General features: G+C 31.9%; 49 protein-coding genes (2 of these 49 only partly in view). 24 read left to right on the top strand and 25 right to left on the bottom strand.

Annotated features, from left to right (window positions below; translation table 11 throughout):
- A protein-coding gene (locus tag BMY33_RS09400; RefSeq protein WP_091407795.1) for a CHAT domain-containing protein crosses the window boundary here: on the bottom strand, positions 1-2,185 show its 5' portion. It extends 563 nt beyond the left edge of the window; 2,185 of the gene's 2,748 nt are visible here — the first part of the coding sequence; the start codon lies at positions 2,183-2,185; its stop codon lies off the left edge, out of view.
- 70 nt (positions 2,186-2,255) lie between these two features.
- The gene (locus BMY33_RS09395) at positions 2,256-3,593 is read right to left on the bottom strand and encodes a S8 family peptidase (protein WP_170837050.1); all 1,338 of its coding nucleotides are present in this window, start codon (positions 3,591-3,593) and stop codon (positions 2,256-2,258) included.
- A gap of 379 nt (positions 3,594-3,972) precedes the next feature.
- Between BMY33_RS09395 and BMY33_RS09390 the strand changes: the two genes are divergently transcribed.
- The 4 genes from BMY33_RS09390 to BMY33_RS09375 all read left to right on the top strand — a co-directional run bounded on the left by BMY33_RS09390 (position 3,973) and on the right by BMY33_RS09375 (position 7,043).
- Positions 3,973-4,545 (top strand): RNA polymerase sigma factor, encoded by a 573-nt coding sequence (locus BMY33_RS09390; protein WP_091407791.1) that lies wholly within the window; start codon positions 3,973-3,975, stop codon positions 4,543-4,545.
- A gap of 5 nt (positions 4,546-4,550) precedes the next feature.
- The gene (locus BMY33_RS09385; RefSeq protein ID WP_091407790.1) at positions 4,551-5,348 is read left to right on the top strand and encodes a tetratricopeptide repeat protein; all 798 of its coding nucleotides are present in this window, start codon (positions 4,551-4,553) and stop codon (positions 5,346-5,348) included.
- A gap of 209 nt (positions 5,349-5,557) precedes the next feature.
- Positions 5,558-5,779 carry a hypothetical protein gene (locus BMY33_RS09380; RefSeq protein ID WP_091407788.1) on the top strand — a complete coding sequence of 74 codons (222 nt, stop codon included), beginning with the start codon at positions 5,558-5,560 and terminating at the stop codon, positions 5,777-5,779.
- Positions 5,780-5,921: 142 nt separating this feature from the next.
- Positions 5,922-7,043 carry a pentapeptide repeat-containing protein gene (locus BMY33_RS09375; RefSeq protein ID WP_091407787.1) on the top strand — a complete coding sequence of 374 codons (1,122 nt, stop codon included), beginning with the start codon at positions 5,922-5,924 and terminating at the stop codon, positions 7,041-7,043.
- Between the two features lie 8 nt (positions 7,044-7,051).
- Here the strand turns inward: BMY33_RS09375 and BMY33_RS09370 are convergent, their stop codons facing one another.
- Positions 7,052-7,486 (bottom strand): hypothetical protein, encoded by a 435-nt coding sequence (locus tag BMY33_RS09370; RefSeq protein WP_091407785.1) that lies wholly within the window; start codon positions 7,484-7,486, stop codon positions 7,052-7,054.
- A 2-nt stretch (positions 7,487-7,488) separates the two neighbouring features.
- A complete protein-coding gene (locus BMY33_RS09365; protein ID WP_170837049.1) occupies positions 7,489-8,184 on the bottom strand; it encodes a methyltransferase domain-containing protein in 696 nt (231 codons plus the stop codon).
- A 71-nt stretch (positions 8,185-8,255) separates the two neighbouring features.
- Between BMY33_RS09365 and BMY33_RS09360 the strand changes: the two genes are divergently transcribed.
- Positions 8,256-8,831, top strand: a complete 576-nt coding sequence (locus BMY33_RS09360) for a nitroreductase family protein (protein ID WP_091407782.1) — start codon at positions 8,256-8,258, stop codon at positions 8,829-8,831.
- A 56-nt stretch (positions 8,832-8,887) separates the two neighbouring features.
- Here BMY33_RS09360 and BMY33_RS09355 read toward each other — a convergent pair whose 3' ends face one another.
- From BMY33_RS09355 to BMY33_RS09340, 4 genes are read right to left on the bottom strand one after another with little or no spacing between them, the layout of a single operon-like run.
- Positions 8,888-9,253, bottom strand: coding sequence for a hypothetical protein (locus tag BMY33_RS09355; RefSeq protein ID WP_091407780.1), 366 nt, complete (start codon positions 9,251-9,253; stop codon positions 8,888-8,890).
- A gap of 53 nt (positions 9,254-9,306) precedes the next feature.
- A complete protein-coding gene (locus BMY33_RS09350; RefSeq protein ID WP_091407779.1) occupies positions 9,307-10,080 on the bottom strand; it encodes a TIGR03915 family putative DNA repair protein in 774 nt (257 codons plus the stop codon).
- Between the two features lie 9 nt (positions 10,081-10,089).
- Entirely contained in the window at positions 10,090-11,352 is a 1,263-nt protein-coding gene (locus BMY33_RS09345) for a putative DNA modification/repair radical SAM protein (RefSeq protein WP_091407777.1), read from the bottom strand.
- A complete protein-coding gene (locus tag BMY33_RS09340) occupies positions 11,342-11,722 on the bottom strand; it encodes an endonuclease domain-containing protein (RefSeq protein ID WP_091407775.1) in 381 nt (126 codons plus the stop codon). The genes BMY33_RS09345 and BMY33_RS09340 overlap by 11 nt, the downstream gene beginning before the upstream one ends.
- Positions 11,723-11,889: 167 nt before the next feature.
- Here BMY33_RS09340 and BMY33_RS09335 point away from each other — a divergent pair, with 167 nt between their 5' ends.
- On the top strand, positions 11,890-12,657 hold the full coding sequence (locus tag BMY33_RS09335; protein ID WP_091407774.1) for an XRE family transcriptional regulator: 768 nt from the start codon (positions 11,890-11,892) through the stop codon (positions 12,655-12,657).
- On the opposite strand, the gene BMY33_RS09330 is transcribed toward BMY33_RS09335, so the two are convergent.
- The 5 genes from BMY33_RS09330 to BMY33_RS09310 form a co-directional block, all read right to left on the bottom strand.
- Positions 12,654-13,652, bottom strand: a complete 999-nt coding sequence (locus BMY33_RS09330; RefSeq protein ID WP_091407772.1) for an App1 family protein phosphatidate phosphatase — start codon at positions 13,650-13,652, stop codon at positions 12,654-12,656. The genes BMY33_RS09335 and BMY33_RS09330 overlap by 4 nt on opposite strands.
- Positions 13,653-13,732: 80 nt before the next feature.
- Entirely contained in the window at positions 13,733-16,138 is a 2,406-nt protein-coding gene (locus BMY33_RS09325) for a sodium-translocating pyrophosphatase (RefSeq protein ID WP_091407771.1), read from the bottom strand.
- A 111-nt stretch (positions 16,139-16,249) separates the two neighbouring features.
- Complete coding sequence (locus BMY33_RS09320; protein ID WP_091407769.1) at positions 16,250-16,780, bottom strand: inorganic diphosphatase; 531 nt, start codon at positions 16,778-16,780, stop codon at positions 16,250-16,252.
- 201 nt (positions 16,781-16,981) lie between these two features.
- The gene (locus BMY33_RS09315) at positions 16,982-19,480 is read right to left on the bottom strand and encodes a DUF5686 and carboxypeptidase-like regulatory domain-containing protein (protein ID WP_091407768.1); all 2,499 of its coding nucleotides are present in this window, start codon (positions 19,478-19,480) and stop codon (positions 16,982-16,984) included.
- Between the two features lie 377 nt (positions 19,481-19,857).
- The gene (locus tag BMY33_RS09310) at positions 19,858-20,835 is read right to left on the bottom strand and encodes a pyruvate dehydrogenase complex E1 component subunit beta (RefSeq protein ID WP_091407766.1); all 978 of its coding nucleotides are present in this window, start codon (positions 20,833-20,835) and stop codon (positions 19,858-19,860) included.
- A gap of 164 nt (positions 20,836-20,999) precedes the next feature.
- On the opposite strand from BMY33_RS09310, the gene BMY33_RS09305 reads away from it, so the two are divergent.
- The 9 genes from BMY33_RS09305 (at position 21,000) to BMY33_RS09265 (ending at position 29,251) form a co-directional block, all read left to right on the top strand.
- Positions 21,000-21,746 carry an electron transfer flavoprotein subunit beta/FixA family protein gene (locus BMY33_RS09305; protein WP_091407764.1) on the top strand — a complete coding sequence of 249 codons (747 nt, stop codon included), beginning with the start codon at positions 21,000-21,002 and terminating at the stop codon, positions 21,744-21,746.
- 63 nt (positions 21,747-21,809) lie between these two features.
- Positions 21,810-22,778: an electron transfer flavoprotein subunit alpha/FixB family protein gene (locus BMY33_RS09300; RefSeq protein WP_091407762.1), complete on the top strand. Its 969-nt coding sequence runs from the start codon at positions 21,810-21,812 to the stop codon at positions 22,776-22,778.
- A gap of 87 nt (positions 22,779-22,865) precedes the next feature.
- The gene (locus BMY33_RS09295; RefSeq protein WP_091407760.1) at positions 22,866-23,483 is read left to right on the top strand and encodes a bifunctional nuclease family protein; all 618 of its coding nucleotides are present in this window, start codon (positions 22,866-22,868) and stop codon (positions 23,481-23,483) included.
- A gap of 54 nt (positions 23,484-23,537) precedes the next feature.
- The gene (locus tag BMY33_RS09290; protein WP_091407759.1) at positions 23,538-25,250 is read left to right on the top strand and encodes a NupC/NupG family nucleoside CNT transporter; all 1,713 of its coding nucleotides are present in this window, start codon (positions 23,538-23,540) and stop codon (positions 25,248-25,250) included.
- A 158-nt stretch (positions 25,251-25,408) separates the two neighbouring features.
- Positions 25,409-26,233, top strand: a complete 825-nt coding sequence (locus BMY33_RS09285; protein WP_091407757.1) for a thymidylate synthase — start codon at positions 25,409-25,411, stop codon at positions 26,231-26,233.
- Positions 26,234-26,259: 26 nt separating this feature from the next.
- Positions 26,260-26,685 (top strand): energy transducer TonB, encoded by a 426-nt coding sequence (locus BMY33_RS09280; RefSeq protein WP_091407755.1) that lies wholly within the window; start codon positions 26,260-26,262, stop codon positions 26,683-26,685.
- A 101-nt stretch (positions 26,686-26,786) separates the two neighbouring features.
- Positions 26,787-27,953 carry an ergothioneine biosynthesis protein EgtB gene (egtB, locus tag BMY33_RS09275; protein WP_091407753.1) on the top strand — a complete coding sequence of 389 codons (1,167 nt, stop codon included), beginning with the start codon at positions 26,787-26,789 and terminating at the stop codon, positions 27,951-27,953.
- A gap of 12 nt (positions 27,954-27,965) precedes the next feature.
- Positions 27,966-28,940, top strand: a complete 975-nt coding sequence (locus tag BMY33_RS09270; RefSeq protein WP_091407751.1) for an L-histidine N(alpha)-methyltransferase — start codon at positions 27,966-27,968, stop codon at positions 28,938-28,940.
- A gap of 29 nt (positions 28,941-28,969) precedes the next feature.
- Positions 28,970-29,251 (top strand): DUF427 domain-containing protein, encoded by a 282-nt coding sequence (locus BMY33_RS09265; RefSeq protein ID WP_091407750.1) that lies wholly within the window; start codon positions 28,970-28,972, stop codon positions 29,249-29,251.
- Between the two features lie 36 nt (positions 29,252-29,287).
- Here BMY33_RS09265 and BMY33_RS09260 read toward each other — a convergent pair whose 3' ends face one another.
- The 3 genes from BMY33_RS09260 to BMY33_RS09250 form a co-directional block, all read right to left on the bottom strand.
- Entirely contained in the window at positions 29,288-29,584 is a 297-nt protein-coding gene (locus tag BMY33_RS09260) for an isoamylase early set domain-containing protein (RefSeq protein ID WP_091407749.1), read from the bottom strand.
- A gap of 221 nt (positions 29,585-29,805) precedes the next feature.
- Positions 29,806-32,697 (bottom strand): T9SS type A sorting domain-containing protein, encoded by a 2,892-nt coding sequence (locus tag BMY33_RS09255; protein ID WP_091407747.1) that lies wholly within the window; start codon positions 32,695-32,697, stop codon positions 29,806-29,808.
- 310 nt (positions 32,698-33,007) lie between these two features.
- On the bottom strand, positions 33,008-34,078 hold the full coding sequence (locus tag BMY33_RS09250) for an aminotransferase class V-fold PLP-dependent enzyme (RefSeq protein WP_091407746.1): 1,071 nt from the start codon (positions 34,076-34,078) through the stop codon (positions 33,008-33,010).
- A gap of 78 nt (positions 34,079-34,156) precedes the next feature.
- Here BMY33_RS09250 and BMY33_RS09245 point away from each other — a divergent pair, with 78 nt between their 5' ends.
- The 7 genes from BMY33_RS09245 (at position 34,157) to fabD (ending at position 44,673) form a co-directional block, all read left to right on the top strand.
- Positions 34,157-35,101, top strand: a complete 945-nt coding sequence (locus BMY33_RS09245) for a dihydrofolate reductase (RefSeq protein ID WP_091407744.1) — start codon at positions 34,157-34,159, stop codon at positions 35,099-35,101.
- 9 nt (positions 35,102-35,110) lie between these two features.
- Positions 35,111-35,968 (top strand): fructosamine kinase family protein, encoded by an 858-nt coding sequence (locus BMY33_RS09240; RefSeq protein ID WP_091407742.1) that lies wholly within the window; start codon positions 35,111-35,113, stop codon positions 35,966-35,968.
- Positions 35,969-36,114: 146 nt separating this feature from the next.
- Entirely contained in the window at positions 36,115-38,421 is a 2,307-nt protein-coding gene (locus BMY33_RS09235) for a cellulase family glycosylhydrolase (protein ID WP_091407741.1), read from the top strand.
- Positions 38,422-38,509: 88 nt separating this feature from the next.
- Complete coding sequence (locus BMY33_RS09230; RefSeq protein ID WP_091407739.1) at positions 38,510-40,864, top strand: T9SS type A sorting domain-containing protein; 2,355 nt, start codon at positions 38,510-38,512, stop codon at positions 40,862-40,864.
- Positions 40,865-40,992: 128 nt separating this feature from the next.
- Positions 40,993-42,972: a tetratricopeptide repeat-containing sensor histidine kinase gene (locus BMY33_RS09225; RefSeq protein WP_170837048.1), complete on the top strand. Its 1,980-nt coding sequence runs from the start codon at positions 40,993-40,995 to the stop codon at positions 42,970-42,972.
- Positions 42,956-43,711: a LytR/AlgR family response regulator transcription factor gene (locus BMY33_RS09220; protein WP_091407736.1), complete on the top strand. Its 756-nt coding sequence runs from the start codon at positions 42,956-42,958 to the stop codon at positions 43,709-43,711. Before BMY33_RS09225 ends, BMY33_RS09220 begins: the two co-directional genes overlap by 17 nt.
- 80 nt (positions 43,712-43,791) lie before the next feature.
- The gene (fabD, locus tag BMY33_RS09215) at positions 43,792-44,673 is read left to right on the top strand and encodes an ACP S-malonyltransferase (protein WP_091407734.1); all 882 of its coding nucleotides are present in this window, start codon (positions 43,792-43,794) and stop codon (positions 44,671-44,673) included.
- Between the two features lie 87 nt (positions 44,674-44,760).
- Here the strand turns inward: fabD and BMY33_RS09210 are convergent, their stop codons facing one another.
- A complete protein-coding gene (locus BMY33_RS09210) occupies positions 44,761-45,276 on the bottom strand; it encodes a hypothetical protein (RefSeq protein ID WP_091407733.1) in 516 nt (171 codons plus the stop codon).
- Positions 45,277-45,550: 274 nt separating this feature from the next.
- On the opposite strand from BMY33_RS09210, the gene BMY33_RS09205 reads away from it, so the two are divergent.
- Entirely contained in the window at positions 45,551-46,699 is a 1,149-nt protein-coding gene (locus BMY33_RS09205; RefSeq protein ID WP_091407731.1) for a T9SS type B sorting domain-containing protein, read from the top strand.
- 14 nt (positions 46,700-46,713) lie between these two features.
- Here BMY33_RS09205 and BMY33_RS09200 read toward each other — a convergent pair whose 3' ends face one another.
- The 7 genes from BMY33_RS09200 to BMY33_RS09170 all read right to left on the bottom strand — a co-directional run bounded on the left by BMY33_RS09200 (position 46,714) and on the right by BMY33_RS09170 (position 55,822).
- A complete protein-coding gene (locus BMY33_RS09200; RefSeq protein WP_091407729.1) occupies positions 46,714-47,220 on the bottom strand; it encodes a TlpA family protein disulfide reductase in 507 nt (168 codons plus the stop codon).
- 47 nt (positions 47,221-47,267) lie between these two features.
- Positions 47,268-48,542: a metal-dependent hydrolase family protein gene (locus tag BMY33_RS09195; protein ID WP_091407728.1), complete on the bottom strand. Its 1,275-nt coding sequence runs from the start codon at positions 48,540-48,542 to the stop codon at positions 47,268-47,270.
- 119 nt (positions 48,543-48,661) lie between these two features.
- Positions 48,662-49,615: an alpha/beta hydrolase family protein gene (locus BMY33_RS09190; RefSeq protein WP_091407726.1), complete on the bottom strand. Its 954-nt coding sequence runs from the start codon at positions 49,613-49,615 to the stop codon at positions 48,662-48,664.
- A gap of 69 nt (positions 49,616-49,684) precedes the next feature.
- Positions 49,685-51,328, bottom strand: coding sequence for a DEAD/DEAH box helicase (locus BMY33_RS09185; protein WP_091407725.1), 1,644 nt, complete (start codon positions 51,326-51,328; stop codon positions 49,685-49,687).
- A 74-nt stretch (positions 51,329-51,402) separates the two neighbouring features.
- Positions 51,403-52,587, bottom strand: a complete 1,185-nt coding sequence (locus tag BMY33_RS09180) for an SNF2 helicase associated domain-containing protein (RefSeq protein ID WP_091407723.1) — start codon at positions 52,585-52,587, stop codon at positions 51,403-51,405.
- 109 nt (positions 52,588-52,696) lie between these two features.
- On the bottom strand, positions 52,697-53,866 hold the full coding sequence (locus BMY33_RS09175; protein ID WP_091407722.1) for a DegT/DnrJ/EryC1/StrS family aminotransferase: 1,170 nt from the start codon (positions 53,864-53,866) through the stop codon (positions 52,697-52,699).
- Positions 53,867-54,010: 144 nt separating this feature from the next.
- Positions 54,011-55,822: a T9SS type A sorting domain-containing protein gene (locus BMY33_RS09170; protein ID WP_091407720.1), complete on the bottom strand. Its 1,812-nt coding sequence runs from the start codon at positions 55,820-55,822 to the stop codon at positions 54,011-54,013.
- A 249-nt stretch (positions 55,823-56,071) separates the two neighbouring features.
- Here BMY33_RS09170 and BMY33_RS09165 point away from each other — a divergent pair, with 249 nt between their 5' ends.
- Positions 56,072-57,277, top strand: coding sequence for a 3-deoxy-D-manno-octulosonic acid transferase (locus BMY33_RS09165; RefSeq protein WP_091407719.1), 1,206 nt, complete (start codon positions 56,072-56,074; stop codon positions 57,275-57,277).
- On the opposite strand, the gene BMY33_RS09160 is transcribed toward BMY33_RS09165, so the two are convergent.
- On the bottom strand, positions 57,274-57,671 hold the 3' portion of the coding sequence (locus BMY33_RS09160; RefSeq protein WP_091407717.1) for a DUF2461 domain-containing protein. It continues 259 nt past the right edge of the window; 398 of the gene's 657 nt are visible here — the last part of the coding sequence; its start codon lies off the right edge, out of view; the stop codon is at positions 57,274-57,276. The two genes, BMY33_RS09165 and BMY33_RS09160, sit on opposite strands and share 4 nt — an antisense overlap.

Here is a 57,671-nt window from a genome sequence, read left to right as displayed (position 1 = left end):
TAATGCTTTTTTCTTTTAATAAGATATCTCCAGAAACGATATCGGATATGTTGGTCACTTCCTTTTTACTATGAATTAAAGAGCCTAAATTATCCATCTTAAAATCTATTGGCGCAACACCTAAAAAATTGAGTTCAGGATTTCTGTTTTTGTTTTTATTTTGATCTAAATAACTCATAGAATAAGCATACCTAATTTCGGTGTCTTTAATTAAATAACTATGATCATGTTCTGACGTAATTAAGGTCTCAAAAGAGAGTTGTTGCAATGCATAATCAGGAATGATTGTTACATTTTTTTCTTTAATTGCTGAATAAACATCCTCTGGAATAAGTTGATTAAAAATTCGATATGCTGTTTTCTGATACGCCGCTAATTCTTGTTGATTTGTAAACCAGGTAGTAACTTGATGGTTTGCGATACTGATATCCCGAATTAATTCTTTTGGATTAGAAATCTCGAAAAATATGGATTTGCCTTTCGTATGAAGAATTCCATATCCTTGATCATCATTTAGAATATATTGTAATACAACTTCTTTGTCTGAAATAAACTTCGTTGTAAAATTCGAGTAGGGTAGAACCTTAACTTTTTGCTTATTAATTGCGTACTCGGGATACTTGATATTAAGAGAGTCTACAAAGACCTCATAGCTGCGCTTATGTTGATAGATTTCTTTTTTCACTGCAAGAATACTATCTTTTGATGTATTATCTAGTATATTTAATTTGTTTTCTGATAGATAGATACTTTGTTTTAGAAAATATTCTCTACTAGCTAGTTCCGAAGGCAGTTTGGCATTATCTTTTGCTTGTTCATTGGTGATATCTTCTAATAAGAGTATCGCCTTGTTTTTTTCCATAAAATAATAAGCGTCTTCAGATTTTTTTAATAGAAAAGATACTTCTACAGCTTTCATGTACAAAGATGAAGCTTGTTCTCTCCAATATAACTTAGATTTATATTCAGAGCTTTCGAAACGAATAATATCAACTAATTTATCTGCAATTTTAAAAGTTTTTAAAGCCTGTATGAGATGATCGTGGTTTTTGTCGTGGTGATAGTACTGCATCCAACCATTGGCTTTTTGGATTAAGTGATTTAGAGTATAGTATTTATTAGGTATTAGTTCTAAGTTTTCTTCTTTAATAATGTCGTTGTAATCATAGGTCTTAGTTGGATCAAAAGTATATTGTATAGCTTTTTGGTAGAACAGTAATCCTTTTTTGAATTCTTTTTTGGTGATATAAAAATCACCAAGATTTTCGTAGGCAGGCGTATAACTGGGATTATATTTAATTGCTTCTTCCAAATGCAGTTTGCTACTATCTAATTGTTTTATTTTTAAAAATGCAAGCCCTAAGCTATTGTGCGTTATGGCTCTATAGTTTGAATCCAGAGGGTGTAATCTACTAATGGCGTTAGAGAAATTGGTAATGGCTTCACGATAGTTTTCTGTTTTAAGAAGTAGGTTTCCTTCTATTTGGAATATGCTGTTTTTTTGTTTTACAGGGTTGTAAGAAACGGATTGTAGTATAGAATCCGCTTTTTGAAGACTTGACTTAATTTTATTTGAATGTCTTTTATACCCCATAGAAGAGTATATGTCGGCCTTGAGCAAATAGAAATTAACTCTTTTTTTATCATATTTAGAATTATTTGGACACAACCCAATAGCTTTTTCTATAGTGCTTAATGCTTTGTGGTAGTCCCCTATATTTTTATATGCTATAGAAAGTTCTGAGTTAGCAACTATTTTTTTATCAAGTTGCCCTGTTTCAGATAACCGTATGAGGTAAGTAATAGCTTTAAAATATTCTTGAATTCTAGAATTGAAAAACCCTAAATTATATAATGTTTTATCTAGTGATTTGGATGATTTAATTTGTAGGCTATCTTTAATTGACAAGGATTTTTTTGTAAACAAAATTGCTTTACGAAGGTTTTCTATTTCATTAGTTTTTTTCCGTTTTTTAAATAGAAAGACTCCATAATCATGATAATTGTCGGCAAGGACTATATCATATTGCTCGTTTGTGTGTTCAAAGAAAGAATCTATTTTGCGCTTCTTCAGTTCCAGATCTATAGATAAATTCAATAGTTTATTAAACTCATCTTTGTCTTGTTGCGAATATATGGTGAAAGGAATAATATTTAGTAGCAAGAAAAAAAGTGTAATTTTCATACTTTAAAAATATGAAAATTACACTTTAGATAAACAATGAAATGATACTTACGATTTTTTTGCTTTTAAACTATCTTCTAATGATCACTCTACCTTGTTGAATAAAATTTTGTAATCCTTGTACCCTATATGCGTTATTTAATATCGCGTTATTGAGCTGTAATGAAGTGAGCTCTTTGTCATATAGTTTTCCGGCAACAGCTGTTATATAGGCTGCGGAAAAAGAGGTTCCTACAGGATTAATTGTGAGGTTTGATTCGGTATCCATAGTATAGAAATACCCATTTATTGGAGCAGCTATGTCTATAGTCGATGGGCCATAATTTGATTCTACTATAGATATGAAATCTAATAAATCTGGCATCTCCACTTGCTCACTGACCTCAATTTCATAACCGCCAACTCCCAAAAGATTCTCTATTGCATATCCAGATGGAAAATGAGCGATTTCTTCATCAACATTCAACCTTCGATTACCAGCAGAAGCAATAAATAATACAGTGTTTTCCATAGATTCAATGCTGTTTTTTAGAATTTTTTGTTTTTTTAAACCATACCATCCAAAACTCATATTTACAATATCGATATTATTTAATTTCGAAATATAGTTTAAACTACAAACGATATCATAGTAACTGCCACGCCCATTCTCATCAAAGGCTTTTATAGATAATAATTGATGTGGAATTTGATTAGCTGTTAATTCGGAATTAATGATTTTTGCTACTTTAGAACCATGTCCATTATCATCTCTCATATCTTTATCGTGATTTACATAATCCCATCCAGAATCTCCAAAGCTTCCATTCGATTCACCCCTTGTACTGTATAATATAGGATCATTAAAATAATCATAGTCAATTCCTGTATCTACTATTGCAATATTTACATAATCAGGATTGGTTGATGATATTATTTTGTCCCCTAAACGACTACTGTAATGACCAGATAAAGTCTTATTGGCAATAGTTATGTAGAATTGATAATCAAATATAGCTCTGCCTTCTTCAACTTCTTCTTCACCAGAGTTATCTTCGTAATTAGTTACTAGATTTTCTACTAAGTGTTGTACTCCCATAAAATCTGCATATATGGTATCTATTGTCCATAATTCTGGCCCTTGGGGATCGCAGTCACAAACTTCCTTCTGTAATATTTTAAAATCATAAGTTTGCTCAAGATCAGATCGCAGGTTCTTTTTTTGGGTCTCGTTTAAAGTGGAATCCGTAAATTTTACCACAACTTGATTTCTAATGATTTCCGGTACTATAGGATTGTTAGTAGTGTTTTTTTCTAAAACTTCTCCGAAACCAGTGTTTTGAGTTATAATATCTTCATCAACGGAGCATCCCCATACTCCGATTAATGAAACGCATACGCATGCTACAATTACAATACTTTTTTTCATGATAATTAGTTTGTTTTTTAAAATGTGTAAAGTCATATGATATATTACTAAACCACATTTTTAGTTGATATTCATAGACCGGATTCGAAAATAGTAGAAATGTTACCCAAATATTTAAGATAATTTGTTTAAATAGTATAATTTGATTTGGCTTTGAAATTATTTTTTGATGTTAATTATTTGATTTTAAGTGTGTTTAAGTAGTGTTTTTATGCGTTTTATAGATGATTATATTTCCCTTTTTCTTTCTTAAAAAGTCAATTAATAAGAGCAGTTAACCCATAAAAAAACAGTCTTATTCCCCTAACAAAGTTTCACGAATTATAGTTATGTTTGTGTTCTTCGTATAGAAATTATTCTATAATTACTTAGAGATTCCATGGCAAATAAAAAGCTTGATGATTACCTGTTACAGAGCCTTAAATCCGGTAATGATAAGGGTATTAAGGAAATATATAATAGGTTGTATCCTAAAGTAAAGTCTTACATAGTTAGTCACGATGGATCAGAAGATGATGCAAAGGATGTAATGCAAAAAGCATTGTTACAATTATCTGCCAGAGCACAGGATGAAAATTTCAAGATTACTTCTAGTTTTGAAGGGTATTTTATAACTATCTGCAAGAATTTATGGAGGCGAGCTTCAAAATTATCTAAAATGAGGGTAACAAATGAAGGAGTTATGGATCTTGTTCATGAAGAAAGAGAGATAGCTTTGGCGACCTATGAACAGGAGAAGTGGGAGTTGTTTCAAGAAAAATTATTAGAAATATCGCAGAATTGTAGAGAAGTACTAGCATTTTTTTTTAATAAAGTACCTTATGTACAAATAGCAGAAAAGCTAGGGTATGGATCAGAAAATACGGTAAGACAACGGATTTTTAAGTGTAAATCGAAATTAAAAGAAGCGATACATGCCGATATGCGTTATAACGAATTAAAAGAGTTTTGAATACTATGGAGCAGGAAATAGAGAAATACCTCAATGGTGAAATGACCAAGGAGGAAACGATCATTTTTCTAGAAAAAATAGATGGAAATCCAGATGCAAAAGAAGCTCTAACTCTCTATCAAGAAATGAATACCATTTATGATAGTGAAAATTGGAACATAACGGATAAAAAGCCTTCTTATAAAAAAATAAGAGAGTATGAAGAGTTTTTTAAGGGAGATAAAGGAGCGTCTGTTAAAAACGCAATTGGTAAAGCAGAACAATCATATTTCGAAGAGCCGCAAACATCTAAAATGAAACGCATTTTTCTTTATGTTGGAGGGATAGCAGCTATTTTTATCGCAGGACTGTTTCTTTTAGGGCAGTTTAATAAAGATATTGATAATAGTCAATTATATGCGGAGTATAAAGATTGGAATGTACTACCTTCATTAGTTTTAAGAGATGGAGCTACTGAATTAGCAGATATAGAAAAATTGTTCAGGAATAAAAAAAATGAAGAATCATTGATCCTGATAGAAAAATATATGACAGAAAATAATCAAGAAGCGAATTCACAAATTCTTTTATACTTAGGTGCCAATCAACTGGAGTTAAATAAGAACGAAGATGCGATTGAATCTTTTACAAAACTACTTACTAATAATACACTTGATTCATCTAAAGCACATTGGTATCTAGGATTGTGCTATTTAAAACTTGGTGAATTAGGGAAAGCAAAAATAGAGTTTAAATCACTGAAAAATAGTGGTTTGAATTTCAAAAAAACAGAAATAGAAGAATTACTTACCTTATTAGATTAAAACTCTAACTGTTACTGTTATTTTGATGATATCTTATGTTAAAGGATATCATCAATAGTCTTTTTTGTATTAAACTTCTACGTTATTCTCTAAATCGATGAAAGTTGCCTTTTATCGAAAATCATCATTTTTCTAAAGTTTTATATTCATTTTTAGAAAGTTAGAACATTACTTTCATTATAAAATTTAGAAACAAATCTGGTTGAAAAATGAAAGAGGAGCTAAGTATTTCGGATTTAAGAGAGGTTATTCGTAACCTAATTACTTTCATAGCTGTTGAAGGTAAAGAGTATGTTAATGAAAACAAGAAGAGTGATTATGTGGCAAGCTATCTAGTACTTTTAGCTAAAATCATTAACCAGGTAGAGGAAGGTGAACAAACTTCGTTAGTTGAGAGTATTACAGAAGATATTTCTAATTATATAAAGTAAGGGTATGGTTTTTTTGGACTATATTTTATTATGTTAGATTTGGAAAGCCTTTTTTTTATAAAAAGGCTTTCTTTTTTTTATTTGGTATTAATCATTTAACTTTAATATATTGGAGATTGAAAATCCCAAATTCTAGAGTAAAGTGACTGAACAAGAACGAATAGAACAACTAGAGCAAGAAAAGCAGCTACTTCAGGATCAATTAGATCAGATAAAGAAAAGAAAAGAAAAGAAAAGAAGTGTTGGATTTTGGTTGTTAAAAAAATCCAGTGTTCCTCTCTTAGGGATAAAACTTAAAAAAAGTATTAATAACGCCATAAGTGAATATAAACAGACAAAAACTGTTTCTGTAGATACTGTTTCTGATGTTTCTTCTAATATAATTTGGCGTATAACTAGAATAGGTCTTTTTGGGTTGTTTGTAACACTTATTCCTTCTGTTATCTTATTGTATCAGACAAAATTGGTAATCAACCAGAATAAATTAGTAGATAATCAAAATGAATTAATAGAAGCTGAGAGAAGATCTTCTTTAGTTTTTATTATGGATAACTTGCTTTCTGACCTTAGTGAAGAACTAAAATATAAAGGATCTAGCGAGCGTAATATTAGTCCAGTTTTAGAAGCAAGAATAGCTAGCTTATCAAGAGCAATGAAGCCATACAGATATGAAGAAGATGGTGAATTAATAGATAAAAAAATAAGTCCAGAAAAAGGACAGTTACTATTTAGTTTGATAAGAAGTGATCTAGCAGACCAGTCTTATAGAGAGATCCTGGATGCATCTGATTTTAGCTATACGTATTTTAAAGATATATTTTTGGGAAGAGGAGTTAATTTAAAATATGTCAATTTAAACCACTCTAATTTATCAGAGGTAAATCTTCCGGCGGCCAATTTAGAACGAGGTGAATTAATGTTTGCTAATTTAGAAAGGATAAATCTTTCTGATGCAATATTAAAAAGAGCCAATTTAACCAATGCTAATCTAGTCAATTCTGAATTATTAAGTTGTGATTTTACCAATGCAAAACTGTATGGAGCGGATCTAACAGAAGCAGATTTAACAGAAGCTACTTTATGGGGAACTAAGTTAGATGACGCAGATTTATCAGATGTTGTTTTAGATAATGTGATCGTACATCGACAAGATTGGATAACTTATGTTAAAGATTCTTTGGATCTAAAAGGAGCTGAAGATATTCAGGATAAATATCGAGTTAAAAAACAAGGGAAACAACAATTCATTCTAGTTAAAAAGTAAACTATAAATTATAGGTCATTTTTGAAAATTAAATTATGAATTTTAGTGACCAACCAGTTTCCTGCCGGAAAATATAAAGCAAAAAATAAAGCCATTCCTAAGCTAAAATTCTGAGGATTAAATAATTCATCAAGTATGTTGTTGGGGTATACATATGAAGTTTGTAACCAATATCCCAAAAATTCCAGAATACCCATAGCTACTAATCCATATGCATATTGATTAAAAAAGTTATATTTTTTTAATACAATTGAAATCGGAACCATATATAAAATATAACAAGTGATCACTTGCCACCAGTAACTGAATCGAGCAATTTCCATTTCTGCACCAAACTCATTCATTCCTAATCCCCATAAAAAATATACGGTGATATATGTAAAGATCATTGTTTTAGGAGTTTCCTTTATCTCTTGGAGGTTTTGAATAAGGATTTCTTTCATGATTAGAGGTTTATTTTTGTTATGGTTCTAAACCAAAATTTTTCATTTATAGTATAATTTTTCACATCACTCAGATCTAAGATGCTTTTTAATTCATTAACGGTAAAAGCTCGCTGTATAGCTATTAATCCATCCTGTTTCGCTAATTTGGAAATAGGTAAAAAATAACTTGAATATTTAAACAAAAAATATGCTGTTTTACTTCTTTTTAATTCACTAAATATAATATGCTTAATTCCTTTTTCTCTAATTCTTTGTATAAATTCAGTTAATTCTTGGTCTTCAAAGTGATACATAAAATGACTACTTATTATAATGTCACAATCAGGAATTGAGAATGAATGATCTAGAATATTGTCTGTTTTAAATTGTATATGATTGTATTTAGAGCTGGCATATCTAATACTTTGCGGATTTCCGTCAATTCCCAAAAAAGTTGCTTCAATTCCTTTTGCGTTTAGTGTATTAGAGATATTGTAAAGACTATCACCACCTCCACAACCTATATCAACTATACGGAACTGTTTTTTATTTGGATTTTTGATGCAATAATCAAGAGTACTTTTAGCGAGTTGTTTATGATTTCCAAATAGCTTATTGATTAATTTTAAACTGGATAATGTTTTCGATAATGTTTTTCCCGAGAGGGATAGGTTATCAAGTTGTTCAGCTGTATGAAGACGAATTCGTAAATTCAAAATCTAATTGGGATTTTATTTTTTATTGGTCTCAATATTAATAATAACTTTACAGTAAAAACATAAAATTCATGAATAATGAATATTTAAACCAAATTATTAGGGAACGTAGATCAATTTTCCCTTCTCAATATAACGATAAGCCTGTCACTAAAGAGTTTATTAAGATTTTGTTAGAAAATGCTAATTGGGCGCCTACGCACCGATTAACAGAACCGTGGCGTTTTAAAGTTGTTCAGGGAGAAGCAAAAGATCGCTTAGGGACTTTTTTGTCAGATACGTATACGGATATCACTCCTGATGATAAATTTTCGCCGTTTAAAGCTAAAAAAATCAAAGATAAATGTAATGCTTCTAGTACTATTGTGGCTATATGCATGCAACGAGATCTTAAAGAAAGAGTTCCTGAATGGGAGGAAGTAGCGGCAACGGCTATGGCAGTTCAAAATATGTGGCTTACTTGCACAGTCAATAAAGTAGGATGTTATTGGAGTAGTCCAGCTTTAATAAAGTTTGCTGGGGAATTTTTCGAATTCGAAGAAGGTGAAAGATGTTTAGGGTTTCTATATTTAGGGAATTATGATTCGGAAGGTGATTTGACTTCTAAACGAAATTCTATAGATGAAAAAGTACAATGGCTTGGGTAAGAAATAAAAAACCCTTCCAAATTAATGGAAGGGTTTTTTCATATATATAATATATATTATTGCTTTTTAAGCGCGTCGGTAGCTTTATTAGCTCCGTCTTTTACTGCATCTTTTGCAGCGTCAACTGCATCACCAGCAGCGTCTTTCGCAGCATCAACTGCATCACCAGCAGCATCTTTTGCAGCGTCAACCGCTCCGTCTACTGCTTCTCCAGCAGCAGCTTTTACTGAATCTACTACTTCTCCAGCAGCTTCTTTTGCTTCTTCTACTGCTTCTCCAGCAGCTTCTTTTGCTTCTTCAGCAGCTTCTTTTACTTCTTCTACAGCTTCATTAGCAGCATCTTCTGCTTTGTTTGTATCTCTACAAGAGGTTACTGAAACTGCTAACGTTAGAGCAATCGCTCCTAAAAATAATCTTTTCATAATTGATAGATATAGTTAATTGGGTTATTGAACGCCAAATTTAACATTTTATTTTATATATTGTTTTTTTCTATCAAGTATTTCCAATACCGCCTTGGAAGATGTTGTATATGTAGCTTTGCGTTTTTTCTAGATTTTATATTAACATTGTCGAAATATGTCTTCCATAAATATTGAAACTCTAACTCATCACTAGTATAATGTTCTTTAGCAACAGTAGTGTTTTGTTTTGAGAAAAAATCTAAAGTAATTATCTCTACTTTATGAAGATTATAAAATATTCCATAGGCTCTTTTTACATCGTAAATTAACCATTTCTGATCTGCATATCTGTCCTGGAAGTGATTGATTAATAATGGTAATACATTAAAATCGGGTTCTATGGTTGCAACAAAAATATCATCTTTTGTTTTTTTAAACCTTACAAAAGCTTCCATTCGATGTTTTTCTCTACCCACCATTTTGGCGACTTGACTTATTTTAAGAATATCCTTATTACTGTAATCAATTAGTTTAGAATGTTCTTCTTTAAACATATTCTTTAGATAAGAAAAAAGAGTATTCTCGACTCCCTTAATTTCACTTAAAAATGCGCTGAAAATAATTTTCTGTTGCGATTTACTTGTTTTATTCTTTATACCTCGCCAAACTCTTTTAGCTTTAATCTTATCAGTGTACACAGTTTCTGAAATAGTGAATAGTTGATTGTTCATTTCTTGTTGTCTTCGTATAACAGGATAGACAATTTTTTGTTCATAGATTATAAAGACACTAGATAAGAACCCATCAAAACTTCCGTCATAAATTAAAATAGTTTGTGGATTCATATCTTATTTTTAAGGGAAAAGGCTTAATTGATTTGTAAAATACTTGTCATGTTTGCTTTTAGAAGTTTTCATAATTAGATTCTTCAAATTTAAAGGAGACATATCTTTATGAAAAAAATTATTCGAATTACAGGTTATAAAATATTTTGACCGGTTTAAAGAGATACCAATTGCTTTGAGATGAGACCAATCTAATTTTCTGAATCTTCTAGCTTGTAATATTTTTGTTACTGATTGCATTCCTATTCCGGGCACTCTAGCTATCATGTTTTTATCCGCTCTATTAATATCAATGGGAAACATTTCCATATTTCGTAGCGCCCAACTTAGTTTAGGATCAATATCTAATTCAAGATTTTTATGTTGATCATTTAATAGTTCATGCACAGAAAATCCATAAAAACGTAATAGCCAATCGGTTTGATATAGTCGGTTTTCTCTTAAAATAGGTACTTCAGTTTGAATAGAAGGAAGACGATTATCTGTTGTTATCGGGATATAGCCAGAGTAATATACTCTGCGCATATTAAATTCTTTATAATAGTAGGTGGCAGAACGCATTATATCTCTATCGCTTTCGCCTGTAGCTCCAATAATCATTTGTGTACTTTGACCTGCAGGAGCGTATTTAGGTGTACTTTTTATTAATTTTCGTTCCGTTTTGTATTGGATGATTTCATTTTTTACTTTTTTCATAGGCTTTATGAAATCTTCATGCTTTTTGTCTGGAGCTAGAAGTTTTAGCCCGGATATTGTGGGGATCTCTATATTAACACTTAGACGATCAGCATAAAGTCCAGCTTCTCGCATCAGTTCATTACTTGCACCTGGAATAGATTTTAAATGAATGTAACCATTGAAATTTTCTTCTAATCTAAGTTTTTTTGCAACGGCAATTAGACGTTCCATTGTGTAATCAGAATTTTTGAAAATACCGGAACTTAAAAATAACCCCTCTATATAGTTTCTTCTATAAAAATTTATAGTAAGGTCTACTACTTCTTGAATTTTAAAAGCAGCTCGTTTTATGTCATTACTTTTTCTTGTAACACAGTAAGCACAGTCAAAAATACAATGATTGGTAAGTAAAATTTTTAATAAAGATACACAACGTCCATCTTCTGTGTAGCTATGGCATATGCCCATTCCAGTATTATTACCTAACCCTTTTTTGGTATTTGCTCTTTTTCCTCCACTACTGGCGCAGGATACATCGTATTTGGCAGCATCCGCTAGAATTGTTAGTTTTTCGCGAATTCGATCAAACGACATACGAATTTTGATTAGAGATCTTTATTTCATGTTTTAATGCTCTAAATATTTCTTCAATATCTACTAGGATTTGGTAATCTGTAAAGCGCAGTACAGTTATACCTAAAGAATTAATATGTAATTTTTTTGGAGCATCTTGACTATATACTTCCGAAAATTCATGTGCATATCCATCTATCTCGATAGCAATTTTTAACGCAGGACAATAGAAATCAAAAGTATAATTATTGACCTTATGATTTCGAAGGAAATAAAATCCCTTGTTAGTCAATCTTTCATAAAGTTCTTCTGTAGCAGGAATAGAATTATTTAACGAATACTTGATGATTTTTTCGGATTCTGGTTGGTGCAATAGAATTTGTGATCTCATAAGATTATAGTTAACTAGTAATTTTTCCAAATTTATGGAATAATTCCAATAAAATAAAAATGAAATAGTGTTAAAATTGGAAATATTCCAAAAAATAGTATATTTGTTGTATAATTATACCAAACCGGAGTAACAGAAATGTATGCTAATAAATAAATAATAGTTGTATGGATAATTTAACTAACCAAACCATTCAACGCTTTAAATCAATCCGTGAGGAAAATCATCTTACACAATCTGATTTTGCTAAGGTTCTGAATATTAAGAATTCAACTGCGGATATAGAGAGGGGAAAAACAAAAATTTCAGGAACAGTTGTTTCTAAATTACTTCAGGAATTTGGAGTTAACCCTCTATGGTTGTTTGGCGAGAGTGATCAGAAGAAAATTCAATTACAAAATGGAGACGTCGCACCTAAGGTTGTTACGGTAGATTCCGAAAATAATGAGAATATTGTTCTCGTTAATGTAAAAGCGGCAGCTGGTTATCCTCATAATGTTCAGGATGTAGATTGGTATCAACAGTTACCGGCCTTTGATATACCATTGCCAGAATATAGAAATGCTACTTACAGAGGATTTCAAGTTGAAGGTGATAGCATGTTGCCAGTCTTGGAACCCAAAGAATGGGTAATTGGTAAAGCTGTAAATAACCTTTCTGAATTAAGGAGTAATGCTTTGTACGTAATAGTACTGCAGGATAGCGTAGTGGTAAAGAAGGTAAGGAAAAATGAAGATTCATCATCATTGACGTTAATTTCTTTAAATGTGGATTACTTGCCTTTTACAATTCAAGCACATCAAATAGTAGAGATTTGGGAGGTAAATAGTAAACTTAGTTTTAATATTGATGCTAATTCTGATACAGCTAGTATTAAGCAATTACAAGATGCTATGATGGTATTAACCTCAGAAGTTCGAAATTTGAAAAACTAATTGATGAAATTCAGGCTTCTGGCGTGTTCCTCTGCTTCTTGGGATGAATGAACCAAAAGAATAGGAGTAGTTGTAAAGGAATTAATAATCCTAGTAATTCGTTTTTCTTTTCTTTTATGATTGACACTTCTTAGATAAATGGCTAATATTTGGTTAGGAAACTCTCTGGCTATTTCCGTATAGATGTCTGCATCTTTTTCTCCACTATCGCCAATTAGTATGAATTTTAAGTTGGGATATGTTTTTAAAATATTTAAAATTTCTGATTGTTTATGTGGAGCTGTAGGTTTTGGGGTTTTGTCAAATGGCGTTCTGAAATCTCTTAATAAGATGGGACCTTCTGGAAAATAGTGTTTTTTTAAAAAAGCTGTTAGATAATCATATAAATTCCAAGGGCTATTACTAACGTAAAATATGGGGTTTATAGGTTTGTTGTTTTTGCCTAGTTTTAGTTTTTGATAAAATTGTACTGTTCCTTCTAGAGGTAATCTCCTATCAAAATTTTTGAAAAAAGTATTTGCAATAACTCTCCATTTAAAAAGAGAAGCAACGCCAGTGTGTAAAATTGTATCATCAATATCACTTATTATGCCATAGGATGCATTATTGGAGGGGACTAGCATTTTGCCCTTAAAGATATTGGATTGAATTACTTTTCTGTTACCAGTAGTGTTATAAGAGACTACATAATTTATATACCCTTCTTTATTTAGCAATTCATTAGGGTTTGATATAATTTCATCAAAGTTATAGTATCCTTCGGTATCAGTGATTGCGGTAAGTTTTTGACCATTAGATAGCTTCAAATCAATATTCGCTTTCCTAATTTCATCACTTTCGAACTGCCTGTAAATGTTTCGTAATGTTTTGAAAGTTCCTGTATTTCCATCGAAATTGACATTTTCATCTTCTAGCGCTCTACCAGTTGCTCTTAATCTGTTTGCGGTACCATACCCTAGATAAGAATTGATTCGTAGTGGTTTTTTTTTGAACATTATAAGCTATTATTGCTAAAATATAAAGATAAAAAACCCCGCTAAATAGCGAGGTTCTTTAATAGATTGTTTTAAATAAATTATTTTATTGCAGCTTTTATTTCTTCAATTTTTGTTTTAACCTCGTTTTCGGATCCTTTTAATTCTTTAATCTCAGTAGAGGATTGACCATTTTTAGTTTTTGTAATAGTGACTTTAGCGTTGGCAATATCACCATCCATATTCATTTCAACTTGGATTTGTTTTTTAGTTTTGTCAGAAGAAGATGTGGTCTGGATAACTTCTATTTCATTAGTTGCAACTGCTGTTTCGGAAGTGTGCCCTCCAAGAATTGGCGCAATTACAAGACCAATAAGACAAGTTAACTTTATTAAAATATTCATAGAAGGTCCAGAAGTATCCTTAAAAGGATCTCCAACGGTGTCTCCAGTTACAGCAGCTTTATGTGCATCAGAACCTTTATAAGTCATTTCACCATTTATTTCTACACCTGCTTCAAATGATTTCTTGGCATTATCCCAGGCACCACCAGCATTATTTTGAAATATTGCCCATAAAACACCAGACACAGTAACTCCAGCCATATATCCTCCTAGCATTTCTGCTATAGCTTGATGATTCATCCCAAAAATCATTGGAATAAATGCAATTGCTAACGGGAATCCAATGGTTAATAATCCAGGTAACATCATTTCTCTTAAAGATGCTTTAGTTGATATAGCAACACACTTATCATATTCAGGTTTTCCTGTACCTTCCATAATTCCTGGAATGTCTTTAAATTGGCGACGTACTTCTTGTACCATTTCCATAGCCGCTTTTCCTACTGCATTCATTGCTAATGCAGAAAATACTACGGGAACCATACCTCCAACAAATAGCATTGCTAATACGGGTGCTTTAAATATATTAATACCATCAATGCCTGTAAAAGTTACATAAGCAGCAAATAAAGCCAAAGATGTTAATGCAGCGGATGCAATTGCAAATCCTTTTCCCGTTGCCGCGGTTGTATTACCTACGGAATCTAATATATCAGTTCGCTCTCTTACGATTGGTTCCTGTTCACTCATTTCTGCAATACCACCAGCATTATCTGATATTGGTCCAAAAGCATCTATAGCTAATTGCATAGCCGTAGTTGCCATCATTGCAGAAGCAGCTAAAGCGACACCATAAAATCCAGCAAAAGCGTAAGATGCCCAAATTGCTCCAGCAAATAATAAGACAGAAGGGAATGTAGAAATCATACCAGTTGCTAAACCAGCAATAATATTAGTTCCAGCACCTGTACTTGATTGTTGTACAATTTTAAGGATAGGAGACTTTCCTAATCCTGTATAGTATTCGGTTACTGATGAAATAACAGCTCCTACTATTAATCCAACAAGAGTGGCATAGAATACGCGCATTGCAGAAATTTCTAATAGTCCTTCTCCAAAAAACTCCATTTTCATAGTTTCTGGAAGCATCCACTTGCATAGTGCAAAGCAGGCTGCGGCTACTAGGATAATTGATGTCCAGTTACCTATATTAAGTGCTCCCATTACTTGGGATTCCTTAGCATCGTTACTTTTAATTTTTACTAACATAGTACCAATAACAGAAATGATGATACCTACACCGGCAATAGCCATTGGTAATAAAATTGGGCCAATACCACCAAACGCATCTGCAATATTTCCTCCCATATCTTTAATAACATAGTTTCCTAGTACCATAGCTGCAAGTACTGTAGCTACATAAGATCCAAATAAATCGGCACCCATTCCAGCAACATCTCCAACATTATCTCCAACGTTATCCGCAATTGTAGCTGGGTTACGAGGGTCATCTTCCGGAATACCAGCTTCTACTTTTCCAACTAAATCTGCTCCTACATCCGCAGCTTTTGTATAAATTCCACCACCAACACGAGCAAATAAAGCAATAGACTCAGCTCCTAAAGAAAATCCAGCTAAAGTTTCTAGAACAATAGTCATATCTCCGGTATTGGTCCATTCGCCACCCATAAAAAAATGAAAAAAGATAATAAAAAATGCAGTTAGCCCTAAAACAGCTAAACCAGCAACACCAAGTCCCATTACTGTACCTCCTCCAAAAGAAATTTTAAGAGCGTTTGGTAAACTACTACGAGCAGCTTGAGTGGTTCTTACATTAGTTTTAGTAGCAATTTTCATTCCTATATTACCTGCAAAAGCAGAGAAAACAGCTCCAAATATAAATGCTATAACAATTAACCAATGAGTAGTTGGTACTACAAAAGATACAACAGTAAGTAAAATACTTACTATTACTACAAATATTGCAAGTAATTTGTACTCTGCATTTAGGAAAGCTAAGGCTCCTTCATAGATATGATCTGAAATTTCTTTCATTTTACCATCACCGGCATCTTGTTTCATTACCCAAGATTTTTTAACCAGCATATAAATAAGCCCTAGTAATGCCAAAACTATTGGCATATAAATCATATTTGATTCCATTAAATGTATTTTTAGTTAATTAGTCGCTAAATGTAGTAAAATAAAGCTAAAAAGAAAAAGCGCAATATTTTGTTAAGAATATTGCGCTTTTATTTATTTTTTGTATGGACTTTAATGAATACTGAACAAACCTTCAGGTTTGTTTGGCATATCCTCAAAACGTTTTACACAAGCTTTAATGATTTCTCTGGCTTCATCTATATTTCCCCAACCACCAACATCAACTTTTTTCTCTTCTAAATCTTTGTATACTTGAAAGAAATGTTCTATTTCTTTTATAAGGTGCGGGTTCATTTCTTTTAGATCTGCTAAACGACTAGCTATAGGGTCTGCTACAGGTACACAAATGATTTTTTCATCAGGACCTTTTTCATCTGTCATATGAAAAACACCTATCGGTTTTACTTCCATTACACATCCAGGAAATGTAGGTTCTGTTACCAATACTAGAACATCTAGTGGATCACCATCTAATGCTAAAGTTTCTGGGATGAATCCATAATCTGCTGGATACATCATAGAAGAAAAGATCATACGATCATAACGAATCTTCTTTATATCAAAATCGTATTCATATTTATTACGGCTTCCTTTTGGAATTTCGATTAGTACATCGAAACTTTCGCGATTTGCTGCGCTCATATTTTTGTTCTCATTTTTATGGGCGGCAAAGATAAGTATTACAGGGGGTTGGTTAAAATTTATAGGCAAAAATAACAGGTTTTTGTGCTAAATTTTAATGTTATGGTAACCTTAAACCTTTTCGTACATGTAGATGTATGATAATTTACTACAAAAATTCACGAAAAATTAAAATATGATAATGATGTTAACTTGTTAGGTTTAGAAATAAAACCCGAACGACCCGGTTACACCGAAATCACGTGCATCAGGATTGTCAAAGTAATTCCCTCTAAAGTGAAAGTCAATTCTGAACACTTTAAAAATATTTCCAACACCAACACTATATTCCCAATATATTTCTTCATCAGGAGCTCCTACAGTTTGTAAAAAACCAGAGGCGTCGAGTGCAATATTTTCATCCGATAATTCTCCCCAAACTCCTCGGACACCAACAAGTTCTCGTAAATTTAACTTCCTTAATAACGGTATTCTGGAAAAAATTCTACCATTAAAATTATGTTCAATATGTACAGCGGCATATGTATCTGTAACAAATTCATAAAAGTTAAGTAGCGGAAATGTGTTTTGAATAGATAAATATGTTTGGTTACCAGGAACTACACTTAATAATCCTAATGGCACTTCTCCAAAAGTTTTACCTACTTCTAAAGAGCTATTTAGAACACCAAAACCACCTATGTTCCATGGTTGTCTGTAAAAGAATTGAAGTTTTTGATATTCAAAATCACTTTCCAGGATATGGTCTAAACCTACTGAATAGTTAAGGAATAGCTGAGCATAATCTCCATCATTTACAACAATTCTATCTACTCCATAACCAGTAGTTTTCCGTCCCGGATAATATGCTAATGAGGTTGCTATTTCTGCCTGCTTAATTTCAGATTTTATTTCTCCTGTGTCAGGATCAAAAAAGTCAAGACTAAATAAATCGTCATCAGCAGGTTTTAGAGTTCTATATGATCCAGTAACTCCAATAGTGAAATTCTTTCGAGGTTCTATTTGCATCGAAAAAGCAGATAGATTTATAGATGTTAATCTACTATTATCCCCCGTAGCAACTATTGATGACGATGCTAAACTTCGACCTTCTACATCATTTGTGTTAGTAAGACTGGCTCCTAGCTGTTCTACATCTCGTCGGTTTCCAGCAGAAACAATTAATCTAGACTTTCTGTCTACCAGATACTTTCCAGAAATTCCATATTTAAATTTATTATCTCTAAAACCGTAAGCTCCATATCCTTCGATTCTCCATCGATCATTTGCTGTAAAATATGTTCGACCTCCTGCTCTTAACCTAAACCCTTCAATTGTATTATATCCCACTGTGGAGAATAATGGACCAAAATCCCACCCATTAAATTCTACATAACCAGTAGCTAGTATCGTACCTACGTTATAAAGTCTTTTAAAAGCTTTTACTGTTCTAAGAGTATCAAGTAATTTATATACTTTTTGTTCATCTTTATTAAGGTCTTCCATCCTTGCGTTAGACCAAAAAGAATCATCTCTATTATAAATATCTTGATTATAAGGGTCTACTTGGCTTTGATAGAATTTTTTATCTTTCCTTTGGTCAAACTTATAGTTGTTGTATAACGTGGTTCTTTTTCCATATACTCCTCTGGATTTTTCTTTTTTGTTAAATGCGAAATCCGATTGAAAATAATCTTTTGTAATAAGAAAAATTGAATCATTTAGTACATCAAATTCTTGTTCGATGTATAAATCTTTCACCCAGTTTATATTTGCACTTTTAGTGACTTCAAGATTAATTTCCTTGATTGCCCAGGTTGTGTCATTTACCCAAAAATCTCCTTTAAAAGTTAACTCATTTTTTCTTCTAGGGTAATAAATAATGTTATAACACCATTTATTACCTATATACGCACTATCTGATAAAACATAGTTATATACATTTATTCCAGTTCTTGATAAAGGACTGGTAAAGCTTTTGTCAAAAAACTTAAGGTAATTATCATAAATGTCATAATCAGAATAAAGATCTTTTACAAATGCGATAAGTGTTTGGTTGTCACTAAATCCTGCATTTTTATTACCTTTTAAGACTTCCTTAAGTTCATTTAGTTGGTTGTCACCATATACTTTGGAAATAGCTTCATTAAGAAAAATTGGTAAGTATGTTTTACCGGTAATTCTCGAAGTATCTATATCTTCGAAAATAAATTCCATTCCATTAAAAATTCTGCTGTTTACTAAAGCACTATCAATTGTGTTTAGATCAAATTCGAGTTTTTCGTATTTATCGTAGTTGTATTGCTTGAACTTTTTAACACCATTTTCTCTTCTGTTGTCCCAAATTTTACGAAGGATATCTATAGCGGGATTATTTTTTTTCGAGGTTTTTCCTTTATAAATAACAACTTCATCTAATGAAGCGGCTTCCTCTTCTAAAACGACTTCCATATTATAGGTTGTACGTTTAGAAAGTTTTATTGTTTTTGTTTCAAAACCAATAAAAGAAACTTTAATACTACTGTGATTTTGATCAGATTCCATGTAGAACTTACCATTTTCATCTGTAATAGTACCAATTGTTGAATTCACAAAAACAATGTTAGCGAATGGAACAGATTGTTTATTGCTGTCATAAACATGACCACTTACTTTAGTTTGTGCGAAAACGAAGGAGTTGCTAAAAGCAAAAAATAAAAACCCTAAAACCCAATATTTCATCTAATATTTTTAAATAATTATGGTTAACATCATTAAATTGACTTCTACTCGATTGAAATAATTCCATGTTTTAAAATCAAAAAAAGAACAATTAAGCCCTCTTTTTTTTAAAATCAAGTAAATGTTATTCTATCTAAAACACATCAATATATAAAAACCCTACCTCTGAATTATACAAATTCAAAAATGTTTTGTGTTAAGCTTCCGATTATAAAGTTTAACACAAAACATTTTTAAATATATAAAATCAAAATTTCAAAGTATCTCTAAAGATTGACGTTTGTAAACTTGTGATAGTTCATCAAATTCCGAGCCAATTTTATAGAAAAACAAATTAAAATTTAAAAACTATCAAAGGCAAAGAAAAAGGGTTCATTTTATTTATACATCACTTTTTTGACAGCTTTAACAACATCTTTGCTGTTTGGTAACCATTCTTCAAATAAAACAGGAGAATAAGGTGTTGGAGTATCCGCTGTGTTTATTTTTACTATCGGAGCATCTAAATAATCAAAAATATTTGATTGAACCTGATAAGTGATTTCGGAAGCGATATTTGCTAGAGGCCAAGCTTCTTCCAGAATAACTAGTCGATTGGTCTTTTTTACAGATGTGAAAATAGCATCTAAATCAAGTGGGCGTACTGTTCTTAGATCAATAATTTCGCAAGATATATTTTCCTTAGCAAGTTCTTCAGCAGCTTTAAAAGCTTCTTTAATTATTTTACCAAAAGAAACAATAGTTACATCAGATCCTTCTTTTTTTATTTCTGCAACACCAAGGGGAATTGTGTATTCTCCTTCAGGCACCTCACCTTTATCACCATACATTTGCTCACTTTCCATAAAAATAACTGGATCATTATCACGGATCGCTGATTTTAGTAGGCCTTTCGCATCTTTAGGATTAGAAGGGATTACTACTTTTAAACCTGGAGTGTTTGCGAACCAGTTTTCGAAAGCTTGAGAGTGTGTAGCACCTAATTGTCCTGCAGAGGCAGTTGGTCCTCTAAATACAATAGGGATGTTAAATTGCCCTCCACTCATTTGACGCATTTTGGCTGCGTTATTAATGATTTGATCAATCCCTACTAGTGAGAAATTGAACGTCATGAATTCTATGATTGGACGATTACCATTCATTGCGCTACCTACACCTATACCGGAAAAACCTAGCTCAGATATAGGAGTGTCAATAACTCTGTCAGGGCCAAACTCATCGAGCATACCCTTACTAGCTTTATAAGCTCCATTGTACTCAGCCACTTCTTCACCCATTAAATAAATAGACTCATCTAGGCGCATTTCTTCGCTCATTGCTTCGCAAATTGCTTCTCTGAATTGTATCGTTTTCATTTTTAAAATAATTATTTTTGTGCTACACTAAAGGCAAAAGTAGCAATTAATACCCTTTACTAATCATTGAAAATTGAAAAATTTATTATGCACGCATAGTAAATTCGACATTTTATTTGTACTTTCGCTTTTATTATTAAATTCTCAAAAAATACCTATATAAAATGAAGATATTAGTTTGTATTAGCCATGTGCCAGACACTACTTCTAAAATTAATTTTACAGAAGGAGATACTAAGTTTGACACAAATGGAGTACAGTTTGTAATTAATCCTAATGATGAGTTTGGATTGACGCGCGCTATGTGGTTTAAGGAAAAGCAAGGTGCATCTGTTGATGTTGTAAATGTTGGAGGAGCAGAAACTGAACCTACTTTAAGAAAAGCATTAGCAATCGGAGCGGATAATGCAATAAGAGTGAATACTGAAGCTACAGATGGTTTTTATGTTGCAAAACAGTTAGCTAAGGTAGTACAAGATGGTGGATATGATCTTGTAATTGCAGGAAGAGAGTCTATTGATTACAATGGTGGTATGGTTCCAGGGATGTTAGCTGCTTTAACGGGAGCTAATTTTGTAAATACTTGTATCGGATTAGAAATAGAAGGAGATAATGCTACTGCAGTTCGTGAAATTGATGGAGGAAAAGAAACTTCGACAACTAAGTTGCCTCTTGTTGTTGGTGGTCAAAAAGGTTTAGTAGAAGAAAGTGATCTTCGTATTCCGAATATGAGAGGAATTATGATGGCACGTAAAAAGCCACTGACTGTTGTAGAAGCAGTTGAAACTGCACAAGAAACAAAAGCGGTTAAATTCGAAAAACCTGCTCCTAAAGGAGAAGTTACTTTGGTTTCTCCAGATAACGTAGGTCAATTAGTTGAGTTATTACATAACGAAGCTAAAGCAATATAATAATTTAAATGAATGCCTATTTCTAGTAAGCGGAAAATAGGCTCAATATAAAAAATAGTATATATGTCAGTTTTAGTATACACAGAAAGTGAAGGAGGGAAATTTAAGAAAGCAGCTTTTGAAGTAGCCTCTTATGCAAAAGAAATAGCAAATATGCTTGGTACTACAGTTACAGCTGTTAGTGTTAATGCAGAGAATAGTGGTGATCTTGGAGCTTATGGAGTAGATAAAGTGTTAGAAATTAAAAACGATAAGCTAGCTACTTTTAATGCAAAAGCATATGCTGACTCATTAAAGCAAGCGGCAGAAAAAGAAGGATCGAAAGTTGTAGTTGTTAGTTCTAGTGCGGATAGCAAGTTTTTAGCTTCTATGTTAGCGGTAAATCTTAATGCAGGATATGCTTCTAATGTTGTAGCATTGCCAGAAAGTGCATCTCCTTTCACTGTGAAAAGAACAGCGTTTACAAATAAAGCATTTAACATTACCGAGATCTCTACTGATGTAAAAATAGTAGGATTATCTAATAATGCATTTGGTTTAAAAGAAGCTCAAGGAGCAGCTACAGCGGAAGGATTTGATCCATCATTGTCTGATGCTGATTTCGGAGTTAATGTAACGTCGGTTGATAAAGCAACGGATAAAGTTTCTATAGCAGATGCCGAAGTTGTAGTTTCAGGAGGAAGAGGTCTTAAAGGACCTGAGAATTGGGGGATGATAGAAGAATTAGCTGATGTGCTTGGAGCGGCTACCGCTTGTTCTAAGCCAGTAAGTGATATGGGATGGAGGCCTCACGGAGAACACGTAGGACAGACAGGAAAACCTGTAGCTACCAATTTGTATATTGCTGTTGGGATTTCTGGAGCAATTCAGCATCTTGCAGGAATTAATTCTAGTAAGGTAAAAGTAGTAATCAACAATGATCCTGAAGCACCTTTCTTTAAGGCGGCAGATTATGGTATTGTTGGTGATGCCTTTGAGGTAGTACCTCAGTTAATTGAAAAATTAAAGGAATTTAAGGCGAATAACGCATAATTTTCATAAATTGTGCCCAATCAAGGGCTGTTTGAACTCAGGTAAAGTCCATTTGTTCAAACAGCCTTTTTTTTATTGAAAATTACTATGAGTTTAGTTCGTCTGAACATAAAAGGAATATCTTACAGTCAAACCCAAAATGGGGCCTATGCATTAATTTTAAGCGAGGTAGATGGAGAAAGAAAATTACCAATTGTTATTGGTGCATTCGAAGCACAATCAATAGCAATTGCTTTAGAAAAGGAGATTAAACCACCTCGTCCATTAACTCATGATCTATTTAAAAATTTCGCAGATAGATTTGATGTAGTGGTTAAACAGGTAATCATTCATAAGTTAGTGGATGGTGTTTTTTATTCAAGTATTATTTGCGAGCGTGATAAGATCGAAGAGATTATAGATGCTAGAACGAGTGATGCCATAGCACTTGCATTACGTTTTCAAGCCCCTATTTTTACGTATAAAAACATCCTAGATCAAGCGGGAATTTATCTTAAAGTAAATCCTAAAAAAGATGATGAAGATGATGCTGAAAGTTTACTTGTAGATGAGTTAGTTTCTGATGACGTGGAAATGGTTGGCAAAGAAACAAGTTATCAGGATTTATCTCTGGAGGAATTAAATCGTATGCTTGATCAAGCAGTTGGTAATGAAGATTATGAATTGGCGGCTAGAATAAGAGATGAAATTTCAAAACGAGGTTAGTTTTGAGTAAGCTTACCACATATTCCGAAATATTATAACGTTACTTCTATTTTTATGAAAAAAGGACTATTTTCTTTCCTGTTATCATTATTTGCTTTTACCATACTTTCAGCTCAATCTATAGAGAAAAGTTGGATCCTGAAAAATGTGAAAGGATCTTCAGATAGTGTATTTGAAGTTGGAGACAACGATTATTTAAATTTGGGAGAAGGTTTGTTTTCTTATGAATTTAATAATAAGATAGAAAATCTTAAAGGTGATTATCTTGCTCAAAATAATGTATTGTTATTTTTTCCGGACAACGCAGAAGATTCTATTATAAAGTATAAAGTTCGTAGTATTACGGATTCTACTTTGATCTTATCTAAAAAAGATGTTATATATTCCCTTGTTGCTAAAAAAGAAATAAAGGAAATAACAGAAGCAACTCCTATAACAACAAATAACGAACTGATTCCTAATCAAGGTTTTTCTTTTACTAGTTTTTGGAGAGGAGTTTTAGGAATGATTGTGTTATTGATTATAGCATTTCTTTTTAGTAGTAATAGAAAATCAATTAATTGGAAAACAGTTGGATTAGGTATCGGGTTTCAATTAATAATTGCCATTGGAGTTTTAAGAGTGCCATTTATTCAAACGATATTTGAATGGGTTGGAGGTTTATTTGTTAGTGTTTTAGACTTTACTAGGGCAGGAAGTAAATTTCTGTTTGAAGGTTTGGTTGTAGATATGGACACCTTTGGTTTTATATTCGCTTTTCAAGTATTACCAACTATTATATTCTTTTCTGCCTTAACTTCCTTGTTATTTTATCTAGGTGTTATTCAAAAAGTGGTAAAAGGCTTGGCTTGGTTGTTAACTAAAGCACTAAAGATATCTGGGGCAGAAAGTTTAAGTGTTGCTGGTAACATCTTTTTAGGTCAAACAGAAGCACCTTTACTAATTAAAGCATATTTAGAAAAGATGAATAAGTCTGAAATGCTATTGGTTATGATTGGTGGTATGGCAACGGTTGCTGGAGCGGTACTGGCAGCTTATATAGGGTTTTTAGGAGGAGACGATCCAGTTTTAAGATTACAATTTGCCAAACATTTATTAGCAGCTTCTGTGATGGCAGCTCCAGGAGCAATTGTTATCTCTAAAATACTATTTCCGCAAACGGAAAAAATTAATACAGATGTTTATGTTTCTTCGGAAAAAATAGGATCTAATATTTTGGATGCTATAGCAAACGGAACAACTGAAGGTTTAAAGTTAGCGGTTAATGTAGGTGCTATGTTATTAGTCTTTGTAGCCTTTATTGCCATGCTGAATGGTATATTAGGTTGGTTCGGAGATATTACATCTGTAAATACATGGATAGCATCGAACACCGCATACCAAAGTTTATCTCTTGAGCTTATTTTAGGTTATCTTTTTGCACCATTAATGTGGTTGATTGGAGTTGCTGAAGAAGACATAGCTCTAATGGGGCAACTTCTAGGGATAAAATTAGCAGCCAGTGAATTTGTTGGCTATATACAATTGGCAGATCTAAAAAATATAGCAAATGCGACGCATTTAACCTATAACAAATCCGTTATCATGGCTACGTATATGTTATGTGGTTTTGCAAATTTTGCATCAATAGGGATACAGATTGGAGGAATTGGTTCTCTTGCACCTGGACAAAGAAAAACATTGTCAGAATTTGGAATGAAAGCTTTAATTGGAGGAACTATTGCTTCACTTTTATCTGCAACAATAGCTGGAATGATTATCGGATAAAATAAGATGTGTTTTTTTGTTAAAAATATAATTAAGCAATCAGTTTTACAAGTATTTCATAATCTACACATTAAACGATATCTCAAAACCTATTTTTTGTATATTTGACAAGAATTAGTATAATTTTAACAAACTCAAAAGAAAGTTAGTAAGGGAGTATGAAGCAATATTTGGATCTAGTGCGGCACGTACTAGAAAATGGGAATGAAAAAGAAGACCGCACTGGAACAGGAACTAAGAGTGTTTTTGGACATCAAATGCGCTTTGATTTAAGTGAAGGATTTCCAATGGTGACTACTAAAAAACTTCATTTAAAATCAATCATATACGAATTGTTATGGTTTTTGAATGGAGATACAAATGTTAAATATTTGCAGGATAATGGAGTTCGTATTTGGAATGAATGGGCAGATGAAAATGGAGATTTAGGACCAGTTTATGGACATCAATGGCGTAATTGGAATGGAGATGAGATTGATCAGATTAAAGAAATCGTTGAGTCTTTAAAAAACAATCCTGACAGTAGACGAATGTTAGTGTCTGCTTGGAATCCTAGTGTTTTACCAGATACTTCTAAGTCTTTTTCTGAAAATGTAGCTAATGGTAAAGCAGCATTACCTCCTTGTCATGCTTTTTTTCAATTTTATGTAGCTAATGGAAAGTTGTCTTGTCAGTTGTATCAGAGAAGCGCTGATATTTTCTTAGGAGTACCATTTAATATAGCATCCTATGCTTTATTTACAATGATGATGGCTCAAGTTTGTGGTTATGAAGCAGGAGAGTTTGTACATACGTTTGGAGATGCTCATATATATAATAATCATATAGAACAATTAGAATTACAGTTGTCCAGAACACCTAAAAAATTACCAACAATTAGGATCAATCCTAAGGTGGAAAATATTTTTGGCTTCGTTTTTGATGACTTCATACTGGAAGACTATAATCCGCACCCTCATATTAAAGGTGCAGTTGCAGTTTAACCCCCCAAAACTTAAACTGAATTACTATGAAAAAACTACTACTTATTGCAACAATTTTATGTTCCACCTTTTTATTTGCTCAGGATAATGTTATCCTATCACAAGATAATGCCAATGAAAAAGGAATTACGCCCATGTGGCCTAAATGTGAAAAATCAAGACAGACTCCTATAAAGTGTTTTGATAATAATTTAAGAAATCATATTATAAGAAACTTTAGATATCCTGAAATTGCTGAAAAAGATGGATTAGAAGGTACCGTAACTGTAGATTTTATAATTAACAATAAAGGTAAAGCTGAAGTAATAGATGTTAAAGGGGGGCATAGATATCTACAAAGAGAAGCTGTTAGAATTATTAGAGCAATTCCTAAGATGAAACCTGGAAAATGGGGAAAGAAACCAATTGCTATAGCTTATGAAGTGCCAATTACTTTTATTAAACCAAAATAATATTTGAGTTTTTAACATTGGATTAACTCTGTTATCAAGTAGTGAAATAATAAAAATCCTTAAATTTGAGTGTGTTCGTAAATCGAATACGCTCTTTTTTTATGGTAATTACTGATAATTTGCTTTCTTCTTTATTGACTACTAGATCTCATACAGAAGAAATTTGTGCCCCACTTCAGACAGAAGATTATGTTGTTCAACCCATAGTCGACGTTTCTCCACCAAAATGGCACTTAGGACATACTACTTGGTTTTTTGAAGAGTTTATCCTTGCTAAATATAAAGCTGGCTATACCAGATTTCATGATGATTTTGCTTACGTTTTTAATAGCTATTATGAAAGTATAGGTAAACGGGTTGTAAGAACGAATAGAGGTAATCTTTCTAGGCCTACGGTAAGTGAGGTTTATGAGTATAGAGATTACGTAACGAATAGTTTGCATAGCTTCTTAGAAGATGTTGATGATATTGAAATTAGAACTCTTGTAGAGATTGGTATTCATCATGAAAAACAGCATCAAGAATTATTATTAACAGACATTAAGTTTATTCTGGGTAATAACCCATTACTTCCTGAGTATAATGCCACTTTTGAGGAAAATCCAACGGTAAAATTATCTTCGAAATATATTACTATTGATGAGGGGTTATATCAAATTGGTTTTAAAGGAGATGGGTTTTGTTATGATAACGAACTCGGAGCGCATAAGGTATTCATTGAAAAATATAGTATTGCTAAAAGTTTAGTGACAAATAAAGAATATTTAGATTTTTTAAGTGATCGAGGATATGAGAATAGTTTGTTATGGCATGCAGAAGCTTGGGATTGGATTAATTCTGATAACATTAAGATGCCACTGTATTGGCATAAAGTGGATGGAGAATATTATCAGTATACATTAAGAGGATTAAAAAAAATTGACTTAAATGCTCCGGTTACCCATATATCATATTATGAAGCTTTTGCCTATGCACAATGGAGAGGTGAGCGTCTTCCTACAGAATTTGAATGGGAAGCAGCGCAGCAATTTTTTGATTGGGGATTAAGATGGGAATGGACAGAAAGTGCTTATTTGCCTTATCCCAATTATGCTAAAGCTCCGGGAGCGCTTGGTGAGTACAATGGTAAGTTTATGGTTAATCAAAAAGTACTTAGAGGAGGGTCTGTTGCCACTCCTAATAATCATACAAGGCCGACTTACCGTAATTTTTTTCACCCACAATTAAGATGGCAATTTAATGGATTGCGATTAGTAAAAAATAAATAATTCCCCAATTACATGAGTTCAAAAAATCTAGACGTATTAGTTTGCGCTTTCGGTAAGGAAGTACACGAAGGGTTAACTAGTTTTCCAAAATATTTATCTTCTAAATTCTTTTATGATGAATTAGGAGATAAATTGTTTCAGCAGATTATGGATCTGCCAGAATATTATCTAACTAATGCTGAGTATGATATTTTTCAGCTACATAAAACTGATATTTTAAAAAGTTTTGATGCTGATAAAGAAGGGTTTGATCTTGTAGAACTTGGTGCTGGTGATGGAAAAAAAACAAAAGTATTATTGAGAGAGTTACTCAAAGAAGAACACCCAGTTACGTATCATCCAATAGATATTAGTAAACACGCTATTGATGGATTAGTTGAGAATCTTAATCAAGAATTGTCGAAGCTTGATGTAGAAGGTCAAATAGGAGAGTATTTTGAAGTCTTAGATAGATTAAAACATATTAGTGATCGTAAGAAAGTTATTATGGTCTTAGGATCTAATATAGGTAACCTTTTACACCCTCGAGCAATTCAATTTTTGAAAAAACTTAACACAGTAATGCATTCTGATGACCTTATTTTTATGGGGTTTGATCAAAAAAAACATCCTCAGAAAGTTTTAGATGCCTATAACGACAAATCTGGAGTAACGGCTGCATTTAATAAGAATGTTTTGGCAAGGATAAATAAAGAGCTTGGAGGTAATTTTGATTTAGAAGCTTTTATCCATTGGGAGGTGTATGATCCTGAAAGTGGTACAGCTAAAAGTTATCTTGTAAGTACTAAAAAACAAACAGTTGATATCGATTGTTTATCCATACAAGTGCATTTTGAAGCCTGGGAAAGTATACATACTGAGATTTCACAAAAGTATGATGATGATACAGTGAAATGGTTGGCTAAAGAATCAGGATTAGAGATTAGCGAATCGTTTACAGATGAAAATAAGTATTACAAGAATTATGTATTCAAAAAGACAGAATAAATAATTTTAGTTTTAAAAAATATAAAGTTATGAAAGCAATATGGAATAATGAGATCATTGCAGAAAGCAATGATACGAAGGTGATTGAAAATAATCATTATTTTCCTCCTGAGGCTATAAAGAAAGAATTTTTCGCATCTAGTGAAACACATACTAATTGCCCTTGGAAAGGAGTAGCATCTTATTACACGGTCACGGTGAATGGTAAGGAAAATACGGATGCAGCCTGGTTTTATCCAGAAACCAGTGATTTAGCTAAGCAGATTAAAGGATATGTTGCATTTTGGAAAGGTATTGAGGTTGTAGAATAGTTACTACAACCTCTTTAAAGATTATATATTTACTGGTTATAGAACTAGTAAACTGTTTTCTGAAGAAGCAAAATCGTTCCATTGATATCCATCTGCTTCAGTTTCATTAGTCCATTGACCATCCACTACATATTTAAATTCAAACTTTTGATCTTTTGGAAGATCTAAAGTTCCTTTAAATGTGCCATTTTTTAATTTCTTCAATACTGTAGCTTCAGTATTCCATTCATTAAATTCTCCAGCTACACAAACATTAATTGCTTCTTTTGCTGGAACAGAAAAAGTAACTTTACAGATAGGTTTAGACTTTAAGTATTGTTTGGTTATTGCCATAATTTTAGTTTAAAATTTATTCTTGGTTAATAAAGTTTAAGGGAAATTACCACAAAACATTAAAAAATAAAAGAGTAAACTTGCAGATTTTCAATAATTTAATGAACAATTAACAATTAGATATTAACGATAACGATGTAGTATATATAACCTATACCTTATCCCTTAATATGCTAAAGGTTTTTGGAAGTTAAATCATATCAAAAACTTGTGAAACGTTTTTAATGGCGAACCATAAATCGTAAATTTTGAGTTTCTTTTTTATAATAATCTACAGATAATACATACAAACCGTTGGCTAAATGTGATACTTCAATATTATTTCCATCAGTAATAAGTTTCTGAGAATCAATTGTCATCTGTTTTCTTCCTTGTAGGTCATAAATATTGATTGTTACTATTTCATTGGTGTTATTTGTGGATTTCTGTATTGATAATTGATTATTTACAGGGTTGGGAAATAGTTTTATATCTAATTCATCTGTACCTGAGAAATCTCTATTAATTGCATTATTGACGTCTACTAATTTCCATTTAGTACAATTTCCTGTATATCCTTGTGAGACTTGTGTGATCGAAACTGATTCGTCTATATCGGCAGAACACCCTTGTGATCTTATCCAACTATTAGTTTGTCTGTTTTCTATTCTAAAATACCCTTGCTCATCAGTTTCAATTAGTTTCCATTGTTCACACCATCCGAAGGAACTAGAGCCCACCTGAACTATTTCGACAGAATCATCAGATACATTACTACAATCTTTAGGTCGATACCTTCCATTTGTAGCTTTGTTTTGCAAAAAATAATATCCATTATCTGTAGGAATGAATTCAAACATAGTACAGTTCCCTGTATTATTGGTTGAGGTAACAACTAATGGAGTAGTTTCGTTATACTCATTAGAACATTCTTGTGTTCTAACCCATTGTTTGGTAGCTTTATTTTCTAATCTCCATGAAATTCCACTAATATCAGTTTCTACATTATTATTTATGGCACTAATATTAATTTCTTGAAGATCATCAAAACGACTATTCCAGTTTTCATTTTCAGGAACTATATATGATAACCATTTATAATCATTATCAGCTATTGGTATGTTTTGATTTATAGTAACTTCAATTTCTATGTTATCGACTCCTGCAGGAACAGTTGTAATGGTTACACCATAATTGGTCCAGGGAGCTCTGTTAAGTTGTAAGGAAAGAATAATGTCTCTAGTTACAGATGCTGAATATTCTAGGTTGATTGTTTCAGAATTACCAGGAGAAACTGTATCGGGACCATCTATAGATACAATTTCATCGCTAATTTGATTTGGTGACCACCATAGATTACCAAAGTTTTCTATTTGTGAAAAATTACGTGGTTTGACCCAGGTAGCATAAATAGATCCAATAATATTGTCTACTCCTTGAGATGCTGTTTGCCATTGATTGTAATTTAAATTAACATCGGCATCATAAAATGCTCCTACAATCTGTTTAAAACCCAAGTCAGAGAAAAACTTAAGAGACTTCGTGCCTTTATCAATAATCTTTTGACCTTCCCACCAAGTAGCAAGTATCACTTTATTAGGGTCTACTGTTACCCATGACTGATCTAAGGTGTTGTTAATTTGATAATAATCCGCTACGGCATTGTGTTCTGGGTCTATCATATCACTCCAAAAATAATATTCAACATCAGGAGCAACTTCAAAAAGATCATTAAATGCGCGTTCTATACTAGTTGCTAATGCAGCACCAGAGTTCCCGATTTGAGTATCTGAGGGTTCCCATCCACCGGTTCTTATTTCTGAATAGTTCAATAAAAAACCATCAGGTTGAAAATCATTATAAAGCTTTTGATGTATGGTACGCATTCTTGCATATATTTCAGGATTATTCCATGAAGCGGATATTTGTCCACTGGCGGTTGGAAGTCCGTGATACCCATTTATTCTTACTATATCACCTTCTTTTATATTTGTAGTATTGTTAATAATTATTTTAGGCGATAAATGTTGTGTGTCAAAAGCTCCCGAAAAACCCGAAATACCAAGTTGATTATCCGTTATTGGTGCTACATCACCTCCAAATGAAAGTGTTTGCCCATTAGCGTGTTTTAGCGATGTTGGCAAATCTTCTCTGTTTAACCAATTAAGTGTAGGAGAATCTATAACTTCTACATCATCCCACCAAATTGTACCTTGTTGGCCTCCAAAAACGGCTAACGCTAAATTTACTTCAGTAGCGTTTAAACTATTAAATCCGATACGTACTTCTTCCCAACCGTCCGTAGTTAAGTTGTTAGCGCTGTTATAATATTTTCTTCCTCCATTATCATTCGGGAGTGATATATGTAAATTTGTTAAGGTACGTTCCTTATTATTCTCATCTCTTAATAGTGCTGCTAAGTTTCGTGCGGTTAGGTTTTCAGTTTTAATCCAAAACTTCAATGTATATTGATGAAATGGCTTTACATCGAAAACAGTGAAAATTCTAGAACTTTCATTATTTATAGCTTCTGCTCTAAAGGATGCATTGCCACTTTTTTTAATAGTTGTGTCAATAAAAGTACGTTCTCCTACTGCATCTTGAGATTTCCATTGTAAAACATTATTTCCATCAAAATTTTCAAAATCACCATTAACCAAATTAGAAGATTTAATAGGTATTAGTTCACCATTCGTGGCTTTCAATTCTTGCTGTTCTATAGGATATCCAGTTGTTAGATTAGGGTCAGAAGCTATTAACGAACTTGCAAAGCCCATGGAGATGGTAATAAAATGCAATTTCATATCTCTAGCTTTAATACCATCTACTAATACTTGGATTCTTTCATCCCATCTGGAGCCTGCAGTTCCATTAAGTCCATAGGAATTTAGTTTAGAGTCAGAGTATAATACGGTATTTGCTCCAGCTGCTTTTGCTTTATCTATATGAACGAATAGTTCTTCTGGAGTATCTACTACCAGATTAGCAGACATATGTAATACTTTATCTTCTTTTCCGATAACTTTAGTAATGATATTACTTGAATCATCATCTGATATTGGTACTTCCTGCGAAGTAGTGAAAAAAGTAAAACATAAAAATAATAGTGTGAGAAATAGGTTGAGTTTTTTCATGATATTTTGTGTCTACGATTTAAGAACAAATGGGTAATCTATTTGGTTACATTGTTATAACCAGAAAGATACCTCTTTGCTAGTATATGTGGATGTACTAAAGTAATATTTGGTTAGTACTAGTTTGTAGTTGTCTATTATAACTTTGTGGTTGGAAATCAGTTTAATAACAGCTACTAGTTTACCTTAAAAAATCATACCATTTTTTAAATCTGAATGAGAATCGCTAATTGCATATTTTAATACAATATTTATTCAAATTATTTCTACAACTTGTGTAGAAATAAAGCACTATTATCATGAAAAACTTCTAAATATTGGCTAACAATTTATCAATATCATCGATCGTATTGTAAAAATGTAGACTGATTCTAATTCCATTCCCTCTTAAAGAGGTAATAATATTTTTTTCTTTAAGTGAATTATAAGTTTCTTTAGTAGCTTTTATATTGAAGATTGAGCTATGATTACTTCTTTCTATTACATCAGTTTCTAATAAATTCGAAGCGATTAATTTTGTTTTTGCATAGTTAGCTAGCTCTTGTATGTTTTCTTCAATTCGCGGAAGTCCAATTTTAGATAAAAATTCTAAGGAAAACTGTAAACTTCTGAAATTAAAAGTATCTAAATGCCCACATTCATATCTAGCTCTTAGATTTGTATAGGAAGAATCATAATTAGTAGAAGAAACTGCTTTATTATAAGTATCTGGTGTGATTTTCTCAAGAATACCTTCTTTAAATAAAAAGAATCCATTACCATAGCCTCCCAATAACCATTTGTAGCCGCTACAGCCAAGAATGTCAATTCCTGAAGAGTTAAAGTCAAAAACTCTAGTGCCACAAAATTGTGTTCCATCAGCAATAATTAGAAGATCAGGATTTTTTAGCTTTAACTGCTTAAGAAATTCAAGATTTATTGTTATTCCATTGAGATATTGGACTAAGCTAAAAGCAAAAATATTAGGATTATGTTTAGAAATTGCATTTTCAATATTTTCTTCTAGTGAACTATTTGCGCTAGCGAAACATATTTCAAATCCTTTGCTAATTGTGGAGAAGTTTATAGAAGGGTAATCTTCATCTAAAAGAAGTATTTTTTGGTTTTTATCTAATCCATTTAGAATAGTATTAAAGCCCAAAGAAAAGTTTGGTGTTAGTATTGTGTTTTCTAATTTACAACCTAAAAAAGTCCCAATAGATTCTCTAACAGCATTTAATTGTTTTTCTTGTTGGTCTCTAAACATACTTCCTTCAATGAGAAAATCAAAATCATGTTCTTGTCTATAATCTAAAAGGGAGTCATATAATAAGCCAGAGGAAGCTGTGTTAAGATATGTGTTTTGTGATAATACAGGAAATTCTTTTTTTAAATTCTTCATAAGTTATTTTAGGGCTTTTTGGTAAAACCTTTATATTTACTTGGTTAATTAATCAAGCATTACTAAGGTACTATTAAAATGTTTTCAAAAAGAAAAGAAACTCCACAAATTGATCCTGTGCAGCGTGAATTATATGAACATGCTCGTAAACGGATTGTTCAAAAGAAAAGACTATTTCAGCATTTTATAGTGTTTTTAGTTGGTTCTACATTTTTAGTTATTCTCAATCTATTAATTGGGATTGGTAAAGAGATTACTTTCTTTGGGATTGACTGGTGTGCGATAGCTATTATCTGTTGGGCATTTTTATTCGTGTTGCATTTTTGTAATGTATGGTTATTTCACAAATTCATGGGTGCTGATTGGACAAGCAGTCATATGGAGCGTTTGATAGCTAAACAAAAATTAGAAATAGAATTAATTCAAAAAGATGTAGATAAAATGTATCCAAAAGATGAATTGATTAAAAAGAAAGAAGAATTCATAAAACACAAACAACCAAAAGCTATCAGTGAACCAAAAGTAACTGATTTTCCCCAGAAGATTACAATGATTGCGGCGGCCGGAGAAAATAATGCTTTAGGAAAGGATAATGATTTGGTTTGGCATCTTCCTGATGATTTTAAACGTTTTAAGCAATTGACTACGGGGCATCATATTATTATGGGTCGAAAAACTTTTGAATCATTCCCGAAACCATTGCCAAATCGTGTACATGTTGTAATAACTAGAAATCAAGATTATAAGCCAGAGGGTGCTGTGGTAGTCCATTCTATGGAAGAAGCTTTAGCGGTGGCAAAAGATGATCCGCAACCATTTATTATAGGTGGAGGAGAGATCTATAAAATTGGAATGGAATATTCTGATTGTATTGAGCTTACCAGAGTTCATGGAACATTTGAAGCAGATACTTTTTTCCCAGATATAGATACAGAATTATGGACTGTTGATAAGAAAGAGTTACATGGGGCAGATGAGCGACATAATTTTGGTTTTACTTATTTGACTTATAAGAAGAAGTAAGTTCTTAATTTGTTATCAAAAGAATTCATAAGACATTTAGAAAACCTTCTTTCTGAAGGAATCTTTTCTGTAAAACCTTTATCAGGCGGAGATATTAATGAAGTATTTCTTTTAACCACAAATAACGGAGAATTAGTGGTTAAATTAAATAGTGCATCTAGATTTCCTGGAATGTTTGAAAAAGAAGCTAGGGGTCTACAAGAACTAGGAAAAGCAAATGTTTTTAAAATCCCCAAAGTACTGCATTTTGGTAATGATACTGATTTGTCTTTTCTGTTATTAGAGTATATTAAGCCTAGAAACCAATCCGCAAATTTTTGGTCGGTATTTGGTGAGCAACTCGCTATTTTGCATCAAAGAAGTAAACCATATTTTGGTCTTGATATAGATAACTACATTGGTAGTTTGCCACAATATAATGGTAAATATTCTTCGGTTTTAGAGTTTTATATAAATCAACGGTTACAACCGCAGTTTGATATAGCACTAAGAAAAGGATTTGTATTCCAGAATATAGAAAGATTTTATAAAAATATTGAGTCCGAAATTCCCGAGGAGGAATCTGGTTTGATACATGGTGATCTATGGAATGGTAATTTTATAGTTGATAATAAAGGTCTTCCTTGTTTAATTGATCCAGCTGTTGCATATGGCCCCAGAGAAATGGATATCGCTATGATGCATTTATTTGGAGGTTTTGATCAAGAACTATTTCTCGTGTACAATGAGATTTTTCCATTAACAAAAGGTTGGAAAGGGAGAATTGAAATTTGGCAATTGTACTATTTATTAGTACATCTTAATTTATTTGGTGCTTCCTATTTGCCAAAAATTCAACTAATTCTTGAAAAATACTCTAACTCTTAATTGAGTATTGTTTCACTTTTTTTAAAAACACATTGTAAATTAATATTGACCAATCATTGATTGAGAATGGTCGTTCATCAAATTGAGCATTTCTGTAGGTTGTTTTAGACTTTATTTTAGGAGTCTAACACAAATCAATTTTTATTATGAGAAAAACAAACCTATTAATGATTGCGATGATCTTGTTCGCTGTCTCTCAATTAATATCACAAACTATTGTAGAAAGGCATGGACAGTTACGAGTAGAGGGAAGTAAAATAAAAGATAAATGTAATAGAGTTACTCAGTTAAAAGGGATGAGTTATTTCTGGCACCAATGGGAAGGAGGAGAATATTGGAATAGCAATGCCCTAAAATGGCTTAGAGATGATTGGAAAGTAGAGGTAGTTAGAGCAGCAATGGGTGTTCGCGGTGGAGGTGGAGATTATATTGATGATCCTGTTGGTTCTGTAAATCAGGTTAGGGCGGTTGTTGATGCGGCAATAGAACATGGAATTTATGTTGTAATAGATTTTCATGCTCATCCAAATTATAAAGAAGAAGCTAAAACTTTTTTCAGACAAATGTCCAAGGAGTACGGAGCATATCCGAATGTCATTTATGAGATATGGAACGAACCGATTGGTGATTATGGAAATGCAATTGGTACCTGGAACGAGATAAAAAGTTATTCCAGAGAAGTTATTGCAGAAATCAGAGCAAATGATCCTAATAATATTATTGTAGTTGGGACTCCGTTTTATTCGCAAAGAGTAGATACTGCGGCAGATAACCCTTTAACTGTAGATATTAATAATAAACCTGTAAATAACATTGCTTATACAATACATGCATATGCTGGAGCGCATAAGCAATCATTGAGAGATAAAGCAAATTATGCAATTAATAAGGGATTAGCATTGTTTATGACTGAGTGCGGAAGAGTTGGTACTAATTATGGGCCTAACAATAATCTAGACGCGGCAGAATGGAACCGTTGGGAACAGTGGATGGATAATAATGATATTAGTTATTGTAAGTGGTCATTAAGTAATAAGAATGAAATTAGTTCATCTCTAAAAACATCAGCTAGTTCCAATGGTAATTGGAATTATAATAATGATTTAACTGCAGAAGGAAGATGGAACAGAGATCATTTTCGAGCAGTAAATACTTCTCCATCTTCTTGCGATGATACAGGAGGAAATGATGAAGATTTGATTAAGTCAATAATAGTACCTGATGCAGTTGTCAAAGGAGGTAAAGCCTATACTGAAGTAACATATTCTTCAAGTTCTAATAGGGATATAGTCGCCGTTTTTCAACTAAATAGAAGCCCTTATACTGTTTATGGATCAAAAAGAGTAAATGTTTCAGATGGTACAGATACCATAGATATAGAAGTTCCTATTGATAATAATACTCCAGTCGCTAGTAATGATTACAAATTTCAAATTTTTATTACTCCACAAGGCAAAGATTGGAATGAAAGATTACATACGATTTCTAAGACAAATATAGATTGTATACAGAATACTGGGAATATTATAGTTAGAGCAAAAGGAACTAATAATTCAAGAATAGAAGTGCGTTATAATGATACCCGGATTGATGATGCTATCACGCTGACAAATAGTTTTGTTAATTATAGCTTTTCAGTTTCTGAGACTTCAGGCAATTTTAAAGTAGCTTTTATTAACGATGATACCGGACGAGATGTAGAAATTGATTGGTTAGAAATTGATGGGGAAAGAATCCAAGCAGAATCTAGAGAAGAAAATACAGGTGCCTGGAATGTAACTTGTGGTGGTGGAAGTTTTACACAAGCAATTCATTGTAACGGCCATATTAATTTTGGAAATGTGAATGATTTAAGCCAAAATGGGGTTATTCAAATAGGAGCAAAAGGAAACTGTGGAGGCGAAAAAATTCAGTTATTAATTGACGGTAAAAAAGTGTCCGAATGGTCACTCGAAAATAATATTTCAGTCTACAATTATGAAGGATATAAGGATAATCAAAACATAAAAATTTCATTTATAAATGATGGGAGTATTAATAATTGTGACAAAAATGTATACATAGATTGGATTAAAGTGTGTGAGACAAGATATCAAACAGAAGATGTAGCTTCCAGAACAGGTTGTGGAAATTCAGAGTGGTTATTTTGCAATGGTAATTTTGATTTCGGAAGCCTTAATTGTAATGATAAAATCTCAGTTAGTGGTATTCAAAAAACTTTTAACGTGTTTCCAAATCCGGTTACCGACAATAAAATTACTGTTAAGGGTTCTGAGTTATATACGATCGCAATTTATAATATGGAAGGAAAAAAGGTGTATGAAGAAAATAATATATCGAGCACGAGTACTATTCTAACAGAACATTTAAAAAATGGTTTATATATACTAAAAATGTATGACCGTACTACGAAAACCGAAGAAACTAAAAAAATAATTATAGACAATCGTTAATTAATTAAAAAAGAAATACCAAGTATAGTTTTATACTTGGTGTTTCTTTTTGTTTCTAGAATATTAATTGTTTACAATACATCATGTAATGAAAAAAATAAAACTAATGATAATGTTTTGTGTCTTACTTACGTTTTTTGCAAGTGCACAAAAAACGTATTATGTAAGTTCTCAAAACGGGAATGATAATAACTCAGGACTAGAGCAAAATCTTGCTTTTAAATCAATTCAGAAAGCAGTAAATTCTGTAAATGAAGGTGATACTGTGAAAATTTTATCAGGAATATATACAGGTGAAAATGATAGTCCTTGGAGTGAAATATTTATGTCCATCTCTGGATCAGAAGAAAAGTATATAACCTTTTCCGGAGTTCCGGATGCGCAAGGAAAATTACCTACGATAGTTTCAGCCTCGGTAAAAGGAATCGATTTGTTAGGATCTTCGTATTTGATTATAGAAAATTTAGAATTTGTTCCAGCTGACGAGGATGTAAAAGGAATGATTAATGACCCTTCATTTGGGTTGGAATTATGGAGGGCAAGAAGAGCTATTGGTATTGATAATGGCTCTCACCATATCATTATCCGTAATAATTATGTACACGATTTTCCTGGAAATGGAATTGCTATTGGTGGATCAGAAGTAGTATTGATAGAAGGGAATTTGGTAGAACATTGTGCATTTCAAAGTCAGAATGGGAATAGCGGAATTTCATCATATCAACCTGCAAACTTAAATGTCAGTAGTTTTCCGGATTATCCCAACCATAGAATCATTTATAAAAATAATGTTTCCAGATACAATGTGAATCTTCGAGGGTTTCTAGGAGGAGGTAATAGAATTACAGATGGTAACGGGATCATTGTAGATGATCATATCCAGGATCAAAAAGAAAATGGTGTACCGTATAATAGCAGAACGTTATTGATTGGGAATGTTTGTTACGGTAATGGCGGCCAAGGAATTAATGTATTTTCTAGTGATAATGTTGATGTTTATAACAATACTCTATTTGATAATGCACAAAGTACTCGAATTTCTAATCCTGCATATCCAATAGCTATTGGTGATTCTCAATTGTCAATCGGAAGAGTGAAAAATGCTCGTGTTAAGAATAATATTTTATATAATTCTAATGCTTCAAAAACTACGATATCAAGATATCAGGATGAAAATATAAGTTATGATCAAAATATACATTGGAACGCTACAGGGAATCCAGAATCATTAAGTACTAATGATCTCATCGTAAATCCAAAATTGAAAAGTATTCAAGCATTAAATGAATCTCAAACAAATTTGTTGGCTACTTCGTCGAATCCATTTAATATAAATGGAGCTTCTGCAACATTATTTACTCCTACAAAAAACAATAATTTTCCAGTTCATAATGTGAACCTTCAGTCGAGTAGTCCAGCCATTAATGCTGGAGTTAATGTAGGATTTGGCGATATTGTAGGAACATCGATTGATATTGGAGCTATAGAATTTGATGGAGTAGTAAATACATTAGAGGATAAGATTATTTCTACATCAGTACCCAACCAGGTTGTTGCAGGAAAGGAAACGATTATTACAATATCGTATGAAGCAAAAGAAGATAGAGACATATCGATAGTTTTTCAATTAGATTCGAGCCCTTACACGGTATACAAATCAAACAGAGCCAGAGTTTCAGCTGGAGTAGGAACTATTAATGTGCCACTTTCTATACCAGAAAACACTCCTATAGGAAATAATGAATATCAGTTTCAAGTTTATATAACTTCGGTTGGAGGAAATTGGAATAATCGATTAGATAATCTTAATAAACCTAATATTGATTGTATTTCTGAGGATATAGGAATAACTCAAGTTTTAGAGGTAGGGGCAAAAGGAAACTGTTCTGGCGAGCAAATAGAAATTCTTTTAGATAACAAACCAGTAGTTCAATTTACTTTGACTAATAATATTGAAGTTTATCGCTATAGTGATTATAAAGAAGGTCAAAACATAAAAGTCGCTTTTATAAATGATGATAATAGTACTTGTGATTTAAATGCGTATATCGATTGGATTAAAATTTGTGATATTTTATATCAAACAGAAGATTACTCCAATAGAACAGGATGTGGCTCTTCGGAATGGCTTTATTGTAATGGTAATTTTGATTTTGGAAACTTGTCTTGTGGGCAAAATCGAAACGGAGAGATAACAAAGGAATCGATAATACTATACCCTAACCCTGTAGAACATTCGTTTTTTGTTGAGAACAACAAAGATGAATTACTTTCAATAAAAGTTATGAATCTTGAGGGGAAAGTACTTAGAACGTTTAAATCAGAAATAAATGATACTAAATTAAGTGTTGATATAAATGATCTTCCAAAAGGAGTATATTTAGTAACCATTTTTTCTAAGGATAGTAAGGAGCAAAAAGCAATTAAAATTTATAAAGAATAATATCATTCACAATACATTTAATAAAAATGAAGTTAATAAAGCAGGTGATGATCTAAATCATCTGCTTTATCTATTATAGTATGGTTTTGATAAATTATATAGATTTATGGAACATTTAAAATATAAAGGTGAGATTGAATAATAAGTATATACGTTGTTTTTTTATACTTTTTACCATAGTCGCAGTATCGCAGACTCCTACTAAGAAAAATATTAGTATAAGAGATAGTTTGTTAACCGTTTATACTATTTGTGAAGATGTAGAACAAGCTAAAGCATCTTATCATCTTAGTCTGCATTATAAGGATGTAGATATGGATACCTCCTTACAATATGCAGAAGTTGCTAAGAAACTTTCATTATTACATAAAGATTATGGTTTATATGCGCGTAGCTTAAAACGATTAGGTGTTATTTATATGTATTCGGAAGACACAGATCTGGCATATAATTATTTTAATAGGGCTAAGCGCATAGCAAATGATGAAAAGGATTATTTTTTGATAGCAGATATTCAATCAGATATTGGGCTATTGTTTCAAAGAAAAAGTGATTATAAAGAGTCGTTAAATAATCTGATGGAAGCGTATTATTTTTTTAAAGATGAAAAACCTTCTGTAGAAAAACATAAATCATTAAATAGGCTGGGAATTTTATATTCTAAACTAAATAAAAATGATAGATCAGTTGATATTTTCTCCGAAGCTTTAGATGTAGCAATATTGCTTGGCGAAAAGGATAGAGAAATTACTAGTTATATAAATTTAGCAGTAATAGAAACACAAGTGGGAAATTTTGAAAAAGCTATTGCGCTATATAAAAAGATACTAAATAAAAGTATAGATGATAATCTGACCTATCAAAATCAAAAAAGAACTTGCTATAACAATCTGGCTTTTAACTACTACAAAGTAAAAAAATACGATTCAAGCTTGGTTTATGCGAACAAATCTTTAGCTATTAAACCAGATAAATTGTTTGATAGTAGAGTAGGACAAACCTATAGGACTTTAGGGAATGTATACCTGGATATAGGAGTCTATAAAAAAGCAGAGTATAATCTTAATAAAGCCTTATCGATTGCCGAAGAATATGAAATTAAGACTGCAGTAATTGATGCTTACAAGGATTTATGTAGATATCATAAAAAAACAGAAAACTATAAGGAAGCGCTAGAGTATTATGAGAAATTTACTTCATTAGAATCTAAATTATTAAATGAAAATTTTTCTGAACAAATTTCGAAAATAGAATCTTCTAAAGTAATTGAACAAAAAGATGTTGCCTACGCTTCTTTATCAAAAGAAAAAGCAGAAGATAAAAAAGAATTCGAATCAGATATAGAAAGGATTATTTGGATAGTGAGTCTTGTTTTAATAGCTATAATTGGAATGATTGTGTTATACGTGTATCGTAACAGAGTACATCTAGCAGAAAAACAGAAGCAAATTTCTACTATGAAATTATTTGCATTGCGATCACAAATGAATCCACATTTTATTTTTAATACTATAAATGGAGTACAAAACTCGATACTAAAATCAGATAAGTTTAGTGCATATAATTATCTAAGTAAATTTTCTCAATCCATTAGGTTGATTCTTGATAATTCGAATGATTCGTTTATCAGGTTACAAAAAGAGTTAGATCTTATTAGAGTGTATGTGGATTTAGAAAAAATTCGATTTCGTAATAAGTTAGATTTTACTTTAAAAGTAGATCATAATATAGAAGAACAGAATCCTTATATTCCTGCAATGATTTTACAACCTATTATAGAAAATTCAATAATCCATGGTATTAGTAATAAGCCAGAAGGAGGTCTTGTTTCTTTAATAATAGCACCTAATAATGATAATTTAAAAATTATTATAGAAGATAATGGCATAGGAAGGGAAGAAGCTAAAAAAATTAAGATGTCTAAACCAAAAGGTTTTGTTGGCATTACTTCGATAAATACAAAACAGCGTGTAGATATTTTAGTGAAATCAGGATATAAAGATGCGAGGTATTATTTTGAAGATCTTTTTGATGATAGTAATGAGGTAAAAGGAACTAGAAGTATATTAATTCTACCATTAAAGAATATGTATGACAAAAATAATTAATGCAATTATAGTAGACGATGAATTAAATGGGATAGAAAATTTACAATCTTTGATTGTAACATTTTACCCTCAAATTGAAATAGTAGGTACTGCTCAAACTTTTGACCAAGCACAGACACTTTTAGAATTGAATACAATAGATGTTGCTTTTTTAGATATACAGATTGGTACAAGAAGTATTTTTGAGTTTTTAGAAAAATTTGCAAGAATAGATTTTGAAATAATTTTTATGTCAGCACATAATCATGCGTTAGAAGCTTTTAGATATATGGCATTAGATTATCTTTTGAAACCTATTGATATCGATGATTTTAAAAAAGCAATAAGTCGGCTTTTAGAAGGTTTAGAGCGAAGATATTTTGCCAATAATGCCAAGGAATTAATTGAACAGCTCAAATTAGAAAAGGATAAGTTTAATAAAATCTCTATTCCCACTTTTGACGGGTATGAAATAGTTTCTATAAGTTCTATTTTATATTGTTTAGCTGATGGAAGTTATACCCAATTAACACTTAATAATAACAAACATATTGTAGCTTCACAAAATTTGAAATACTATGAATACTTACTTGAGAGTTTTGGTTTTTTAAGGATCCATAATTCTAGTTTAATTAATAAAGATCATATAACCCGTATTAGTAAGTCAGATGGAGGATTTGTGGTAATGGATGATGGAAAAAAACTATCAATATCTAAAACTAGAAAAGTAGATTTTTTCAAGAGTTTTAAAATTAAGTAGGCCATTTAAAAACATTTTGTTAAGTGAATTACTCTTGGCATTTATACTTACTTTTGTTAAAATTTTAAAACACACAGTACATGAACGCATATGTTTTTCCAGGTCAAGGGGCTCAATTTTCAGGAATGGGACTGGACTTATATGAAAATTCAGAAATTGCAAAAGAACTTTTTCATAAAGCCAATGATATTTTAGGTTTTGAAATAACCAAAATCATGTTTGAAGGTACAGCGGATGAGTTAAAGGAAACAAAAGTAACCCAACCAGCAATATTTTTACATTCTGTAATCCTAAGTAAAGTATTAGGTGATAGTTTTAAACCTGATATGGTAGCGGGTCATTCTTTAGGAGAATTTTCTGCTTTAGTTGCTAATGGAACATTAAATTTTGAAGACGCTCTTAGATTAGTTTCTAAAAGAGCCTTGGCAATGCAAAGCGCTTGTGAATTAAAACCTTCTACAATGGCTGCTGTACTGGGATTAGATGATGAGGTAGTAGAAAAAGGATGTGAAGAGATTGATGGTATAGTCGTAGCTGCAAATTATAATTGCCCTGGTCAGTTGGTTATTTCTGGAGAAGTAGAGGCTATAGAAAAGGCTTGTGAACTTATGAAAGAAAAAGGAGCACGTAGGGCATTGATGTTACCTGTTGGTGGTGCTTTTCATTCTCCGTTAATGGAACCTGCTAGAGAAGAATTAGCTGCAGCAATAGAAGAAACAACATTTAATACACCTAATTGTCCTATATATCAAAATGTAACTACAACTGCTGTGACTGATCCAGAAGATATCAAAAAGAATTTAATTGCTCAGTTAACAGCTCCTGTAAAATGGACACAAAGTGTACAGAATATGATGAATGATGGAGCAACATCATTTACTGAGGTTGGTCCTGGTAAAGTATTATCTGGATTGGTAAAAAAAGTAGATAGATCTATGGAAACTATTTCTGCATCTATTTAATATAAAGGAGTTATAAGAAAGCCTCGAAAATTTATATAGTTTTCGAGGTTTTTTATTGATAATACTTAATTTAAAAATTGCTTTTCGTTACTTTTTTTTGATTTTTTCTGCTCTAAATTGGGTTTCCAGATATATCTGTTTCCAGATCCCGTCTACATAATTTCCAATTTTAAAATTATAGGTATTGTCATCAACATACTCCCACATGTCAGTTACCATTGAATCTCCGTATTGATATTGATATAAAATGTTTTTCCCATTTATTATTACAGTTCCTTCTGTAAGATTCCCAAAAATATCGAACTCCCAGAATTTGATGGTCTTAGTTTTAGCGTCAAATTTTCTGATTCCATGATTCCGTGAACCATATTTAGTCTGTTTTTTATCTATAAACCCTTTAGATTTTGCAATGATTATTGTGTTATCAAGATCAAACTTAAATATAGTTTCTTGTTTAAATATAGTCCCGTCTCCCCATTTGCCTTCAGCTTTCCATTCTTTGTTTATTAGATTTTCGAAAATGACAAGTTTGGATTCGTGAGCTGATAATAATTTAGGAGATAAAATAAATATGATTGCTAAGTTGATGATATTATAGTTCATACATAATTAATTTAAAAACATACAGAAGTAACGTCTTTTCGTATGTAAGAAATTCTATTTCACAAATTTAAAACAATACTTTTTGATCTATATTTCATTCACCGAGCAATACTTCCCATTGATCGATACTATTTCCGTTTAACGAACAAATAACCGTTTGACGGGTGTATTTTTCAATTCATGGGTATAAATTGTTATCCTATCTGGCTCCAATAATTTTATAGATTTTGGCAAATTATATTTACGACTAGTAATACCAAAACCCCTAAATAAAATGTCGTATTTAAGAAACATAATAATGATATTGATAAGCTTATCAGGATTTGCTCAGGAAGCTTTTCATAATTTCGGAAATGCTCAAATTCATTCGACAGGTCAGATAGGTTTTCATATTGATGTTATCAATGATGGAGAATTTGACAATAATGTTGGAAAGACCGGATTTTATAATGATAATAGTTTAACTGTTTCAGGAAGTAATGAGCCAGTGTTTTATGATTTAGAAATAGATGTTAAAGAAGATTTGATTTTAGAAATTGGAGTAGGGATTGCTAATTTCCAAGAGTTCATAAATGGTAGAGTAATAACTGATAGAGATCAAAAAAGTGTTTCATTGGACTATATAAATGATGCTCCATATTTAGGAGAAAATGATGATAGATATGTGGATGGGTATGCTACTTTAAATGGAAACTTAGATTTCTCTTTTCCCGTAGGTGATGATTTTAGGTTAAGACCTATCAAAATAGAGAGTGAAGCTGCAGGTAATGGTTCCAGAGCTGCTTACTTTTTTGAAAACCCTAACACGCCAAACTTTTTTGCTGATAGCTTTGATACTGATATGTATGAAGATTTATTATTTGGTATAAGTATTTTCGAATTTTGGGATTTGGATGGTAACAAAGAGACTAGAGTTACTTTAACTTGGGATAGTAATAGCAATATTCCAACACTTGTAGAAGATGTACAAGATTTAAGAGTTGTTGGTTGGAGTAAAGAGCTACGTAAATGGGTTAATTTAGGAAATACCTCAGTGTTTGGTGATGTAAATGAAGGTGAAATTTCTTCTAAAGGAATTATTCCAGATGACTATGAGATATTAACTTTCGGATCTTCAGATAGATTGTTAGATGGAGATTTAGAAGTTTTTACTGCTGTATCTCCTAATGGTGATGGTATGAATGATACATTTAAAATTCAGGGATTATCAAATTTTCCTGATAATGAATTATTTATATATAACAGATGGGGAGTATTAGTTTTTCAGAAGAAAGCATATCACGAAAATCAAAATTTCGCTGGTATTTCTGAGGGTAGAGCAACAGTTTCCCAAAAATCTGAATTACCTGAAGGAACTTATTATTATGTTTTAAACATAGTTGGAACTAAAGATAGAGCAGGATACTTTTATATTAATAGATAATAAAAAACTAACTTTTAATTTGTGATGGAGTCAGATAGTAGATCGTCAATTTGTTTAAATGTATAAGCTCCCATAAGTTTACCTTCTGGAGAAATTAGAAATTTAGCCGGAATTTCTGAAACCCCGTATTTTCTCGCAATATCGGATAGTAAAACAAAACGATTTTGATTTACAATTTGGTTTTCCCAGGTATACCCATATTTGTCAGCTACTTTTTTCCAGGATTTTAGATTCTTTTCAAGCGCTACAGTAACTATAGTAAGTTGGTTATTGTGTTTTTTATGAAGTGCTACTAGTTCCGGACTCTCTTTAAGACATGGGCCGCACCAGGAACCCCAAAAGTCTAATAGTACATATTTTCCTTGTAAACTTGATAATTTAAACGAAGTCCCGTCAATAAGTGTTGTTTCAAAATCTGGTGCTAAATCCCCTTTTTCTGCCGCTGAAAATTTAGTATACATATAGAATATTCCAAATGAAACAATAATTCCCAGAATGATGTATTGCGATACTTTTTTCACGTTTATAGAGGTGTACTTATTTTTAAGAGGCTAATTTATCCAAAAGTTTATTGCTTATATATTTTTCCGTTTTTCATAACGAATACTACATTCTCCATTGTCTTAATCTCTTCTGTAGGGTCATCATTTACGGCTACAATGTCTGCTATAAAATCAGGAGCGATTTGCCCTAATTCTTTGCTCATGTTTAATACTTTTGCGTTTACAATAGTAGCACATTGTATAGCGGTTATTGGACGCATGCCCGCTTCTACCATATATCCAAATTCTTTAGCATTCTGTCCGTGTTTAAAAACTCCTGCATCTGTACCAAAGGCAATACGAACACCACGCTTATGAGCTTTTTTAAATGTATTTTGAATTTTGGGACCTATTTCTAATGCTTTAGGAACAATAATGGCTGGATAATACCCATCAATTGTTGCTTTTTCGGATACTTCTTTACCAGCAGTAATCGTAGGTACTAAATAGGCTTTCTTTTTTTTCATTAGATCCATTGTTTTAGTGCTCATTAGAGTCCCATGTTCTATGGTCGTTACTCCACCATTCAAAGCACGTTGCATACCCTCATCACCATGTGCGTGAGCAGCAACATGAAATCCATAGTCTTTAGCGGTTTCGCAAATTGCTTTTATTTCTTCTAGTTTAAATTGGGGGTTAGAACCGCTTTTTGCAACACTTAACACACCTCCCGTAGCAGTTATTTTAATAAGATCTGCTCCATTTTTGTAACGTTGTCTCACAGCTTTTTTAGCATCTTCTATGCCGTTTACAACACCATCTTTAGGTCCTGGATCTCCTATAATAGATTTTTTACTTCCATTAGTGGGATCTCCATGTCCTCCAGTACTAGAAATGATTTTTCCGGCCGTAAAAATTCGTGGGCCTATTATTTTTTCCTGAGCAATTGCTTTTTTTAAAGAGATGTTTACACCGCTTCCTCCAAGATCTCTTACAGTAGTAAATCCTGCCAACAAAGTAACTTCGGCATATCCTACAGAATTGTAGGCAACATCTGCATCATTATGGGTGTAACGCTCTAAATAGGCTTTTGGATTAGATTCGCTTTCCATATGTACATGCATGTCGATAAGCCCTGGCATAACGGTCTTATCTTTAAGGTCAATAATGATATCATTGTTTTGTCCTTCGATATAACCGATTTCTACCTTGCTTATTTTGTTTCCAGAAACGATAATGGTTCTTTCAGGAAGAATTTTTCCAGTTTTGGTATCAATTAATTTTCCGCAATGCAGATATGTGTCTTGTGCAGTAATTGTAATGCTCGTTAAAACAAAAAGTAAAGTGTAAAAGAATTTCATAAGCTAATAAATTGAGTGAAGTTGTTTGTGTATATTATCAGATGAACAATTTAAAATAAATTAATCTAATTGATTAATAGATTATGATTTCTTTTAGAAATATAGGTTGGTAATAATGACTATCTACCATTAAATTCCATATTAGGTAGTGCTGCGTTGCCTTTTAGATATTTGTTAAACCAATCGAGTACATCTTGATCTCTTTCTTCTTTAAATTGACTGATACCATGATCTGCTCCTTCATAGATCTTTAACCTATATGGGATTCGATGTTTTTCAAATTCTAAAGCCAGTTTTAATGAATTAGTAGATTTTACTCTCCAGTCAGAGCTACCGTGTAATAATAAAATAGGAACTTTAGGAGAAAACTTATCTGCCCATACTATTGCAGATCTTTTCTCTAGTTCCTTTTGTTTATTTTGATAATAATTAGGGATCAACTCAGCATACACACCTTTTTCCATATTAGGTCGGTCAATTGTTCTTAAATCGGATCTTGCACCTCCAGTAACAGCTGCTTTTATAGTGTTCATTTTGGTTAATGCGATATATGTCATCATTCCACCGCGACTCCACCCATACATACCGATACGCGTAGTATCAGCTTTTGGTAATTCTTTAATTACTTTAACTAGATTTAGTACATCATTTATATCACTACCCCCAAACTCTTCCATTCCTTCACTCTTACCTGATCCTCTGTAATTACAGCCAATTACAATATAACCTTCACTTGCTAATTTTGAAAACCTTATGGCCGCCCAGGATAAATTTAAATTACCAAAATCTCTATTTCCACCTCTATTATAGATAATTACGGGATATTTTTTATCTCCTTTAGGAATCGTCGCGAAAGATTCAATTTTTAACCCATCACTTAGATATGAGATTTCAAACAGATCTACATTTTTAGAATAACTGAATCTGTCTTTAAACTTGGTCTTAGAAGAATCTGTAAATACCTTAGGATAAAGTTGCCAATCAATTTTCTTTTTCTCTAAAATTATAGACTCTTGAGATTTACAAGAATAAAGATTTGTAATAACTAGGAAAACTATAAAAATTCGTTTCATTCTTTTATTTTTTCTTAACGACTTTTAAATTGACTGTATATGACATAAATCTACACGACTAACAAAATATTACTTTAATAATTCTGCTAAATCATTTTCTATATAATCAGGCATAGTATCGATATCTATAATCTCATCGGATAGGTTCTTTTTTCTTTCTTGTAATTGAAGAATTTTTTCTTCGATCGTATTTTTTGTTATAAAACGAGTCACCATAACATTGTTTTTTTGTCCAATACGATGTGCTCTTGCAATTGCTTGCTTTTCTATAAAAGGATTCCACCAAGGATCTAATAAAACAACGTATGAGGCTTTGGTAAGATTGAGGCCAACTCCACCAGCCTTTAACGAAATAAAGAACATAGAAATTGATTCGTTTTCTTGAAACTCATTAACAATTTTTTCTCTATCAGAGCTTTTAGTTTGACCTGTAAGACTCACAAAGGATATGTTTTGGATAGCACACCAATTCTGATATACCTCTAAATGAGATACAAAAGAACTAAATATCAAGACTTTTTTATTGGCTTTTGCCAGAGTCTCTAAATAGGAACTTACATCATTAAACTTTCCAGAAGAATCGTTGGAAGTATTGTCGAATAATTTAGGGTGATTTGCTAACTGTCTTAGTTTAGTTAAAGTGTTTAAAACATGTATTTTATTAGTTGCAATAGGATCAATACCTAGTAATAGATTTCTTGCAGCTGATTTTTGAGATTCATACTCTTTTTCCTGTGAGTCAAGCATTTCAGTATAAATAATTTGCTCTGACAATTCTGGCAAATCTTTAGCAACTTGTTCCTTTGTTCTTCTTAAAATAAAAGGTTCGATAAGTGTTTTTAGTTCTTCGATACGCTCAGAATTCTGGTGCTTTTCTATAGGGATTTTAAAATGATCTTTAAAAAAAGGAAAGCTTCCTAACATTCCTGGATTGATAAATTCCATTTGGGACCAAAGATCAGATAAAGAATTTTCGATAGGAGTACCACTTAGAGAAATTTTATGTTCAGCATTAATGTCATTAATAGCTTTGAATATTTTAGATTCTTTATTTTTAATCTGCTGACTTTCATCCGTTATTAAATAAGTGAATGCTGTTTTTTGTAACGCGGAAATGTCTTTAGATAAAGTTGTATAAGTAGTTAATATAATATCATAGGTTTCTAAATAGGGTATAATTTTTTTTCGATCACTACCAATGTATTTTGTAATAGTGAGATGTGGTGCGAATTTTAGGATTTCTTGGGCCCAATTAAAAACAAGAGAGGACGGTAAAACAATTAATGCTTTTAAATACGTTTTTATTTCTAGAGGATCACTAAATAAATCTAGTCTTACTGTTTTTGGAGTTGATTGCTCTGCTTTTAATTGTTCCTTAGAAAAAACAAGAGTTGCTATGGTCTGTAATGTTTTACCTAGTCCCATATCATCTGCAAGACAAGCTCCTAATTGATTTTGTTGGTGTTTTACTAACCACTTTACACCTTCTTCTTGATATGGTCGCAATGTTGCTTTTAGTTTAGAAGAAGGTTTGTATTCTACATCAACTATGTCGTTTATTTCTAGTTCGTTTGGATTAACTATTTCTTTAAGAAGAGTGTAATTTCCTTTGTTAACAAGAATACTGTCTTCTGTTACTTTTCCAAAATTTGCTAGTTGCTTATAGCGAGTCATCCATTCCAATGGAATAATGAAAACGGTATCATTATCCATTGGAAAAAAGCGATTATCCTCTTTTATGTATTTAATAAATTTTGAAAATGGAATTTCTTGTGTACCAATTTGTACTATTCCTTTGACATCGAACCAGTCATTTTTTTTTTATTTTTTATCTGGATATCATGTGTGTCCAGATTTACTGTTTTATTGTCTAGATCCGGAAGAATAATTTCAAACCCTTCTGTTTCTAGTTCTTTGTGATGTTTTTGTACCCAACTAAAAATTGCCAATGGATCCTCAGAGGTTTGAATTTCTAGTAAACGATTTGCGTTTGCTTTTAAATCTTTAGATTCAAGTAATGCAATTATCTCTTTTTCCGCATTAGGATCTCTCTTGGTTTGAGTGATCTGGATTTCTTCATTATCCCCAAAATTAACATCAGAAGAAGTCTTTTTATTGCTATTGTAATCAAAAATGGCTTCTCCGTAATTGAAAATTACTTTAGCAACGTAGATCTCTTTTATAAAATCCTGTATGATTTCTATTTGATACGATGCTATGTTTTTATTAATTATAATTTCAAAACCATTAGCGATTACATCTACATTTTTGATAACAGGAATAATTACTTTATCTAAATATGTTTTGATATGTTTTTTAGCGATTGTGATCTTCTCTTTACTAAAAAATGGTTTTAGTTTGTTGGCATTTAGATTGTTGATGTGATAAATAGATTTGTCTACAACAATCCAAGATGGTTCGTTTAGTAAAATCTGAATACTATGATTTTGAGGTATTACTACTTTCTCTTCTTCTTTTAGCGAAAAAGCATAATCTATACCTTCATCAGTTTTCGTGAATTCTAATATAGGATTAAGGGTGTTTTCACCAATTGATAATCTATGTACTTCAAAAGGGTCTTTTCTTTGAGCATTATGTGTCACAGAGTATTCATTCTGTATTACTAAGTCGTAAAAATCAGAAAGTTTGCTGTTAATATAATTAATAGCAACATCTTTAATTTTAGGATCTTTTAGAATATCTGCTAAACCGAACGTTTTTCTTTTTTTAGCAGGTCTAAATTGTTGTTCTAAAACGGCTATTTTTAAATTAGAACAGATTTCTAATAATTGTTCATGAGCTGTTTCTAAATATGGTATCCCAAAACTTTTTAGGGTTGCAGGAGTCGCCTGTTTTTCTACATACCCTAGCCGTTCATTTGTAACAGGTACAATATAAGCTTCTGGTAATGGAGGGATTCCAGGTAAATTATTATGGTCAACTAGATTATAACAGATGCAAAGTGAATCCATTGTGGGTATTTATTGGTTGTATTTAGTTATTAATTACGTACGGGGTTGTATATATTGTTGTAAAACAAGTTAAGTTAATCTTCTAATCTTGTTTCACTAACTTTTATGTCTATTTTGTTACAAAATCGATAACATTTTTTGTAATGAAATTAATTTGTTCCTCATCTAATTCTGTATGCATCGGTAATGAGATTACTTCTTTCACAAGTTGATTGGTAATAGTAAAATTTGATTCATCATAACGATCATCTTGATAAGCTTTTTGATTATGTAAAGGAATTGGGTAATATACACCACAAGGAATTCCTTGATCATTTAGATACTTTACTAATGCATCTCGATCTACATTCTCAACCCGAAGTGTATATTGATGAAATACGTGACAATTACACGTGTCACAAATTATATTCTCTTGAGTTTCGCAGTTATTACCTTTAACTCTTGGGGTGATAATATTTTTTATACCCTCAAATGCTTTATTATATTTTCTTGCAGCTGATCTTCTTGCATCGTTATATGTATCAAGATTAGGTAACTTTGCTCTTAATACTGTAGCTTGTATAGAATCTAATCGCGAATTTACTCCAACCACATCGTGATGGTATCTTTTATACATTCCATGATTTACAATACCTCTAATAGTATGTGCCAGATCATCATCATTGGTGAAAATGGCTCCACCATCACCATAACATCCTAAATTTTTGGATGGAAAAAAAGAAGTAGAAGATACATGACCAATTGTTCCTGTCTTAGCTACTTTTCCATTATTAAATTTATAACTACCACCAATACCTTGCGCATTATCTTCTATTACATATAAATCATGCTCTTTAGCTATCGACATAATTTCATCCATATTAGCAGCTTGACCAAATAAATGAACTGGTACAATTGCTTTTGTGTTAGGTGTTATTGCCTTACGGATAGCATCTGGATCGATATTAAAAGAATCTTTTTCTACATCTACTAATACAGGAGTAAGTTGTAATAACGCAATAACCTCTACCGTAGCAGCAAAAGTAAAATCTGCGGTAATTACTTCGTCACCTGGTTTCAAACCTAATCCCATCATCGCTATTTGAAGAGCATCTGTTCCATTAGCACAAGGAATTACATGTTTTACATCTAGATATTCTTCTAATTCTTTTTGAAAACTATGTACTTCAGGACCATTAATAAATGCAGCAGAGGAAATAACATCTAGGATAGATGAGTCTACACGCTCTTTTATTTGTTCATATTGACCCTTTAAGTCAACCATTTGAATCTTCTTCATAGGATGTGTTTTGTAACCGGACGAAAGTACAAAATAATGATGCCATTGCCAATGTGATACTTAGTTTTGATCGGTTTTTTATTAACGAATACAATCAAAATTGTATCATTTTGGCAACAGCCTTTCTTTTAGATATTTATAAAACTATTCTTTAACAAATTTTATTGTTTTTTCATTGTTAACCTGTAAAAGATATATTCCAGAAGATAATTGTTGTAATTTTTCTGAGATATTATATTGAGAATTCTGGGTTGTTTTGACTTGAGACGTCATCATTTTTTTTCCAGTTATATCATATATTGTTAAAGAAAATTTATCAGATGTCAGATATCCTTGAAGAGATAATATGGCATAGTTTTTAACTGAATTAGGAGTTATTATTATAGATTTATTGGTCTTGTCTAGATATTCATCTACTTCTGTGTTTATGTCTAAAGCTTTGTGAATGTCTCCTACTACAAAACCAGAAATGATGCTTCTTTTAAAATTACCCTTATTTTCTGCATTTAAGAACAAACTGTATACACCTTGTTCTAAATCTTTAGTGTCAAAATAAAAGCTATTATTAATTTTATCAAAAGCGATTATTTCTGGATTACTTTGTACAGGTGTTCCATTAATAGTAGAAGTTCTAATAATTACCCCGCGTGTTTCTGTGTTTAAAAGTAACTCATCATTTTTTCTAGTTGATGAAATGTTAACTTTTAATAAAGGGTGTTTATTTTTTATTTGATGTTCCAAAGACATAGTAATCCCATTATTTTGTTTAATGAAAGCAGCAAATCGAGAATCACTTTGTAATTTTATATTACTAGAAGAGAGAGGGATTACAGATTTGTGATTTTCTTGGGTATTCTTTTTTACGAGTATAGTTTGTTTTAGATCTTTGGTAATACCCTTAAATGTAGCTGTCGGATTTTCGTGTATAATTTCTGCAACTGCTGATGTGGAATTTTTGTCTAGAACTATTTCTTCATATTCATTTTCGGAGTGTATGATATAGTAATTACTTGTTGTAATGAAGTCTGAAGTCTTTTCGATTTCTAAAGATTTTTTATTTTTCTGGGAACGATTTTGTATATATGATTTTACGTATGGCCAACTAAATTGCCCGAAACTTACATCGATGTGATCGAAAAAAGCGCGATAATCATTTTTCTTGAAAACATATTCTGCACCAGGTCTTAGCGTACTTCGATAGGAAGCAACCCCATCATTGGCACCTTGTACAGGAAGTAAAATGCCACCAGTAACTGTAAAAGCTGCTCTGGCGAGAAGGTTTGATCCATTGAAATAACCTGAAGCTCCTAGAACTACAAATTTCTCAGGTTCGTTATTCGGGTTGTTATCTAAATAAGGACGAACTACATCTCTACAATAATAGGTGGTAGAGGTTCTAGCACCTTCATTTAATCCGGTTAAGCGCCAAGCCCAATTCAACCAAGGCATTTGAGAAATATCAGCTAAATAAGTGCCCCAATATGGAGTCCCCAAAGCAAAAACCTGTTGTACTTTGTCCTTTTTTCCATATTGAATCATGGCAGCTTCTGCGGCTTTTCCTCCATTACTATGTGCTATGATATATACATCTTCTACATCATATTTTTCTGTAACGATATCAATAGATTCGGCAAGTAATTCTCCATTTACCCATATGCCACCTCCTCTGGTAGTAGCAACAAAGACTGCTTGATAACCTTCATTATAAGTTTTTTCATAAAAAGAATTGTCGAATAAAAATTGACTTTGATTTAAGTCGATATATCCATGATTAAATAGGATTACTTTTCCGTTGTAATTAGATGGTGTAGCGCCGTAATGGATAGTGGATTTTAAAAGAGGTCCAATAAAAAAGGGACTTAGTTTGTCTGGTTTAGGAAGTTGTACCTCTAAAAAATTCTGAGAAAAAAGTATTGCACAGGATAGTAGAGCAATTAGAGTAAGTTTTAATTTCATAAGATTTGAGTTTGCGTGATAGTTGGTGTTAATTTAAGAATTTTAACAAACAAAATTTGTTAAAACCGCAAAATTTTAAATATATTTTTAATAAAATGATAATTATGATGTGTTTTTGATAATTTGAGAATTTCAGGTTTTGCACCGTATGTTTATCAGTTTTTACAGGAAAGAGCCGTATTTTAGCGATGTATTAAATCAAGACTTTTGAATTTTTTCTATAATTTCCTTATTTCAGTTTTCAATAGTATGCTTCCTATAATAGGACTCTTAAGTCCTAAACTTACTTTGTTCGTAAAAGGAAGGAAAACGGTTTTTGAAATATTAAAGGAGCAATTAAAAAAAGATGATCAAATAGCCTGGTTTCATTGCGCTTCCCTTGGAGAATACGAGCAAGGGGTTCCAGTGATGGAGATGATAAAAAAGAAATATCCTAGTTATAAATTATTAGTCACTTTTTTCTCACCATCAGGATATGAGGTTAAAAAGAATAGTACACTCGCTGATAGTATTGTTTATCTTCCGATAGACACAAAGAAAAATGCTAAAAGATTTGTAGAATTGGTGAATCCTAAACTTGCAGTTTTTGTAAAGTACGAGTTTTGGCCTAATTATTTAAAAGAGTTAAAAACGAACAATACTCCAATTACCATAATTTCGGCAGCATTTAGACGAGATCAAGCATTCTTTAAATGGTATGGAGGTTTTATGCGTAATGCTCTAAAAACAGTAGACTATTTTTTTGTGCAGGATTCGATTTCTAAGCAATTACTAAATCAAGTCAATTTCGATAATGTTACGGTTAGTGGAGATACCAGATTTGATCGTGTGTCGCATCAGATTGAAATGGATAATCAAGTAGATTTTATTTCAGAATTTATAGGAAATAGACTTTGTATAGTTATAGGTAGTTCTTGGTCAGAAGATGAAGAAGTATTTATAGATTTTGTAAATCAGGCTAATAAAAATTTATGTTTTATTATTGCTCCTCATGAAATAAAAAATAGGGGAGTGCAGTCTTTGCAGAAAAAAATAACCAAAGAGACTGTTATTTTTTCAGAAAAAGAAGGAAAGAGTTTACAAGACCATCAGGTTTTTATTATGAATACGATTGGCTATTTATCACGCATATATAGTTATGGAGATATTGCATATGTAGGAGGAGCAATGGGTAACTCTGGATTACATAATATATTAGAACCTGCGACTTTTGGGATCCCAATTATTATCGGTCAGCATTTTGAAAAATTTAGAGAAGCTAAACAATTGCAAAAGTTAGCAGGATTATATTCCATATCATCTTCGGAAGAATTTAGTGCTATTATGAATAAATTAGTTGATGATCAGAAATTTAGAGAAAAAACAGGAATGATCGCTGGACACTTTATCAATAGCAATACTGGAGCAACAGATATGATTGTCGCTTATTTAACCGAGAAGATTGCAAAGCTCTAAACAGATATTGCTTCTCTTAGATACCTTCTAAATGGAAGCATTTCTTGATATACTTGAATCACTATTTGCGTGAAATCAGAGTGCAATACGTCTTCTTTTTGCAATTCATAAGCTACTGCAAAAGTTCTTTTTTGCAATAAATCTATATGTTCGTGATCCATAGAGTACCCTTTAGGTGCTTTTTTAAGAGAATTGCCGTCATCATATAAATTACCAAAGGTATTTCGGAAACTTTTTTTAGCAAGAATTTTTTTTAATTCTTCTCCATTATAATCAATAGCTTCTCTAATACTTTGCAGAGTTTTACTTTCTGGTCGCCAATATCCTCCAGCTAAGACACATTGAGAAAGTCCTATTTCGATATAGAAGTCTCCTTGTTTAGATAATTGATCTA

Source organism: Aquimarina amphilecti (genome assembly GCF_900109375.1).
Lineage (GTDB): Bacteria > Bacteroidota > Bacteroidia > Flavobacteriales > Flavobacteriaceae > Aquimarina > Aquimarina amphilecti.
Note: the sequence above shows the minus strand (reverse complement) of the source record. Positions and strands in the feature narration are given on the sequence as shown.

Excerpts from the sequence above, each read along its gene's own strand:
- BMY33_RS09245 (WP_091407744.1), top strand. The coding sequence starts at position 34,157 with ATGTTTTCAAAAAGAAAAGAAACTCCACAAATTGATCCTGTGCAGCGT.
- BMY33_RS09175 (WP_091407722.1), bottom strand. The coding sequence starts at position 53,866 with ATGAAGAAGATTCAAATGGTTGACTTAAAGGGTCAATATGAACAAATA.
- egtB (WP_091407753.1), top strand. The coding sequence starts at position 26,787 with ATGGTAATTACTGATAATTTGCTTTCTTCTTTATTGACTACTAGATCT.
- BMY33_RS09385 (WP_091407790.1), top strand. The coding sequence starts at position 4,551 with ATGGAGCAGGAAATAGAGAAATACCTCAATGGTGAAATGACCAAGGAG.
- BMY33_RS09190 (WP_091407726.1), bottom strand. The coding sequence starts at position 49,615 with ATGAAACGAATTTTTATAGTTTTCCTAGTTATTACAAATCTTTATTCT.
- BMY33_RS09230 (WP_091407739.1), top strand. The coding sequence starts at position 38,510 with ATGAAAAAAATAAAACTAATGATAATGTTTTGTGTCTTACTTACGTTT.
- BMY33_RS09250 (WP_091407746.1), bottom strand. The coding sequence starts at position 34,078 with ATGAAGAATTTAAAAAAAGAATTTCCTGTATTATCACAAAACACATAT.
- BMY33_RS09340 (WP_091407775.1), bottom strand. The coding sequence starts at position 11,722 with ATGAGATCACAAATTCTATTGCACCAACCAGAATCCGAAAAAATCATC.
- BMY33_RS09180 (WP_091407723.1), bottom strand. The coding sequence starts at position 52,587 with ATGGATTCACTTTGCATCTGTTATAATCTAGTTGACCATAATAATTTA.
- BMY33_RS09205 (WP_091407731.1), top strand. The coding sequence starts at position 45,551 with ATGTCGTATTTAAGAAACATAATAATGATATTGATAAGCTTATCAGGA.
- BMY33_RS09165 (WP_091407719.1), top strand. The coding sequence starts at position 56,072 with ATGCTTCCTATAATAGGACTCTTAAGTCCTAAACTTACTTTGTTCGTA.
- BMY33_RS09320 (WP_091407769.1), bottom strand. The coding sequence starts at position 16,780 with ATGAGCGCAGCAAATCGCGAAAGTTTCGATGTACTAATCGAAATTCCA.
- BMY33_RS09330 (WP_091407772.1), bottom strand. The coding sequence starts at position 13,652 with ATGTTCAAAAAAAAACCACTACGAATCAATTCTTATCTAGGGTATGGT.
- BMY33_RS09325 (WP_091407771.1), bottom strand. The coding sequence starts at position 16,138 with ATGGAATCAAATATGATTTATATGCCAATAGTTTTGGCATTACTAGGG.
- BMY33_RS09185 (WP_091407725.1), bottom strand. The coding sequence starts at position 51,328 with ATGGATAATGATACCGTTTTCATTATTCCATTGGAATGGATGACTCGC.
- BMY33_RS09265 (WP_091407750.1), top strand. The coding sequence starts at position 28,970 with ATGAAAGCAATATGGAATAATGAGATCATTGCAGAAAGCAATGATACG.
- BMY33_RS09380 (WP_091407788.1), top strand. The coding sequence starts at position 5,558 with ATGAAAGAGGAGCTAAGTATTTCGGATTTAAGAGAGGTTATTCGTAAC.
- BMY33_RS09290 (WP_091407759.1), top strand. The coding sequence starts at position 23,538 with ATGAAAAAAGGACTATTTTCTTTCCTGTTATCATTATTTGCTTTTACC.
- BMY33_RS09370 (WP_091407785.1), bottom strand. The coding sequence starts at position 7,486 with ATGAAAGAAATCCTTATTCAAAACCTCCAAGAGATAAAGGAAACTCCT.
- BMY33_RS09300 (WP_091407762.1), top strand. The coding sequence starts at position 21,810 with ATGTCAGTTTTAGTATACACAGAAAGTGAAGGAGGGAAATTTAAGAAA.
- BMY33_RS09255 (WP_091407747.1), bottom strand. The coding sequence starts at position 32,697 with ATGAAAAAACTCAACCTATTTCTCACACTATTATTTTTATGTTTTACT.
- BMY33_RS09345 (WP_091407777.1), bottom strand. The coding sequence starts at position 11,352 with ATGTCGTTTGATCGAATTCGCGAAAAACTAACAATTCTAGCGGATGCT.
- BMY33_RS09270 (WP_091407751.1), top strand. The coding sequence starts at position 27,966 with ATGAGTTCAAAAAATCTAGACGTATTAGTTTGCGCTTTCGGTAAGGAA.
- BMY33_RS09315 (WP_091407768.1), bottom strand. The coding sequence starts at position 19,480 with ATGAAATATTGGGTTTTAGGGTTTTTATTTTTTGCTTTTAGCAACTCC.
- BMY33_RS09350 (WP_091407779.1), bottom strand. The coding sequence starts at position 10,080 with ATGAATCCACAAACTATTTTAATTTATGACGGAAGTTTTGATGGGTTC.
- BMY33_RS09260 (WP_091407749.1), bottom strand. The coding sequence starts at position 29,584 with ATGGCAATAACCAAACAATACTTAAAGTCTAAACCTATCTGTAAAGTT.
- BMY33_RS09195 (WP_091407728.1), bottom strand. The coding sequence starts at position 48,542 with ATGAAATTCTTTTACACTTTACTTTTTGTTTTAACGAGCATTACAATT.
- BMY33_RS09170 (WP_091407720.1), bottom strand. The coding sequence starts at position 55,822 with ATGAAATTAAAACTTACTCTAATTGCTCTACTATCCTGTGCAATACTT.
- BMY33_RS09310 (WP_091407766.1), bottom strand. The coding sequence starts at position 20,835 with ATGAAAACGATACAATTCAGAGAAGCAATTTGCGAAGCAATGAGCGAA.
- BMY33_RS09355 (WP_091407780.1), bottom strand. The coding sequence starts at position 9,253 with ATGAAAAGATTATTTTTAGGAGCGATTGCTCTAACGTTAGCAGTTTCA.
- BMY33_RS09210 (WP_091407733.1), bottom strand. The coding sequence starts at position 45,276 with ATGAACTATAATATCATCAACTTAGCAATCATATTTATTTTATCTCCT.
- BMY33_RS09360 (WP_091407782.1), top strand. The coding sequence starts at position 8,256 with ATGAATAATGAATATTTAAACCAAATTATTAGGGAACGTAGATCAATT.
- BMY33_RS09395 (WP_170837050.1), bottom strand. The coding sequence starts at position 3,593 with ATGAAAAAAAGTATTGTAATTGTAGCATGCGTATGCGTTTCATTAATC.
- BMY33_RS09295 (WP_091407760.1), top strand. The coding sequence starts at position 22,866 with ATGAGTTTAGTTCGTCTGAACATAAAAGGAATATCTTACAGTCAAACC.
- BMY33_RS09220 (WP_091407736.1), top strand. The coding sequence starts at position 42,956 with ATGACAAAAATAATTAATGCAATTATAGTAGACGATGAATTAAATGGG.
- fabD (WP_091407734.1), top strand. The coding sequence starts at position 43,792 with ATGAACGCATATGTTTTTCCAGGTCAAGGGGCTCAATTTTCAGGAATG.
- BMY33_RS09280 (WP_091407755.1), top strand. The coding sequence starts at position 26,260 with ATGAAAAAACTACTACTTATTGCAACAATTTTATGTTCCACCTTTTTA.
- BMY33_RS09305 (WP_091407764.1), top strand. The coding sequence starts at position 21,000 with ATGAAGATATTAGTTTGTATTAGCCATGTGCCAGACACTACTTCTAAA.
- BMY33_RS09335 (WP_091407774.1), top strand. The coding sequence starts at position 11,890 with ATGGATAATTTAACTAACCAAACCATTCAACGCTTTAAATCAATCCGT.
- BMY33_RS09235 (WP_091407741.1), top strand. The coding sequence starts at position 36,115 with ATGAGAAAAACAAACCTATTAATGATTGCGATGATCTTGTTCGCTGTC.
- BMY33_RS09285 (WP_091407757.1), top strand. The coding sequence starts at position 25,409 with ATGAAGCAATATTTGGATCTAGTGCGGCACGTACTAGAAAATGGGAAT.
- BMY33_RS09390 (WP_091407791.1), top strand. The coding sequence starts at position 3,973 with ATGGCAAATAAAAAGCTTGATGATTACCTGTTACAGAGCCTTAAATCC.